This window comes from Amycolatopsis oliviviridis (assembly GCF_014654365.1).
Classification (GTDB): Bacteria; Actinomycetota; Actinomycetes; order Mycobacteriales; family Pseudonocardiaceae; genus Amycolatopsis; species Amycolatopsis oliviviridis.
On sequence record NZ_BNAY01000007.1, the window covers coordinates 465,523 to 520,502 of the forward strand.

Here is a 54,980-nt window from a genome sequence, read left to right on the forward strand (position 1 = left end):
GACGTCGTGGTCGGCGTCTTCGATCCGGTCGAGGATGCGGCTGTACAGGGTCGCCGCGGTGGCCACGCAGGGCCGGGAGACCGGATGCAGCATCGCGATCCCCGGCCGGGCTTCGGCGTAGATCCGCCGCGTCACCGCGATCTGCTCCTTGATCGCGGCCCGGACCGGTGCGTCAGCGCGGCCGTGGCGGGCACACCAGGAGAGCCGGTCGCGGTCGACGCCGTGTTCTTCGAGCTCGTCGGCGGGAAGATAGACACGTCCGCGCTCGAAATCCTCGGCGACGTCACGAAGGAAATTGGTGAGCTGGAAAGCCTTGCCCAGCGCGGCGGCCCGGGGAGCGGCTTCCGCCCGCGGCGAGACCGCTCCGAGGATGGGCAGCATCTGGAGGCCGATCACTTCCGCCGAGCCGTGCATGTAGACGTCGAGGTCGGCCCGGGTCGCGTAATCGGTCACGTGCAGGTCCATCCGCATCGAGGAGAAGAAGGCGCGGAAGAGCCGATCCTCCAGTTCGTATCTCGACGCCGTGTCGATGACGGCGGTCAGCAGTGGGTCGTCGCTGGCGCCCTCGGCCAGATCGGCGAGGAAGCGTTCTTCCACTTCGGACAGTCGCTGTGCCAGCGAGCGAGGCGTGGCTCCGGAGTCGGGCTCGTCGACGATGTCGTCCAGCCAGCGAGCGAAACCGTAGAGCGCGTGGACGGCGGGCCGCTGCACCGGGGCCAGCATCCGGGTCGCCAGGAAATAGGTGCGGCCGTGCCGGGCGTTGACGCCGCGACACCAGGTGTAGGCGGTACGCAGAGCGGGTTCGTGGATCCCGGCGGCGTCGAGTTCGCGTTCGGTCATCGGCTTGCCTCCGCCGCCAGGTCGAGTACGCGGGCGCGGTGGCCGGTCACCCCGGTGACGCGGTCGGCGGCGAGCCTGCCGGAGATCAGCACGGTCGGCACCCCGACGCCCGGTACCGTCGCGCCTCCCGCGAGGACGACGTTCTCCGTTCCCCGTGGGAGGTTCTTGGGCCGGAACGGTCCGGTCTGGCCGAAGGAGTGCGCGTAGCTGAAGGGAGTTCCCGCGACCAGGCCACGGGCGGCCCAGTCGGCGGGGCTGATGACTTCCGTGAACTCGGGTTCGAAGCTCAACGACAAACGCTCTCGTGCCACGGCAAGGATCTCCTCGGCATACGGTCCCGCTTCGGCCGCCCAGTCCAGCGGACCGCGGTGGAGGTTCGGAACCGGCGCGAGGATCGAGTAGAGCTGACGGCCGGCCGGCGCGAGACCGGGATCGGTCGCGGTGGGCCGGGTGATCAGCAGCGAGGGGTCGGTCATGCGGCGGCCGCCGGTGATCAGTTCGTCGAAGGTCGAGCGCCATGCCCGCCCGAACGAGATCGTGTGGTGCCCGCCGTCCGGTTTCCCGCCGGGGCCGCCGGTGTGCACGACCAGGGCCGATGGCGCGGGTCGCAGCGGAATCACGCGTTTCGGTGCCCGGCCGAGGAGGCGGTGACTTTCGGGTAGTTCGGTGGTCAGGACGACTGCGTCGCACGGATGGCGTGCGCCCGAGGTCGTGCGGACCGCGCTGACGCGGTGGCCTTGGCGTTCGAGTGTCCGCACGGCGTCGCCATAATGGAACGTGACGCCGTTCGCGGCGGCGACCCGGGCGAGTGCCTGGGGGAGTGCCGCGACGCCGCCGGGCGGGAAGTAGACGCCGCCGACGGTGTCCATGTAGGAGATGACGGCGTAGAGGGCCAGTGCTCGCATCGGTGACTCGCCCGCGTAGAGCGCTTGGAAAGTGAACACGCGTTTGAGCCGCTCGTCGGACAGGAATGTGCCGATCTTGGGTTCCAGCCGCCGGAAACCGCCCAGCGCCGCCAGCCGGGCGAGATCCGGGCGGAGCATGCCCAAGGGGGAGTCGATGTTCGAGTCGATGAAGCGGCGGAACTCGGTGCGGTAGAGGCGGGTCAGCCACTCGCGAAGCCGGACGTATCCGGCCGCCTCGGCGGGACCGGCGAATTCCCGCACCGCGTCCGTCATCGCGGTGGCGTCGGTGTGCACGGGAAGTACGCTGCCGTCCGCGAATCGCGCGACGTATGCCGGATCCAACCGCGTCAGTGGCAACTCGTCCGACAGCTCCGCTCCGACGGCGCCGAAGGTGTCCCGCAGGATCGAGGGCATGGTGAGCACGGTCGGCCCGGTGTCGAGCCGGTAGCCCTTCCGCTCGATCCGCCCCGCGCGGCCGCCGGGAACCGGATCCCGTTCGAGGACGACGACCTCGCGGCCCCGGCCTGCCAGGTGCAGCGCCGCCGCGAGCCCTGACAGTCCCGCACCGACCACGACGATCCGGTCCGTCCGGCCGGGTACGGTTTTCACTGGTCCCGCTCCGTGCACCGGGTGGCGAGTGTGGCGAGTGCGTCCGCCGCCGGGGCGGGGAACACCGCCGGATCGATCGCGGCGAGTGCTTTGTCGGCTCGTTCCCGGATGAGCTCGCCGAGACGTTCGTGGGCGCCCGTGGCCTCGATGAGGTCGCGCCATCGGGAAACGGCTTCGTCGTCCACTTCGGACAGGGCGAGCAGTTCGTCGAGTTCCGCGCGCTGCCGCCGGTCGGCCCGCTCGGCGGCGAGGACGACGACGCTGGACGCCTTGCGTTCACGGAGGTCGTCCCCGGAAGGTTTTCCGGTGACCGCTGGATCGCCGAAGACGCCCAGCAGGTCGTCCCGGAACTGGAACGCCTCGCCGACCAGGCTGCCGTATTCGGCGAGGGAGACGAGTACGTCGGGTCCGCAGCCCGCCAGGGCTGCCCCGAACTCCAGCGGCCTGCGCACGGTGTAGTTGCCGGATTTGCGGCGCAGAACGTCGAGCAGGGTGTCCCAGCCGGGCAGTGTCCGTGCGTCGTTCACCAGGTCGGCGAGCTGGCCGACGGCGAGTTCTTCGCGCATCAGGTCATACCGTGGCCAGCCCCGCGCCAGTGCTTCTTCGTCCAGTCCGGATTCGCGGAGCATCCGCTCGGACCAGACCAGGAAGAGGTCGCCGGACAACGTGGCCGCGGCCTCGCCGAAGCGGCGGGCGGAACCGCTCCAGTCTTTTTCGCTGTGCCACCGACCGAAGCGGACGTGCAGGGAAGGCCGACCGCGCCGTAGCTGCGAGCCGTCCATGACGTCGTCCTGTGCGAGCGCGAAACAGTGCAGCAGTTCCAGACACGCCGCTGCCCGCACTGCGGCGTCCGAGTCCGGGGCGCCGCACCTCCAGCCCACGTAGGCGAACATCGGGCGAAGACATTTCCCGCCACTCGCGAATTCGGGAAGGATGGATTCCGCGAGTTCGCCTTCGCGACGGCCGGAGAAGCACTCCGTCGCCCGATCGTGGACGAACGCGTGCGCTTCGGCCAGGCAGCGCTCGCCCAGCCCCTCCAGCAACGGAATGGACGCCGCGCCCGGAGGCGCCGCCTCCTTGGTCAACGCCGACGTCATCCGACTGGACCTCCTGCTCACTGAAATACGATTCACAACCGGCTCATGATCCATACCTCTTCATCGGCGGGTACCCAGTCGGCCGGATGTCAATCCTGTGATCACTCTTCTCGCTGTCGAAGCGTTGCGGGATCGCTTCATCGGCCTGAGGATGGTTTTAGTGGACGTTGTCGTCGAGCGGGAGAGCCACAGTGGACTTCAGGCGTCGAATGCTCCGGGCATGGCCGTCTACCTGGCCGGTCCAGCCCTTCAAGGAACCCGCCTGGGCCAGGCAGGAACCCACTTTTCAGGACTGTTCCCCGGCTCTCATCGATGCTGCTGTCAAACGTGCCGACGCACGGACGGCGGGCAACTGGTTCGTCGCGGGGGCGAGCCGGGAGATCAGCCGGGACAAGCCGTTCGGTTTCCGGGTGGGGGACCGTGAACTGGTCGGTTGGCGCGATCAGGGCGGGGCGGTGGTCGTCGGAACCGGCGCGTGCCCGCATCTGGGCGCTCCGCTGGATCAAGCCCGCGTCCATTGTGGAGAGCTGGTCTGCCGCTGGCACGGAATGCGGATCGGTCCCGAGCGCCCGGGCTGGTCACCCTTGCCGTCCTACGACGACGGCGTCCTTGTCTGGGTACGGCTCGATCGGTTAGGCGGCGAGACACCCACGGAGAAACCTGTCGTGCCGTCGCGACCCGGCGGCGAGACAGTGGTCGACGCCGTCGCGACCTTGACCGGCGTCTGCGAGCCACTGGACGTCGTCGCCAACCGGCTCGATCCCTGGCACGGCGCCTGGTTCCACCCGTACTCCTTCACCCGGCTCCGCGTTCTGTCAGCCCCGCAAGGAAATGACGTGACCGAAGCCGACGACCGGTTCGTCGTCGAGGTGACCTTCCGGCTCGCGGGCAAGCTGGGTGTCCCGGTGATCGCCGAGTTCACCTGCCCCGAGCCGCGGACGGTGGTCATGACGATCGTCGATGGCGAGGGTGTCGGCAGCGTGGTCGAAACCCACGCGACCCCACTCGGGGCGGGCCCCGACGGTCACCCGCGTACCGCCGTGATCGAAGCGACCATCGCCACTTCCGAAAGGCCTGGTTTCGCTGCGGCCACCAGGATCGCTCCGGCCCTGCGCCCCCTCATGCGCCGAGCGTCGGCCCGGCTCTGGCGGGACGACCTCGCCTACGCCGAACGTCGTTATGCGTTGAGAACCGGTCGAAGCTGAGGGCCTGCGTGCCGTCGGAGCGAGCGGACATTGCCGAACCACTGGACCTTACGCTGAAGCGAGGTGATCCGGTTCATCGAGTTCCGCGAGCCAGGCCGACGCCTGCTCGGGATCCAGGCACGGAATATTCAACTCTCGGAGCCGACGAAGTTTCGCGGTGTCGGCACGGCTACCGCGGCCACTGAGTACGGCGTGGTCGGCGACCGCGCAGACCAGCGCGGGATGCGGAATCTCGACTGCGCCGAAACCACGCGACGCGGCGGCCCCGATGATCTTTCCCAGAACGGCAGGGGCACCCAGGTAAAGGACCGTCCTGCCGTGCGGCCGTGAGGTCATCCGCTTCCACCATGTTCGCATGATGTGCGAATGCCCGGTGAGCACGCGAACAAACCATGAGCGGACACAAAAACGTGGCCGGTCTCGGAGCCGCCGCGGTTTTCGAGAAAGGTCTTGAAGCGGTCGAGGTCGCCGTGGACGCGGCGATGCCCATCAGACGGCTCGTGGTGACGTGGGGCGACGGTCGATGGTGCCGGCGATGCCGCCGAGGGCGATCATGCCGAGGGCCAGGCCGAGGTGCAGCCAGTTGTCGGCGGGGTTGACGGGTACGAAGTTCGCCGGGGAGTCGTGGTCGATGACGAGGCCGTAGAGCCATAGCAGGAGGTAGATCACTCCGCCGCCGATCAGGTAGCCGACGGCGCTGCGGGATGTGCGGGCCAGGAGAAGCCCGGCGACGCCGAAGAGCAGGTGCACGATGTTGTGCAGGACCGAGACCATGAAGACGCCGAGCAGCATCGCGGACGAGTGGTGTCCGGCGAAGGAGAGCTGGTCGTAGTCGGTGGTGAGGCCTGGGATGAAGCCGGCGATGCCGACGAGCAGGAACACCACTCCGACGGCGGCCGCGGTCAGCTGTGCGGGCGTCCGGGCGGTCTTGGTGGCCGTGGTGGTTCGGGTCATGGCGAAATCTCCTCGAACTCGACGATGATTTTCGCGAACCCTCAAGCGATACCCGGTGTGGTGCGGGCGAAACGACGAGACGGAATCGGTGCGAGGCCGTCGACGGCCTCGACGACGGCCGCGGGCCGGATACCGTCGAGGCAGGGATGGCCGGGCACCGGGCAGACCCGGGCTCGGCTATCGCGGCAACCGGCGTGCTGGTCGCCGAGCAGTGCGGCCGGAACGCCGTATGGGGCCCAGCGCGAAGCGGGTACGACCGGCGCGAAAAGCGAGACCACCGGGGTCCCGACGGCCGCCGCGAGATGGGCGGGACCGGTGTTGGGCGCGACCACCGCGTCCGCTCCGGCGAGGACGGCGGCCAGTTCGGCCAGACCGGTGCGACCGCCCAGATCGAGCGCGGTCCCCGCGACCTCCGCGGTCAAGTCGCTTTCCGCAGGTGACCCCGTCACGACGACCCGGCGCCCGGCGGCTTGCAGTGCCCGGACGATCGCCGCGGACCGACGCGCCGAGGGCTGCCGCGCCGGAACCGACGCGGCGGGGTGGACGACGACGTAGCCTTCGCCGGGCCCGCCGACGAGGCCATCCACGTCCGGAAGCGGGTGGCGGATCGCGAGGCCGCCGTTGTCGTTGTACGGCAAAGAGAATCCGGCCGCCTGCGCGAGAGAGAGCATTCGGAGCGCTTCCGGCGGATCGCCGGGGACGTGGTGCCGGAGGTCGAGCAGTGAGCCGGGATAGTCGTCGCAGACCGCGCCGATCCACGGCACCCCGGCCATTCTCAGGAGCAAGGCCAGCGGCAAGGGGGACTGGTGGAACGACGTCAGGATCAGCGCGGCGTCGAGGAACAGCTCTCGCAGCCCATGGACGAACGCCTCGGTTTCTCCCGGATCGATCGGCGGGGGGTCGGGATCGATCCACGGCGCGCACCACGTGAGGACTTCGTCGACGCCGGGAAGGAGCTCACCCGCGGCACGTCCTCGCGGTCCGGTGAGCAGGGTGACCCTGGCGGAGCCGGCCGCGACGGCGCGGACGCAAGGGCCCGCGAGCAGGACGTCGCCCAGATTGTCCATCCTCGCGACGAGCACGTTCCCCTTCATCGGGAGCCCGTGACGGCCAGGTGTACCGCCTCGGCGAGATCGCGGGCGACGGTCGCCCGGCGGCGCGCCCGGTCGACCTCCTCGGAACGGGTGCGGGCCGTCGGGATCAGGATCCCGCGGGCACCCGCGGCGGTCGCCGCGTCGACATCGGCGCCGGTGTCGCCGATGACCACGCAGCGGCGGACGTCCACCCCGAGCGCTTCGGCGGCCCGGCGTATCAAGCCGGGAGCGGGTTTCCGGCAGACGCAACCGTCTTCGTCGTCGTGCACGCAGACCTGCCAGGTACCGAAGGGGCCTAGGAGCTCTTCGACCCGGCTGTTCACCGCGGTCAGGCGGTCGGGGGTGATCAGGCCCTTGGCGACACCGGATTGGTTGCTGACGACCCCGATCCGTATTCCGGCCGCGCGCACGTCGTGGAGGAGTTCTTTGGCGCCGGGGACGGGGCGGACGCCGTCGGGGTCGTCGAGGTACGGGACGTCGACGATCAGGGTGTCGTCCCGGTCGAACAGCACCGCGTGCGGTCGCCGGTACAGCCGATGCCGCAGTTCGCCGCGCAACCGGTGGTAACAGGCCGCGGGCGGGATCAGCACACTGGTCAGCAGCATGCGCGAGACCTCACCCGGGGTGAGCGGGCCGGTCGCGATCCGGCGGGCGGCGAACTCGGCGGTCAGCCCGGTCCAGAGGCCCGCCGCGGCGGTGGCGGCCCTACGCCGTCCGAACGCGAACAATGCCGCGGCGGCCAGAGCGCTCGTGGTGGTGAGCGCGTGCCGTCCGAGCCGTCCCCGACCGGCTCCGGTCTGCTGCCGCCACAGCACGCCGTGACTGCGCCGCATGAGCGCGTCGTCGGAATTGCCGCGCTGGGCACGCAGGCTGGCGAGCGGACCGGATCGTTTCGGCGGATGCGTGGTGACCCTCTGGCCTTTCGCGATCAGATAACCGGCTTTGGCGACCTTCAGCGCCAGGTCGGAGTCCTCGCGGTAGGCGCGGGGAAACCGTTCGTCGAAGCCGCCGACCTCGGCGAGTACGGCACGCCGGTAGGCCATGTCCGCGGTGATCCACCTCGCGGTCTCCAGCCCGGCCGTCCCGCGTTCGTCGTCAGTGGGACGCCGTTCTCGCGGCAACGGCACAGTGATCCGTGCCTGGGATGCCGCCGTCTTCGCGTCGAGCGGAAGCAGGTCTTCGGCGAGTTCCCGCGACCAGTCGGCGCCGACCTTCACGTCGTCGTCGAGGAAGGCGATCCATTCGGTGCTCGCGCGCCGCCAGCCGGCGTTGCGCGCGGCGGCGGGACCTCGCCCACCGCCGCGGATCACCTCCACCTCCGGGGTCATCGGGAGGAGCCGCAGCTCGGCGCCGTCGGGGCGGTCGTCGACCACGATGATCCGGGCAGGCCTCGGCTCGCCGGCGGCTTCGATCCCGCGGAGCAGCTCGTGCAGGTTGTCGCGTCCGGTGGTCGGAACCACGATGGTGTAGTCGAGAGGGCTCACCTGATCGCGATACCCACTGGGGACACCACCAAACGCAACCGTCCACAGTGGAGTGAAGGGCTTCTGAGGTGTCACGGCCGCCGAACCGGGTAACCGACGGGCATGGTGAAGATCCACAACCCCGCAGACCTGGAATCCGTGCTCGGCTCGGCGAAGAAGGCGGCCCGGGACTGGGCAGCCACCCCGGCGGCCGAACGCGGAGCGGCGATCAAGGACGCGGCGAGAGGACTGCGTGAGCGGGTGGGCGAGCTCGCCGCCCTCCTCGAGGGCGAGACCGGGAAACTCCGCGCCGAGGCGGAGGAAAGCGTCCTCGCCGGTGTCGGCACGCTGGAACAGTACGCCGAACTCGGGCCGGTGCACCGCGGCCGCTCCCTGCTCGGGAACCCCGGCGCCACCGACCTGATGGTGCCCGAGCCGCGCGGCGTGGTGGTCGCGCTGACCCCGTGGAACGATCCGATCGCGGTGGCCTGCGGCCTGCTCGGCGCGGCGCTCGCCACCGGCAACACGGTCGTGCACAAGCCCAGCGAACGGTGCCCGGACACCGGAGCCAGGCTTGGTGCGGCGCTGTCTTCGACGCTGCCGGACGGAGTACTTCAGACGGTCCAGGGGGACGGTGCGGTCGGGGCCGCGCTGGCGGAGAGCCCGGACGTCGACGTGGTGGCCCATGTCGGGAGCACTGCGGCGGGCCGGTCGATCGCGGCGGCGACGGCGCGAACGGGAGCGAAGGCGTTGCTGGAGAACGGTGGCAACGACGCGCTGGTGATCGACGCCGACGTGGATCCTCGGTGGGCGGCCGCGCAGGCGGCGACCGGGGCTTTCGCCAACGCGGGGCAGATCTGTGTGGCCGTCGAGCGGATCTACGCGCACCAGGAGGTTGCCGAGGCCTTCCTCGACGCGCTGGTCCAGGAGGCAGGGAACCGTGAGATCGCCCCGCTCGTCGACCGGCGCCATCGCGAAGGTGTGCACGACCAGGTGGTCGAGGCGATCGCGCAGGGCGCGGAACCGCTGACCGGCGGGAAGCTTCCGGACGGGCCGGGCTCGTTTTACCCGGCGACCGTCCTGGCGGGCTGCACCGCGGAGATGCGGGTGTTCCGGGAAGAGACTTTCGGCCCGGTCGCGCCGGTGTGCGTGGTCCCGGATTTCGAGCAGGGGCTGGAGCTGGCGGCCGCGGACGACTACGGGCTCGCCGCCACGGTGCTCACGTCGTCGATGGAGCACGCCCAGCGCGCCTGGCGGCGGCTGCCCGTCGGCACGGTGAAGATCAACGACGTCTTCGGGGGCGCCCCCGGCGGCTCGGCGCATCCGCGCCGGGCCAGCGGGAGCGGTTATGGTTACGGCCCCGAATTGCTCGACGAGATGACCCAGACGAAGGTCGTTCACCTCGCCCCGCCCGGGCCCTGAGCCGCTGTTCCCAGCCCGATGACGGTGAAGCCCGCTTCGCCGACGGCCGCCGGATCGAGGAGGTTCCTCGTGTCGACGACGATCGCCTGGTCGGTGGCCGCGGCGAGGCGTGCCCAGTCGAGTTCCCGGAACTCGGGCCATTCGGTCAGCACGACCAGCGCCTCGGCGTCTTTCGCCACCAGGTACGGATCGTCGACGACCTGGACGATGTCCGGCGCGGCGCTCGCGACGCCGGGGTCGTAGCCGGTCAGAATCGCGCCGCTCCTGGCGAGTTCACCGGCGATCGCCAGCGCGGGGGAGTCCCGCAGATCCCCGGTGCCCGCCTTGAACGCCAGTCCGAGCAGGCCGATCCGGGTTCCGGTGAGTGAACCGTCCGTCGCACCGGTGATCGCGAGGCGGATCTTGCGCACCACGGCCGATTGGTGCCGGGCGTTGGCTTTCAGGACGTCCCGCAGCATGCCGAAGTCGACACCCGCGCGTTCCGCCGTCCGCACCAGTGCGGCGGTGTCCTTGGGCAGGCACGAACCTCCCCAGCCGGGGCCCGGCCGCAGAAAGGCGGGCCCGATGCGGGAGTCGAGGCCGATCAGCCTTCCGACGGCACGGATGTCGGCTCCGTGGTGCTCGCACAGTTCCGCGAGAGTGTTCACATAGGACAGTTTCATCGCCAGGAAGGCGTTGCTGGCGTATTTCGCCAGCTCGGCGCTCGCCGGGTCGGTGAACCACACCGGCGCGTCGATTCCCCGGTACAGCGCGGCCACCCGTTCGGCGGCGGGACGGTCTTCGTCGCGAGAGCCGAGCACGATCCGCTCCGGGCGCAGGAAATCCTCGACGGCGTGGCCTTCACGGAGGAACTCGGGATTGCCGACCACCGGGAGATCCGCGTCGCCGAGCAACTCCGGCAGCCGGTTCCCCGTGCCCACGGGGACCGTGGACTTCGTGACGACGACACATCCCGGCGTCAGTAGCCCGGGCAGTCCGGTCACCACTTCTTCCAGCGCCCGGACGTCCGCGTCGCCGCCTTCGCCTTGGGGCGTGGGCAGGCAGAGCAGGACGACGTCCACGGCGGCCAGTCCGTCCGTCTTGGTGCTGAACAGCAGACGCCCGCAGATCAGGCCGTCGCGGACCAGCTCGGCCAGTCCCGGCTCGGCGATGGCGACCTCGCCCCGGTTCAATTCGTCTACTTTGGACTGATCGCTGTCGACGCAGACGACGTCGTGGCCAAGGTGGGTGAAGCACGCGGCGCTCGTCAAACCGACGTACCCCGCCCCGATGACGCCGATCCGCTCAACCATGGGAAGCACCGGCCCGGAGCAGTTCGCCCGCCGCGGCGATGACCCGCTCTTCGCGGAGCAGCAGAAGACCCGCGTCCGGCTCGCCCGCGTGCGGATCACCGACGTCGCCCACCCAGAGGACCGTGTGCTGCCGTGCCTCGGGCGGCGGCCCCCAGAGCCGGGGCGGAGTCGGCCCGAACAGGAGGACCGACGGCGTGCCGTAGGCGGTGGCGAGATGGCCGACGCCGGTGTCCCCGCAGACGACCAATGCCGCTTCGGCCACGGTCGCGGCCAGTTCCGCGAGGCCGGAGTCTCCGGCGAGGACCGCGTCCGCGGGGAGGCCCGCTCGGTCCGCGACCTCGCGCGCGAGCGGGGCTTCCGGCGCGCTCCCCGTGATCACCACCCGGTGCCCTCCGGCCAGTTCCCGCGCCACCCGCGCGTAGCGTTCGGCCGGCCAGCGCCGGGCGGCGAAGGCGGCACCGGGATGGATCACCACCGCCCCGGGCGCGGGGCTGGGTCCCGGTGGCGGTGGGAGGGCGAGGTCCGCGCGGTCGGCGGGGATCCGCGCGGCCTCCAGGAGACGGCACCAGCGGTCGACCTCGTGGACGTCGGCCGGCCAGTCCGGGCCGTCGACGCCGGGGAAGTCGGGATGCCGGTGGGTGATCAGCTCGACCGGATCCTGGGCGGGCAGATCATGGATGCTCTCCGGACCACGGCCGTGCAGGTTGACCGCCAGCCGCGGCGGCTCTCCGGGCCAGGACAGCTCACCGAGCCCCGCTGTCGGGAGTAGTTCGTCCACGGCGTCGATCAGCTCGACGATGTCCCGCAGGTTTTCCGGCGCGGCGAGCACCAGCCGTTCGCCGTCGAAGGCGCGGCGCAGGGCGCGCAGCGCGGGGACAGCGGTGAGCAGGTCACCCAGGCCGAGCGCGCGCAACACCAGGATGCCGCCGCTCATGGCCACGACCCTTCTTCGGAGGCGCACACGACGAGTTCGCGGACCTCGCATCCGGGCGGTTGCGAGAGAGCGAACACCACGGACGCGGCGACGTGCTCGGGCTGGTTGAGTTTCGCGTCGGGTGGCGGCTTGTACTGTGCGGCACGGTCGTCGAAGAACGCCGTGTGCATCCCGCCGGGGACGAGCAGGGTCACACCGACGCGGCCTGCGAGTTCCATCGCGAGGGCCCTGGTGAAGCCCACGACACCGAACTTGGAGGCGCAATAGGCACTCGCGTCACCGGCGACCCGCAGTCCCAGTGTCGAAGCGCAGGTCACGACGGTGCCGTGGCTCAGGCGCAGATGCGGCAGCGCCGCGCGGACGACCGCCGCCGTGCCGAGCAGGTTGACCTTGACCACCCGCTCCCAGTCCTCTGTGGACACGTCGTCGAGCGCGCCGCAGGCGTCGGTGCCCGCCGCGGTGAACACGCCGTCGAGACCGCCGGCGCGTTCGGCGAGTTCGTCGACGGCGTTCGCGGCCGCGGCGGAGTCCGCCAGATCGGCCTGGACGAAGGCGACGTCGTCCGCGGGTCGCGCGCGGTCGATGACGAGCGGGGTGCCACCCGCCTCGCGGACGGCGTCGACCGCCGCCGCACCGAGCCCGGAGGCGCCGCCGGTGATCAGGACATTGCCGAGGGGAGGCATCATGCTCCTTCCGCCGCGGCCACCAACCGGGAGGTGGAATAGCCGCGGATGGTCGGGATCAGGACGATTTCGCCGCCGTGCCGTCGCACCACGGCGCTTTCGGGGAGTTCTGTGTCCGCGTAGTCGCCGCCCTTGACCCAGATGTCCGGGCGCAGACGGTCCAGCAACGCGGCCGGATTCGGTTCGTCGAACACCGCCACGGCGTCGACGGAACTCAATTCGGTCAGCAGGCGGGCCCGGTCTCGGGCGGCCACGATCGGCCGTCCTGGCCCTTTCAGCCCGCGGACCGACTGGTCGGAGTTGAGGCACACGACGAGGGCGTCACCCAAGGCACGGGCCTGCCTCAGCAGACTCGCGTGTCCGGGATGCAGCAGGTCGAAGCACCCGCCGGTGGCGACCAGCCTGCCGCCGCGGGCGCGCACTCGCGCGGCGACGTCGAAGGCCGACAGCCCGCGATGAGCGGGTTCCGGCGCGGGGGCGTAATCCACAGTGGACAGTGCGGCGGCACCGCCGGTCGCGACGAAGCGTGCCGCCGTCTCGACACCTGTGGCCACCGCGTCGGCGGTGGAGGCGCCGTCGAGCAACGCGGCGGCGGCAGCGGAGGAGAACCGGTCGCCCGCGCCGCAGGTGTCCTTGGCGGCGATGCCCGAGGGCGGCCGGAACGTCTCGCTCCGCCCGTCTTCGGCGAGCACCGCCCCGCGCGAGCCCGTGGTGACACTGACCGCGTCGACACTCCAGGAACAGCGCATCGCCTCGGCCAGCTCCCCGGCGTCGGCCCGCCTTCCGGCGAAGTGACAGGCCTCGGTCAGATTCGGGGTGACCAAGCGGATCCCCCGCGTGGGCCGCGCGCCGCGGGGATGCGGATCCCAGACGATGGGGATCGTTCCGGCCAGTTCGGCGAGCAGCTTCCGGATGCCCGGATGTTCGGTGACTCCGCGTCCGTAGTCGGCGACGAGGATCGCCCCCGCCGAACGCACCGTCTCCACCACCGCAGGGGCCGGGGGAGCGGCCCCTGCCGTACCGTCGCCGCTGTCGAGGCGGACCAGCGACTGCCCGGCGGCCCGCACCCTCGTCTTGGTGACGGTGGTGCCGTCCATCGGCATCCGGATCAGCCCGACCTCGCGCTCGAGCAGGCCGGCCAGGGCATGCCCGGCCCGGTCGTCGCCCATCGGGGTGACCAGGAGGACCTCGGCGGTGGACCGCGCCGCGAGCAGGGCGGCCAGCCCGGCGCCACCCGGTCGGCGCCACTCACGGGCGACGTCGACGACGGGGACCGGCGCGTCCGGGCAGAGCCGCTCCGAGGTTCCCTCGACGTCCACGTCCAGCAGGACGTCACCGAGCACGACGAGCGGCCTCACGTGGGCACCCCGAGCGCGTCGTCCAGCGCGGTGCACAGGGCGTGCACCAGGGCCAGATGGATCTCCTGCACCGTGGCCATCGACGGCGCCTCCACCGGGATCGCCTCGTGACAGAGCGCCGCGAGCGGATTGGGAGAGGGCCCGGTGAGCGCCCAGGTCGTGACGCCCACTTCGTGTGCGGCCTTCGCCGCCGCGACGACGTTCTGGCTACCGCCGCTGGTCGACAGACACACGAGGACGTCACCGGGACGACCGTGCGCCCGGACCTGCCTCGCGAACAGCTCGTGTTCGCCGTAATCGTTGGCGATGGCCGTGGCCGCGGAGGTGTCCGCGTGCAGGGCGATCGCCGAGAACGGCCGCCGATCGTTGCGGAAGCGGCCTACCAGCTCACCGGTGAGATGCTGGGCTTCGGCGGCGCTCCCGCCGTTTCCGCAGGCGAGCAGCCTGCCGCCCGAGGACAGTACGGCGGCCAGATGGTCACCCCAGTCTCGGATCTTCGGCCCCCAGGAAACGGATTTCCCGGCGGCCTCGCTCAATGCGGCGAAGTGTTCTTCGATCACGACACACCTCCAGCGGCGTTCGGGAATTCAGGGACGACGGACCAGGAACGGTCCGAGGGCGAGCACGTCGATCGGGGCCGAGCCGAAGCATTCGAGCGCGTCCCTGGGGGAGTCGACCATCGGCCTGCCGGCGGTGTTGAGGCTGGTGTTCACCACGGCCGGAACCCCGGTCCGCCGCTCGAAGGCACCGAGCATCCTGGCGGTGAGCGGGTCCTGGGCCGGGTCAACCGTCTGCACGCGGGCGGTCCCGTCGACATGCGTGACCGCCGGGATCCGATCCCTCCACTCCTGCGCGACGTCGTGCACGAAAAGCATGTACGGACTGGGAAGCGGGCCGCGGGAGAAGATCTCCCCGGCGCGTTCGGCGCGCACCATCGGGGCGACCGGACGGAACTGCTCGCGGCCTTTGACGTCGTTGAGCCGCTCGAGGTTCGCCTCGTGACCGGGATGGGCCAGCAGCGAACGATGGCCGAGGGCGCGCGGACCGAACTCGGAGCGGCCCTGGAACCAGGCCACGATCCGGTTCTCGGCCAAGGCTTCGGCGACCGACTCGGCGACGTCGTCCGGCCGCTCGTAGCGCAGTTTCGCGGTCCGCAGCGCGTTTTCCAGCTGCGCGTCGGTCCAGCCGCGGCCGAGGTCCGCGCCCGGCATCGGCTTGCCGCGGTCACCGAAATCGAGTGCGAGCTGCAGGGCGGCCCCGAGCGCGGTCCCGGCGTCGCCGGCGGCGGGCTGGACCCAGATTCGGTCGAACGGGCCTTCGGCGTGGAGCCGGGTGTTGGCGACGCAGTTGAGCGCGATCCCGCCCGCCATCGCCAGATCCGCTCGCCCGGTGTGCTCGTGGAGCTTGTGCGCCAGGTCGAGGAGTACATCCTCCAGACAACGTTGGACGCTCGCGGTCAGGTCCGCGTGCACCCGCCCCGGCTCTTGCCCGGGTTCGACGGCGGGAGCGAAGGACTCCCAGTCGATTTCGTCGGTGCGGAACCCCATGCCATTGGTGTGCACGCTTTCGGCTATCCGGTCGAGAAACCGCGGCTTCCCGTACGAAGCCAGTGCCATGACCTTGTACTCGTCGCTGGACCGGGCGAAACCGAGATGCTCGGTCAGCTCTTCGTACATCAGCCCCAGGGAATGCGGAAGCCGCTGCTCGGCCAGTTCTTCGAATTCACCGTCGCGGTATTCGCCCGCCAGGTAGGACGTGCTTTCGCCGCGGCCGTCGGCGACCAGCACCGCGCAGTCGCCGAACGGGGCGGCGAGCGCGGCGGAGGCGGCGTGCGCGACATGGTGCCGGACGAACCGGACGTTCGCCGGATCCAGGCCGGGCAAAGCGGTCTTGAGGAAGGCGGGCGCCCGTCGGGCGAAGTCGGTACGGAGGCACTCGTTCTTGCCGTCGTGGCCCGCGAGCCCGGGCTCGACCAGCGCCGGATCGTAGGAGTAGCCGACGGCGTCGAGGTCCTGAGGGGCGATCCCCGCCTCGGCGAGGCACCACGCGGCCGCCTCGGCGGGTTGTTCCCAAGCGGAGAAGGGGACCGGTCGCTTGCCGTGCTTGCGACGGCTGAACCGTTCCTCCTCCGCGGCCGCCACGATCTCGCCGTCGATGACGAGCGCCGCGGCCGGGTCGTGGAAGACGGCGTTGACACCGAGAATGCGCACCTGCCACCCCTTCGGTCGGAGACGCGGACCGTGACCCGCGCTTACTTCCGTAGCGCTACCCGGTGGAGTCGGGGATAAACGATTCGGCGCGAAAGCCCAGGACGTCGCTACTCAGAGAAGCGTCTCCACGGGGCTTCACGGAGCCGGAGGGGCTGAGCCGAGCGTCCGGGCGAACCAGGCGACGGTGCGGGAAAGTCCTTCGTCCATCGGGACTTGCGGAGCCCAGCCGAGCTCGCGGCGGGCGAGGGAGATGTCCGGGCACCGGCGGGCCGGGTCGTCGACGGCGGCCTCGATATGTTCGATCCGGGACGGGCTCCCGGTGATCGCCAGGATCTCTTGGGCGATCCGGAGAACGGTGAGCTCGTGCGGATTGCCGAGATTGACGGGGCCCGGCACACCGGAGTGGGCGAGCGCGACGAGGCCGCGGACGGTGTCGTCGACGTAGCAGAGCGATCGGGTCTGCCGGCCGGACCCGGTGACCGTGAGCGGAACCCCGCGCAGGGCCTGGCCGATGAACGCCGGGATCATCCGGCCGTCGTCGGCGCGCATCCGCGGTCCGTAGGTGTTGAAGATGCGGGCGATGCCGGTGTTCACGCCCCGCTCCCGCCGCATCGCCGAGGTGAGCGCCTCGGCGTATCGCTTGGCTTCGTCGTAGACGCTGCGAGGGCCGATCGGGTTCACGTTGCCCCAATAGTCCTCTGGCTGGGGATGCTCGCCGGGATCGCCGTAGACCTCGCTGGTCGAGGCGAGGACGAACCGCGCACCGTCGCGTTCGGCGATGTCCAACGCGCCTTCGGTGCCGTGGGAGCCCGCCCGCAGTGTCTCGAGGGGGAGTCGGAAATAGTCCCGGGGAGAGGCCGCCGAGGCGAGATGGAAGACGACGTCGAACGGACCCGGCACGGTCATCGGCGCGGTGACGTCCTGTCTGGCCAGCTGGAAGTCCGGCCGTTCGAGGAGGTGCGCCACAGCGGCCGCGTCGGAGGTGGCGAAGTTGTCGACCGCGACGACCGCCGAACCGGCCGCCAGCAAGCTCTCGCACAGGTGTGACCCGACGAAACCGGCGCCCCCGGTCACCAAGGCACGTTCGAATACTGTGTCCATGGGACCGCCTACCCACCCCGGGCGTCGAAAAAACAGTGTGAACCGGGCGAGGACGGGTAAGCGACGGGCATGCGTGCACTGGTGATCGGCTGGGCGAGCTTCCGGCACGGCGAAGCGACCGCGGGGGACGTTCTCGGCATGCGTCAGGTCGACGAGGTGTTGTCCACCATCGGGTTGCCGCACGACTTGGCGTGGAGCCCTGTCTACCGTCCGCACGAGTTGAGCTACGAAGAAGTGGACCCGGCCCGGTACAGCCACGTCGTCTTCGCCTGCGGTCCGGCTCACGGATGGCAGGTACGGGAAGTGCACCGGCGGTTCGCCCACTGCCACCGGATCGCCGTGGGGGTTTCCGTGATCGATCCGGAAGACGAGACGGTCACGGGGTTTCACGAAGTGCTCGCCCGCGATCGAGACGGGATCGGCAGCCCTGATCTGTCACTCACCGCCCCGACCGACGAAGTGCTGGTGACGGGAGTGATCCTGGCACCGGCTCAGGGAGAGTACGGCGAGGCGGGCCGTCACGCGGACGTCCACGGCTCGCTGACCGAGTGGATAGCCGGTGTCGACTGCGCCAGGGTGCCCCTCGACACCCGGCTGGCGGCTTCGGATTGGGAGCGGTGTGAGACCCCCGATCAGTTCACCTCGATCCTGTCGCATCTCGACGTCGTCGTCACGACGCGGCTGCACGGTCTGGTGCTGGGCCTGCGCGCGGGGGTCCCGGTGCTGGCCGTCGACCCGATCGCCGGAGGCGGGAAGGTCAGCGCGCAAGCCGACGCGCTCGGCTGGCCCGCATTGGTCAACGCGGAAGATGCAGGTAGTCCGCAGGCTCTCGACTCCTGGTGGCGGTGGTGTTCGTCGGTCCAGGGTCGATCGGTGGCCGCGCTGCGTGCGCTGCCCAGCGACAACGCCGTGGTGAGGGACTTCGTCAGGGCGCTCAAGAGCGGCCCGGTGCGATGACGGTGGCCCGGACGACCGTCGTGATCGCCACCCGCGACCGCGTGGACGAACTGGACCGCACCCTGACCGCCTTGACCGCGTTACGGCCCGCCCCACCGATCGTGGTGGTCGACAACGGATCGTCCGATGGCACCTTCGCCCGGGCTTCCGCGTTCGCCGGGGTCCACGTGATCCGGCTTCCCCGCAACATCGGTGTGGCGGCCCGGAACCTCGGGGTCGCGGTGGCGCGGACACCGTACATCGCGTTCAGTGACGACGACTCGTGGTGGGCGGAAGATGCGCTCCTGCAGGCCGAACGCCTTTTCGACGCCCACGGCGACGTCGGGCTGATAGCGGCGAAAACCCTTGTGGGAGAGGAGGAGCGCGAAGATCCGGTGGTCCCCCTGATGGCGGGTAGTCCGTTGGGCAGGCCAGACGGCCTCCCGGGGCCGGAGGTACTCGGCTTCCTCGCCTGCTCCGCGATCGTGCGGAGGACGCCCTATCTCCAGGCCGCGGGCTTCAATCCGTTGTTGCACTTCGGCGCCGAAGAGCGGCTCTTGTCCTATGATCTGGCCGCGAACGGCTGGCGGCTCTGCTACGCGGAAAGCGTGCGGGCCCACCATCATCCGTCGTCGCTGAGGCCGCCCCGTGACTGGCGTGAACGCGCCGAGTTGCGGAACCGCCTGCTGATCACCGTGATGCGGCGGCCCGTCCGCAGGTGCCTGCTCGAATTCTTCCGCACGGTGGCCAGGGCTCCGCGGGACCCGGCCGTGCTCCGTTCCCTCGCCGGGGTGCTGCGGCGGCTGCCTTCGGCGCTCGCCGAACGGCGCACGCTACCCGCCGAGGTCGAAAGCCGGATCCGCGTTCTCGAACACGCACACGGAGGGTGAAGTGGAAGATCGCATCACGGTCGTGGTGATCACGCACAACCGGCGCGAGCAGTTGCTGGAAACGCTCGGTGACCTGTCGACGCTGCCCGACGAAGCACCGATCGTGGTGGTGGACAACGCTTCCACGGACGGAAGCGCGGACGCCGTCGAGAAGCTCTTTCCCGAAGTGCGGCTGATCCGTGCGCGCCGCAACCTCGGCGCCGTGGCGCGCAATGTAGCGGTCGACACGGTGACCACACCCTTCGTCGCCTTCTGCGACGACGACACGCGGTGGCAGCCGGGCGCGCTGCGACGGGCGGCCGACCTGCTCGACCGACACCCCGCAGTGGGCGTGGTGACCGGGCGGTGCCTGGTCGAACCGGAATTGCGCGAAGACCCGATCACGCCGGAACTGCGGCACTCGCCCGTTCCCGGGCCGGAGTGGCTGCCCGGGCCGGCGTTGCTGGGTGTCATGGCCGGTCTTTCGGCTGTCCGGGTCCGCGCGTTCCACGAGGTCGGCGGGTTCTCCGAGCGGATGTGGCTCGGGGGAGAAGAGGAACTGTTCGCCCTCGACCTCGCCGCGCGGGGCTGGTGGATGTGCTGGGACGAAGAGATGGTGATCCACCACGCTCCTTCGGCCGTCCGCGATCCGCGACGGCGCCGTCAGCTCGGCATTCGGAACACCCTGTGGACACTGTGGCTGCGACGGCCTCCGCGGAGCATCTCGCGCAGGATGTTCGCCGTTCTGCGCACAGCTCCTTTCGACCGGGCGACGATCGCGGCCGTGGTGGAGGCGTTACGAGGGCTACCGTGGGTGCTGAGGGAACGCCACGTGGTTCCCGCCGGGGTCGAGCGAGGGCTGGTGCTGCTCGAGGAGTCCCAGAGGAACTCGTCCGCCCGGCGGTACGTGGGATGAGCTACGACGTCGAAGCGGCCGTGACCGCGACCGAGCCTCCTCGCAGGACTCGCTTATAGGCGCGCAGGCAGTCGGAGGCCACCCGGTCCCACGAGTATCGCGCTCGTGCCCGGTCGACCCCGGCCAGACCGAAGACGTCACGCATCGAGCCGTCCTCCAGGAGTTTCCCGAGAGCCCCAGCCAGTTCCCGCGGATTGCGTGGCGGAACGAGCAGCCCGGTGACGCCGTCGACGACGGTGTCCGTCAGCCCTCCGACCGCGCTCGCCACGACCGGCACGCCGCACGCCATCGCCTCCAAAGGCACGATGCCGAACGGTTCGTACCAGGGCGCGCAGACGACCGCGTCGGCCGACCGCAGGAGGGCGGGCATCTTCTCCCGCGAGATCAGTCCCGGCAGGCGCACACGGTCGCCGACGCCGGCCGCTGCGGCTATCTCACGCAGTCGCCGGACTTCAGGATCTCGCTTGAGCGCGACGGAATCCGGGCCGCCCGCGATGACCAACTCCGTGTCCGGCACGGCCCGCAGCGCGGTGATCGCCGTGTCGAAGCCCTTGCGCGGAACCAGCCTGCCGACACTGACGATCCGGTGCTGGGCCCTACGGGGAGCGACTTCGCCGTAAGGCGTGAACTTTTCGAGGTCCACCCCGCAAGGGACGACGGCCGCGCGTGACCGGGGCAGTCCCATCCGAGCGAGCTCGAACACCTCGTCCGAACAAGTCGCGATCACCTGGTCGGCCTGTTTGGCGAGCATGCGCTCGATGCGGATCCGATCCGCCGGGCTCGTGTCGTTCTCGCCCTGGAAGCGGCGCTTCACCACGCCCAGCGCATGAAAAGTCTGCGTCACCGGGATGTCGAGGTCCTTCGCCGCGAGCATGGCGGCGAGGCCGGACATCCAAAAATGCGCGTGGACGACGTCCGGCCTGTCCTTGGCCCAGTGAGACCGCAGCACGCGGCCGAATTCGCCCATATACGGCAGCAGTTCGTCCTTCGGGACCTTCTTCGCCGGACCGGCCGGGACGTGGACGACACGGTAGCCGTCCGGCGCCGTCACCGTCGCGGGGACGCGCCGGTTCTCACGGCGCGTGTAGACGGTGACGTCGTGACCCTGCCGGCTCAACGCCGCGGAAAGCTCGGCGACGTGGACGTTCTGACCTCCCGCGTCGGCTCCTCCCAGGGCGGCGAGCGGGCTGGCGTGTTCGGAAACCATCGCGATCCTCATCGGACTCCTTCCCTCCCGCACGCGGCGGGGTCAAGCGGTCACTTCGGTCAGAAGGGCGTCCCAGCGAGCGAGGAACGCGTCGAGCCCGTAGTGGGCCAGCGCGAATTCGCGAGCGGCCTTGCCTGCCAGCACGGCGAAATCGGGCTCGTGGATCAACTCGCGGTAAGCCTTCGCCAAGGCGGTGACGTCGGTGGAGATCGCCCCCGCGTCAGGCGGCACCGCGAGTACGGCCTCCGTGGTCGCGAGCGCCACGACCGGCATTCCCAGATGCATGGCTTCGAGCAGGGACAAGCCGAGCGATGTCCACCGGGCGGTGTGCAGGTAGACACGGTGCCTGGCGACTTCGGCGTGTAACTCACGGCTTCGGAGGTCGCCGCCGGACCGCAGTGCGGGGTGGCGCCCTCCGAGACCCTCGCTGCCGATTCCGTACACGTCCACCGGGGCGATTTCCGCGAAAGCGGGCAGCAGATCGGTCCCGGTGATCCGTCCTCGCCGGACGGGTTCGTTGATCAGAGCCGCCCCGCGCGGAAGTTCGCCGGTGTAGCGCTCACCCGGGTCAGGAATTCCGTGCGGGATGACCACAGTGGGTGCGAGACCCGAGTCCCACATCAGCTCGTTGAAATGCGTCACGTGGACCAAAGGGATGTCGTTACGGTCGGCCAGCGAGTGACGGGTGGTCGCCGCGGCCGGGCGTGGGGTGTTGTGTTCGACGAAGACCGCGGGCACGTCTTGCCCGGGGCGACGGCGCAACCCTTGGCCGATCAATTCGATTTCTTCCGGCCGCTGCAGGATCACCACATCGGGGTCGAGATCGGAGAGCCGGTCGAGCGGTATCTCCTCGGCGGCAGGCCAGTCGCGACCGCTCAGTCCGCGGCCCCACTGGCCCCCTTCAGGCGACGAAGGAATGAAGTAACGATGTTCGCCTCGTACGAAGGACTCGGTCCACGACCCGTGCACGTGCCACACGAGAACCCGGAGTGGCGCCTTTTTCGTCATACTGAAAGGTTTCCCGCAGAAGACGAGTTAAACGCGAGGCGCTCGCGGTTCGGTTCTCAAAACCGGAATGGAGCCACAGGCGGCGGCCGTGGGTTTTCCGGGTTCGCGGGGCGGGTCATCCGAAAGACAATGCTTCGACGAGTTCGCCGGTCTCGGGGTTCGGCAGCGCCCGGGCGACATCGGCCTGCGCGACCACTCCGACGAGGTCGTGGCCATCGATCACCGGGAGCCGGCGGACCTGATGCGCGGTCATCGTTCGCATGATCTCTTCCGCGTCGTCGTCGGCACCGATGGTCACGGCCTCGCCCTGGGCCACTTCGCCGGCGTGGACGGCGCGCGGGTCTTTGCCTTCGGCGATAACCTTCACCACGATGTCGCGATCGGTCAGCATGCCTTTGAGCCGGTTGTCCTCACCGCAGATCGGCAGTGCTCCGATCTGCCCACGCGCCAGCATCTGCGCCGCGTCGTGCACCGTGTCGGATTCCCGTACACAGGTGGCGCCGGGTGTCATGATTTCACGGGCTGTCGTCATTTCTCTCTCCTAACCTGGGCTTTCTCGCGGGCTACCCGTTACGTGGGCGGATACACGTGACCCGGCCGGCTCATCGACCGCGAGAAGGCCGGATGCCCTCCTCACCCCTTGGACCCCGAGTTCGCGTGCTTTGACGTTTTCGCGTTGAGACTGCTCGACCAGCAGGATGAACGCGTCGTCGGTCGGCGCCGCCGTCCAGGCACGGTGAAGTACTCCCGGGTGGCGTACGGTGGGTGTCACGCGTGGTTCAATCCGCAGCTCCGCGTGCACGACGCCGATATTTCGCCGCCGCGCCCTACGCGGGTTCGTGTGCGGCTTGGCGACGCGTTTCCGCGAGTTCCTCCGTGCACACCGCGCAGGCCCGCTTGGCGGCCGTGTCGTCCCGATCGCCGGGAGACCACCGATGACTTCTACCTCGCCCTATCGCCACGACGAAGATTCCGCCTCGGTACTCACCGCGGTACCGCCCGACGGGCTGGGTTTCTACTCCCGGCACCTCGGCGCGTCGCCGACGCGGGTCTGGGAGCAGACCACCACGACCGATTTGCTGATTCTCAGCGTGTCCGGCGACCTCGACACGCTCACCGCCCCGGTACTCGAACGAAACCTTTCCCAGCCCTTGCCCACCGCGACCGTGCTCGACCTCTCGCGAGTGTCCTTCCTGGGCGTGGCCGGACTGCGGGTGCTGGAGGCCGCGGCGACCAGGGCGGGTGCCGAACGCCGCCGAATCGGCCTGGTGACCGGCTCCGCCTCGACGCGGCGGATCATGCGGCTGTTCGACCTCGATCTGCGCGTCGCGGTATACCCGCGCTTGGAGGAGGCGGTGCGGGAGCTGACCTAGCCAGGAGAGGACGCACGGTTCCGTGCTGATCGTGATCGGGGTCCTCGTGGTGGGCGTCGCGGGATTCTTCGTCCTACGCGCCTTGGGCCTGCTCTGAGCGAACGGCCCGAAGACCCCTCCACGCGCTGTCGCGGAAGGGGCCTTCGAGTCGTGTCTCAGTTCTTGGACTTGCCGCTGGCTTTCCGCTTCGCCGCCTTGGCCTTGCCCTTCACCGTGCCCACGGCGTCCTGGATCGGCGCGTAGGTCCCGAAAAGCGCGGGATCCGGCTTGGGAGCCGTCCCGGGCCCGCCGAGCGGGTCGGGATTCTGCAGGTAGTCGATCCCCTCGCCGCCGAAGCTCCAGCCTCCCTTGGCTCCGTCCGTACCGTCGGAGAGGCGCCAGACGGTGTTGTTGTGCTCCTGGTTCTCCTCGTCGAACAAGGCATTCGGAGCGATGTCGCTTTCGAGTCCGTCGGCCTTCAGCTCCTCGATCGCGGCCAACCATTGTTTCTGGTGCACCGTGTCGCGGGCGAGGTTGAATTGCAGCATCGCCTTCACGCCGGGGTCATCGGTCATGTTGTACAACCGCGCGGTCTGCAACCGGCCCTGAGCCTCGGCTGCCACGTTCGCCCGGAAGTCGGCCAGCAGATTGCCCGAGGCGACGATGTACTTACCGTTCCAAGGGGTACCGTTCGAATCGGCGGGCAGCGCGCCACCCCCGCCGACGATCGCCTGCTGGACGTCCATCCCGCCCAGGATCGCCGCCATCGTCGGATCCTTCGCCGCCTCCGCGGTGGCCGTGGCGGGAGCGCCTTCCAGCAGCCGGGCGACCATGGTGGCGAGCATCTCCACGTGCCCGATCTCCTCCGTGGCCGTGTCCATGATCAGATCTTTGTACTTACCCTCCATCCGGCAATTCCAGCCTTGGAAGAGGTACTGCATCGTCACGGTCATCTCGCCGAACGCGCCGCCGATGAGTTCCTGCAGCTTGCGTGCGTAGAGGGGATCGGGCTTCTCGGGCTTCGCTTCGAATTGGAGCAATTTGGTGTGGCGGAACACAGGTTGCCTCCATGAGGGAGGACACCCACACAACGGGAGTCCTCTGCCGAGGTGTCGGATCCCGGACGGTGTTTTCCAGCCGGGAACCACAGACACCGGATTGATTACCCCTCGAGTCCCTTCCCACACCTCATCGATGGGGTTTGTCCGGCGCCTGAAGGGCTAACCACTGTGGACAGGTCGAATCCCCAGGAGGCGAAATGAAGGCAGTGGTGTGGCACGACGTCGGCGACATCCGGCTCGACGAGGTGCCCGATCCCAAGATCCTCGAGCCGAGCGACGCGATCATCCGGATCACCCGGAGCGCGATCTGCGGTACCGATCTGCATCTGGTGCGGGGGACCATGCCGGGGATGGTGCCGGGCACGATCGTCGGTCACGAGGCTGTCGGCGTGGTCGAGGAGGTCGGCCCTGCCGTCCGCGGGCTGACCCCGGGTGACCGCGTGGTGGTGACGTCCACGATCGGGTGCGGTACCTGTTCGTATTGCCGCGCGGGCTACTACGCGCAGTGCGACACCGCGAACCCTAACGGCCCAGGGGCGGGCACGTCCTTCTTCGGCGGTCCTGAGACGACCGGTCCGGTCGACGGACTCCAGGCGGAGTACGCGCGGATCCCGTTCGCGATGACCACGCTCGTGCCTGTTCCGGACAGGATGAGCGATGACGACGCGATCCTGGTCTCCGACATCTTCCCGACCGCGTGGTTCGGTGCCCGCCTGGCGGAGGTCGGCACGGGGGACAGCGTGCTCGTGCTCGGTGCCGGCGCGGTGGGGCAGTTCGCGATCGCGTCCGCGAAACGGCAGGGCGCGGGCCGGGTGTTCGTCGTCGACGGAATCCCTTCCCGGCTGGATCTGGCTCGTGGCCAGAACGCGGAAACGATCGATTTCAACGCCGAGGACCCGGTGGCCCTCGTGAAGGAACTGACCGGGGGGATCGGGGTGGACCGGGTGATCGACGCGGTCGGCGTCGACGCTCAGCGCCCCGCGCGCGGCCCCGCCTCCGGACAGGGGCAGGATCTCGAATCGGAACAGGAGCTCGCCGCGCCGGATTCCGCTCCGGACGGCGACCTGTGGGTACCGGGTGAAGCGCCCAGCCTTGCCGCGCGCTGGGCCGTGGAAGCGGTCGCGAAGGCCGGGACGATCGGGGTGATCGGTGTCTATCCGCCGGGATTCGACCGGTTCCCGTTCGGCGCGGCGATGAACAAGAACCTCACCGTCCACATGGGCAACTGCAACCACAGGCGCTATGTGCCAAAGCTGCTCCAGCTCGTGGCCTCAGGCGGTGTCGATCCGAAGCCCTTCATCACACAGCACGAGAAGCCCGCCTCGGCGATCGACGCCTACAAGACTTTCGATCGTCGCGAGGAGGGCTGGATCAAAACGGTGCTGGACGTCGGGTGACCCGGATCTGCACGACCAGGGTAGCCCCGAGTGGAGAAGGAGATGGTCATGGGAAAGCGTTTCAGGAAGGGTGACAGGGTCCGCTGAAACAGCCATGGTGGGCAAGCCGAAGGCGAAGTACTCGCGGAGATCACTTCGGACACCGAAGCGGCAGGCCGCACAGTGCGGGCATCGCAGGAAGAGCCGCAGTACCTGGTCCGCAGCGACAAGAGTGGCGGGGAAGCCGTGCACAAGCCCGAGGCCTTGGAGAAGACGTGAGCGAAGACTTCCGGAATGCGGTCAACATGACTCCGGCTGAACTGGACAAGCGGCTGGATACCGACGAATCCCGAGAGGTCGGCCAGCATGCCGGTGGTGGCGAGTCGGTCGGCCATGAATCCGGTCGGCGTATCGTCACCTTGTTGCGTAAGAAGAAGGCCGATCTGACGGTGGACGACGAGAAACACATGCGGAAGGTCGTCGGCTACGTTCACCGGCACCTCGCGCAGCGCCCCGCCGGTGACGTCCGGAATACCCGATGGCGCTACTCCCTGATGAACTGGGGGCACGACCCCTGCAAGTGACGGGATCTTATGTTGGCCGGATTCAAGAGCGGGTACGGCGCGGGCAGGGCCGGTCGGATCGGGGCCGACCAGACCGCCGCACCCCCAGGCTCCGTCGGCTGAAATTCGTCGCCATGGTAGGCGCAGCAGTTCTCGCCGCGCTCCCCGTCACGTGTGCAGCTTTCACCGGCTGCCTGCTGCGACCGCGGTTGGGTCACCGGCGATCCGGCCGCCGTCATCGGACGGCTCAGAGGAGGGTTTCCAGGAGTCGTGTTCTGGAGAAGTCCTTCGTCGCGCCACTTCCGTAAGATGCGACGGCCGTAGTTGTGGGTGCCGGCGACTCGGTCGAGGTCGGCCCCAGTGGGGGTGCGGCCTTCGGCTTGTTCGGCCAGGAAGTGTGCCCACATGCGTTCTTCAGCGGTCGGCTCGACGGTTGGCTCCTGCTTGCTCGTCGAGAGCGCTGGGGTAGACGTGGTGTCGTTGGGCGTACCTATTTCGACTTCGTCATCATTGCTCCGGTCTCCGGACGGGCTGTCAACGTCGGTCCGGTGTCGTTTGAGTGCTCGGTCGAGGAGTTCGACGGCGAGCAGGAGAGCAAGAGGTGGACAAGCTGCGACGGTCACGCCGAAGGTGCCCGATAGGAGGCGTAAGCGGCGCCGAGAGCGACGAGGGCGGTGCAGCCGCTCTGCATGGCCAGCGCGGGGTCGCGCCACGGTCCTGACGAGGTTACTCCGTTCGGGCAAATTTCGCGGTAGCCGTCGGCACGGACGAACTCCGGGACAAAGCTGCCGAGCGGTTGAGCCCCGAGGGGTTGCCACACGCGCCATCGAAGGCGATGGCCGGACGGCCTCGACGTCGAAGAAGCGCCGCGACGACGATTGCCGTCGCGTCGACGTGTGGGGTAGCCCGAGAAAGGGCATTGCGGAGCCGAGCCGGCTGCCGCGTTTCTTTTTTCACCGGGATGGCCCGGCGGCACAGACTGTTACCCGGAGGAAGTCGAGTGCGGGCTTCGCGACCATTGCATTGCATGCCGGAGGCAAAGAAGCAACGGGCATTCGAGCGAATCGGCTGCTGCGGAAAGATTCTTCGAGGACGACTCCGCGTGGTAGTTCACGCGGATTTCACCGAGCTGTTGCGTGCGGTGCAATACCAAGACTGTTTGACAGAGTCTTTGCCAGTCCTTTACTTTGGTTGGGCGATGATCAATCCACATCGTGTTCCCCGAGCACTCCGGAGGCAGCGTATGAACGAGCTGGTCAGGAAAATCGCCCAGGACAGTGTGTGGACCAAGTGGGTCGCCGCGAACTCGGCGCCCGCCGCGAACAAGGACGGATGCATTTCCCGGGCCAAGGAGGGCTGCATTTCGCGATCGCAGAACCGCGGCTCCTGACGGACTCCCGGGCCGGTGGCCGGTGACCGTGACGCGGTCGCCGGCCATCGGTGCGGCATTACATGACGGGTGACCATGACGAGCCAGTTCGCGAACGACGTGGCCGGGATGATCGACCAGGTCCGCGATATCCCGATTTACCGTGATTCCATCCGGACCGGCGAGTTCCCGGTACTGGAGAAAGCCGCCATCGCGGACGGATTCCCGGACAACTGGATGACGCCGAAGCTCCGAGCGGCCCTCGACTCGGGGGAGGCCGAGTTCGTGCTTTCCACCGGCACGAACCATGCGCGAATGCAGTTGATCCGGCCGCCGTATTTCCTGCTCAAGTCCTATTACCGGCTGTGGAGCGAGCATCCCGAACTCGCGCGCACCTGGGAACTCGGTTGCCCGCGGGTGTCGATCACCACGGTGCTCGCGACCGAGCATGTGGCGAGGGTCAACGCCAAGGCCCGTGGCGAGACGGCCGCCGAGTACCCGAGCCTGGCTGATCGGCGCCTCGACGACCGTACGGTTTACGTCAACCAGAAGCTGGATCCGGCGTTGTGGGACCGCGGCGACGTGGAGCGCATGCTCGACGAGATCGAGCGGACACGGGCGTCCCACCCCGCCGGGCGCTATCACCTGGACTGTTCGGGTTACCACCTCGCGCACCTGGTGCTCAAGGCGCGTGAATGGGGATTGGACGAACGGTTCCCCGAGCCGGACAGCATCATCCACGCCTACGAGTACACCCCGGACAACGTGTCCCGTTTCCTGCGCGAGCGGTTCGCTTGCCCGATCGTCGATCTGTTCGGCAGCACGGAACTGGGCTATCTGTATTACAGCGACGGTCGGACCACCTATCGACCGTATCTTGACCGCATGAATGTCGAGCTGATCCCGGTCGAAGAAGGCAGCAGTCTGTTCAGCTTGATCGTCTCCAGTGTGCGGAATCCGTACATGCCCCTCATTCGCTACCGGTCCGGTGACTGTGCGCGCACTGTCGACGGAAGTCCCGACCCCACCCGGATATCGCGTTTCTGCGGCAGGGAGAAAGAACTCGTCCGGGTCGGCGGTACCCTCGTCTGTCACGGTGACCTCGATCGTTGGATAGGTGAATGCGCGCCCGCGATCTTCCTTTATCGGCTCCGCGTCGGTGACGGCTCCGACGCGGAGCTGGAATACACCACGTTCGACGGCGCGCCGATGGACCCGGCGGCCTCATCCGCTCTGGTCGCCGCCTTGTCGGACAACCTGGAAATGTCCGTGACGCCGGTATGGCGCGAACATGTCCCGATCGGGAAATCGGGGAAGTACGCCTGGCTGCACCCGGAATCCCGAAACACTTAGGAGAATCGTGTCCCTTGTCTCCGAGGCCGATCTGCGCTCTCTTCTCGGTGAGCCGTTGTACACCGAGGTGGTCGACTATTTCACCGGGAAGACGGGTGAGCCTGCCGAGTACGTGTCGCGCCAAACGCTGGAGTGCCTGCGCTACCTCTACCTGGTCTCCGCGCACCACGACGAACTCGCCGGTCTGTTCCTGCCGGTGGAGCAGGAGATCGACGAGATCTGGCACTACCTGATACTGCAGACCAGCGAGTACCGGGACTTGTGTGAGCGGCTTCCCGGCCGGTTCTTCATCGAGCACCGCAGCATCAGTTACGGCGAGTACCAGGAGGAACCGCCCCGCGAGCAGGCCGCGGCTGAAGCCTTGCGCTGGATTCCGCTGTACATCGGGGAATTCGGTCCGTTCGACGAGGGTGCTTTGCCGCACTGGACGATGGTGCGGTTCCTCGTCGAGGAACTGGGCATGTCTCTCGAGCAGATCGCCGAACTCGACGCGGCGGCCGTCAGCTGACGGCCTTTTCCCGGAAGACGCCGGCGACGACGACACAGGTGAGCAGCTGAACCCCCAGTACGAAACCGAAGGCGGTCGCGTGGCCGTGACTCAGTGCCACCGAGAACACGGTGCCGAGCACGGCCACACCGACGGCCATCGACCCCTGCTGTGTGGTCACCAGCACTCCACCACCGACTCCCGCGTAGGCGGGGGGCACCGCGCCGAGTACCGAAATGTTCGCGGCGCCCACCACCAGCGCCTGCCCGAGCCCGATCAGCACCAGACCCGGTAGCGCGGTCCACCCGGCGTTGCCCAGCCAGCCCAGCGACACCGCCGCGAGCAGCCAGCCCACGCCGAGTCCCTGTACCAGCGCGCCGCCGGGAACGACCCTGCCGGTGAACCTGGCGCGCAGCGCCGGAACGACGAAGGAACCGATCAGGAAAGCCAGCGACATCGGGACCACGGCGAGCCCGGCGGACAGCGGGGAGAGGCCGTAGCCGTGCTGCAACGTCAAAGGCAGGGCGAACAGGAAACCGCCCCATGCCGCGAGAAACGGTCCGAGCATCAGCAGCCCGCCACGCACCCGCGGTTCGGCGAGCACGGTGGGCGGCAGCAGTGGCACCTTGCCGGACCCGGACACCCGCTTCTCCGTGCGCCACAACGCGATGGCAGCGACCGGTGCCAGCAACAGCGGCACGATCGACCACCAAGGCCAGCCGAGCAACGGGCCGCGGTTGACCGGTATGAGGATCAGCAGCACTGTCGCGCCGAGTAGCGCCGTGCCCCGCAGATCGACGCCGACCGGGTGGTCGGACCTGGATTCGGGGATCAGGATCACCGCCAGCACCGCGGCGGCCAGCCCGAGCGGCAGGTTGACCAGGAACAGCAGACGCCACGACGTACCCCACAGATCCAGCTGCAAGAGGACGCCGCCCAAGAGCAGTCCCAGGACCGCGGCCAGTCCGCTGACCGCGGCATAGAGGCTCATCGCCCGGGCACGGCGGTCAGCCGTGACAGTGGCCTGGATGGTGCCGAGGACCTGGGGCGGGATCAGCGCCGCCGTGGCGCCCTGCGCGATCCGGGCGGCGACCAGCCAGCCCGCGGACGGAGCGAGCGCGCACAGGAGCGACGTCAGCACGAATCCCAGCAGCCCGAACACCAGCACTCGGCGCCGCCCGAACGCGTCACCGAGCCGTCCGCCGAGCACCAGCAACAAAGTGAACGCGATGCCGTAACCCGCGACGACCAGTTCGAGATCGGCGTTGCCCGCGCCCAGATCCCCGGCGATCGTCGGCAATGCGACGTTGACGATGAAGGAGTCCATCATCGGCAGCAGCGTGGCCAGCAGCACGATGCCGAGTCCGAGGGCCGACAGCGACGGATGCCCGGCGCGTACGGACGTTGCGGTCTTGTGATGGCTCATCGCGTCCCCGGTCCCGGCAAGGTTTCGCGGGACAGAGTGAACCCGCGATACCCTTCCGAGGCCACGGAATCGCAGATACGGCGGTACACGTCAAGCCCGCCTGCGTAGGGCATGAACACCCGTGCCTTGCCGTCGATGTTGGCCCCGAGGTAGTAGGAGTCGGCGTGGTGGTAGAGCGTCCGGTTCGCGGCCGCGGCCACTTGGGCGGCCCAGTCCTCTTGGGCCGCCGGCTCGGCCTCCGCGACCAGCCGGTCCGTCGAGCGCAGTGTCAGCAGCAGATCCCTGATCCAGCCGACATGGTGTTCGATCGCCCGGAGCACGTTCGACAGCACCGTCGTGCTTCCGGGACCGGTGATGGTGAACAGGTTCGGGAATCCGGCCATGGCCAGCCCGAGATAGGTCTTCGGGCCCTTTTCCCACTGCTCGGCGAGCGAGACGCCGTCGCGTCCGGTGATGTTCATCCGGGTCAGGGCACCGGTGAAGGCGTCGAACCCGGTGGCGAAAACCAGGACGTCGAGGGGGAAGGTGTCACCGGTGGTGCGGACACCGTCGGCGGTGATCTCCTCGATCGGCTCCGTGCGAAGGTCCACCAGGCGCACGTGATCCTGGTTGAACGCGGCGAAATAGCCATCGCTGACGCAAAGTCGTTTCGTGCCGATCGGGTACCCCTTCGGCACGAGCCGTTCCGCGGTCTCGGGATCGGTCACCGTCGCGCGGATCTTGTCCCGGACGAAATCGGCCAGCAGCGCGTTCGCCCGGAGGTCCCGCCCGGTGTCGGTGAAGGCGGCCACGATGGACGTGCCGCCGAGCGCCCAGCGGTCTTCGAGCACGGCCAGCCGATCATCATGCCCGGTGTTCAGGATCGGCTGTCCGGTGCCCGGAACCACGTGTCCGAACCGGGTCGTACTCGCGAGGGTCACCCGTTCGTCGTACTTCGCGGGTTCGGCGGCCCGTTCGGCTTCGGTCAGCGGGCGGTTTCCGGCGGGCACGCTGAAGTTCGGTGTCCGCTGGAAGACCACGACCTCGGCGGCTTTCCCGGCGATCTCCGGGATCACCTGGATCCCGGACGAGCCGGTGCCGATGACCCCGACGCGTTTGCCCGCGAGATCGACCGGTTCGCGCGGCCAGCGAGCGGTGTGGAACCGTTCACCACGAAACCTCGACAGCCCTGGGATTTCCGGTGTCTGCGGCGCGGACATACAGCCGACCGCGGTGACCAGGAACCGGGACCGCACTTCGTCACCGTGTTCCGTGCGCACCGACCAGACGCTCGACGACGTGTCGAAGTCCGCGGCGACGATCCTGGTGTCGAACGTGATCAGTGGCAGCAGCCCGGCGCGGTCCGCGAAGTGTTCGGCGTAGCGCAAGATCTCCGGCTGGGTGGCGAACCGCTCGCTCCAGACCCAGTCGTGGTGCAGTGTCCGGTCGTGGAGGAAGCAGTAGTCGACGCTCTCGATGTCACAGCGCGCACCGGGATACCTGTTCCAGAACCAGGTCCCGCCCACGCCGCTACCGGTTTCGTAAGCACGACAACGGAATCCTGCCTTTTTCAGTTCGGAGAGCATGTGCAGCCCGGCGAATCCGGCTCCGATCACAAGGACGTCGTAGTCGATCCACCCGCGGTCACCCAAAAGGTCCTCCTCCAGGCGCCATCGAAGCGCCGTGCCCGATCCGTCTGATCAACAGTACCCGTGAAAAGGATCATTTGGACAGATCGGTCACCCGACCGCCTCGCTGTGCACTGCTTGCCCACCGAGCTCGCCGTCGTGAGACTGGTGACGATGTCCATAACGTCGGTGACTCTCTGTGCGCTACGCTGACCTCGCGGCCACTTGTCCGGGGCCGTAGGTCATCGCGGGTGCTGATCCACATCAGGGGAGGGAAGTCCGGTGATCACGGTCTTGATCTGTGATGACCGGCGGCGGGTTCGCGAAGACCTCACCCGCGCGATCGCCGCCGCTCGCGGTGTCAAGCACCTCGACTGCGTCGCCCGTACCGACGAACTCCTGACCCGGTACGCCCGCGTGCGTGCCGATCTGGTCCTGATCGGCACCGGGCGGGCCGCACCGAGCGGAATCGAATCGGCCCGGCGGCTTGTCGCGGCCGACCCCGGCGCCAATGTCGTCGTGTTCGGAGAACCGGACGACGTACGGGTCATCGCGACCGCCATCGCCGACGGTGTCCGCGGCTACCTGCGTTGGGACGCCTCGCGGCCCGAAGTCCTCGCCGCGCTCGCCATCACACTGGCGAACGTGTCGATCCCCGCCCCGCGGGTACACTCGCCGTCCAATGTGGAACTGACCGAACGTGAACTGCAGGTGCTTCACGGAATGGTCGAAGGCAAAAGCAATGGGGAGATGGGCCGTGAGCTGTCCCTGGCCGAAAACACCATCAAAACCCACGCCCGCAGCCTGTTCGGCAAGCTCGGAGCGCGCGACCGCGCACACGCGGTCGCGCAGGGATTTCGCCGTGGCTTCATGACCTGACGCCGAAGAGTGTGTCCCGGGCGCCGAACGTGATCAAGGCCTACGTGGCCGCCGTCATCGGACGGAGAGGGCTGGTCCTGCTCGGCAAGGTAGTACCGCCACATGCCTCCTTCTGCGTTCATCTCAATGGCGGGCTCCGGACTGGTGCGGCGAGTCGACGGCAGAGGCGCGTGCACGCACGGTGCCGTGAGCTTGTTCCGTGGGACGGAACAAGCCATGGCTGGAGCGACCGTTGCGAGTTAGCCTCGCGTTGGAGGCGATTGGTGAGGCACACGGGAGACGCTGGATGGGTTCACCCGATGCGGGCCGCACGCCTGACCCTCCGCCGTAATACGCGTCTATCGCGGAGAAGTATGGCCAGCTCACTGGGCCGCCCCGGACCTCGGCGGCCCGCTGAGCTGGCTTCGCTGTGTTCGGCTGAGGTACAGCGGAAATCCGGTGTCGGCAGGGCTACCCTGGTAGGCGGTCGGTGATGTGACCTCGAGGCGCGGCATTGCGATAGGAGCGGCATCGTGGAAGCCGATCGTGCGGCGCGGCACTTGGACAGCGGGATAGCGCCGGGCTGGTGGGGTGCTCCGTGCCCTGCGGTGGTGGTGTCAGGGCGGGCGGTCGTGGCTGTCAACGCTGCGGCTTTGCGGATCGGGATGGTCGCAGGGGAACAACTCGACAGGACGCCGTTGCATCGGCTGTCGGAGACTTCTGATCCGGGGGAACCCATCGCCACGCTGATCGGAGAACGCAGTTTCGAAGCCCATGAAGTTCCCCACGGCGACGGGACCGTAACGTGGTGGCTGGTCGAGGACACCAGGCTGCGGCACGCGCATGCGCGGCTGCGAACGGAACTGGACCGCGTGCAGCTTCTGAGCGAGATGTGTGCCTCGCTGCCGGCGGCCGCGGATCCCGATGAGTGCATCCGGGTGACAGCGCAGCTTGCTGCGGACCATCTAGCCGATGCCGCATGGGTCATCACCCCTGGCGGTCTCGAAGAGTTCCCGGTGACGATGTGCGTGCGTGGCGATGCGCCGGTACACAGCAGGGTCGCGGTCTGCGCGGACGAGCTCGAAGGGCTCGGCGAGGTCCTGACCGGATTACCACCCGTGCCCTCATCGTGGATCGATCCGGCGTCGGCGCCTGCCTGGCTGATTCCCGAGGACTTCGGGGAGATCGGCTCGATCATGGTCACCGCGTTACCCGGCCCTGGAGTGCCGGTGGGCGCCCTGGTGCTGCTGCGCCGATGCGACCGGCACAGCTTCACCGAGCAGGATGAGGCGTTCGCCCGGCAATTCGCTGCGCGTGCGGGTGCCGTGATCTCGACGGCGCGAGCGTTGTCCGCTCAGGCGTCGGTCACCGAGATGCTCATGCGGGATCTGCGCCCGCCCGAGCCGGCACCCTTCAACGGGGTGGAGTTCGCGGGGCGCTACCGCCCGGCATCCGAGTCCGACTTCGTCGGTGGCGGCTTCTTCGACGTGTACTCGGTGGATGCCACGGACCCGTACGATGCGTCCGAATGGCTGGCGGTACTGGGGACAGTCGGTGAGAGGGAAATGGCAGCGGCGGTCCTGACCGGGAAAGCCCGGAGCGTTCTGAGCGCATTGGCGCCGGTCACCCGAGATCACCAGCTGATGCTTCGACTGCTGCACAACGCAGTGGCGGGTCCCCATCAAGTCCGGTTCCCCTCGCTCGCTCTGGCATCAGTAACTCGAACGGGCGCTCGCCTGCACCTGCGGCTGACCTGCGGCGGGCACCTTTCGCCGCTGGTCGTGCGCAGCGACGGCGCGGTGGAGGAGGTGTCGACCTCCACCGTGCAGAGCGAAGCGATGCCGCAGATCGTGTCGTCGACCGCTGCGGTGGCGCTGCGCCTGGGGGATATGTGCCTGCTGTATACGGCCGGGATCACCGAGGCGGTCGGCGGTCCTCAAGGCGATCAGCACTTCGGCGACGACCGGTTGAGGGCCGCGCTGGCGGCGATGGCGAACACGACCGCTTCCGCTGTGGCGGAGCACATTCACATGCGAGCCGCGGAGTGGAGCGAACACGGCCACCATGACGACATCGCCCTGCTGGCGATCGCCGCATCGGAGGGAAGGCATCTCGCCGCCGTTGACGGGAGGGCCAGGAGACGGTAGTCCATGGCACTACGGTCCAGTTCTGTCGCTGGGTTCCGGGCTGCTGCGAGTACGTGTCAGCGAAGGTGACCCAGTAGCAACCCGTGAGCGTGGAGGCTTGCTGTGCGCAGCACGGTCTTCGCCACCGCTGGCTCGAACCGGTCCCGCCGGCAACCGATACTCAGGGCCGCGATCGGCTGCTTCGACGCTCCGAACAACGGGACTGCCATAGCCTGGATGCCGAGGTTCTCGCCTCGCAGGTCCATCGATGACCCGGTCTTCCGAATCTGAATCATCTCAGTGGCAAGGTTTGCCGGCGGCTTCGCATGCTCCGGACGTCCGCTTCCGGGTACGTGCGGGGCGCACCGCGCGGATACGAGATCGGGGTCGTACGCCAGCAGGGCTTTACCTGCCGCGCTGGTACACAAGTCTGTCTTGCCTTCGATGAGGTGGATCAGCTTGGTCCACTCCTGGCTGTACATCAGGTCGACCCACTCGATCGTGCAGTCCACCGCGATCGCCAGTCCGGCCAGGTATTGGGTTCTGGTGTGCACGGTGATCAGCAGCGGACGGAACACGCGGCGCAACGCGATGGCCTGTCCATGGTCGCCAGGCCCCGCCAGCGCCTGCACGGTTTTGCCGAGCTGGTATCCACCGCTGGTCTTGTGTACTGCTGCCAGAACAAGCAGCTCAGCGAGTAGCCGGTGCACGGTGCTCTTCGGCAGACCGGTCTTGCGCGCGATGTCGGACAAGGTGCTCGGACTGTCGGCCTCGCGTATCGCCTGGAGGATCGCGAACGAGCGTCCCAGCGGACTGTCGCGCTCCGGAGTCGGCCGGTCCTCCGAACGTGTCAAAACTACGGCTCTGACCATCAGGATCGCCTATTCCCCGTCACTTCAAACCCTGCCGAGTATCTGAATCCTGCGGCAGTGAAGCGGGATCCGCGTGATGCACGTCAACGTCGCACGGCTTGGAACGTTCACTGCCCATGAATGCTACACGGCGGCGGTCGTTGAACGCCAGGGGAGAACTGATTCACCGGATATGGTCATCGTCTTGCTCCGGATGGCCGAATATCAATTTCGGCAGGGTTCCTGCGATCGGTAGCCGAAGTTCGCGCCTAATGTCAAACGTAAACCGGCGGAGCGGCGGCCGTAAGATCGCGCAGAGAGGAATTTGCAAAATTTGAGAGAAGGCGGAGGTTGATTTTCGAAATCCGTCACCTCCGTGGCTTTGTTCTCCACGTTAGAGCAGCCATTCGCGTTGATCGACCGTCGACTACGCAGATCCGCGTACCCTGAGGTCGGTACCGCGTTCCGAAAGGAATTGTCGCGGCCTCGGCTCCGGCATTTCGTGAAGTACTCGGACCTCGTCGATCCCTCTCGTGAATCGGCCGCGACGGTGATGAGCCGCCTCGGCGCCGACGATCTTGACAGAGGTATGGATAACCGTTATCTATACCTCTCAGGTGGAGGTGCGATCGGATGCAGGACGTGGTGCTGGCGCTGCTGGCGAAGGAGCCCGCGCATGGGTACGAGCTGCGGGCCAGGGTGCGTGACGCGCTCGGTCCGCTCGGAGACGCCATGAACGCCGGGCAGATCTACGTGACCCTGACCAGGTTGACGAAGGCCGGGATGGTGACCTCGGAACGTGCCGAGGGCTTGCCGGACCGGCCGGACCGGCGCGTCTACGCGCTCACTCCCCGCGGCCAGGACAGGGTCACGTCGTGGTTGTCGGAGGTGAGCTGGCCGAAGCCCGATCTCACGGAGTTCCACCTCAAGCTGGTGTCCGCCGCCACCGCGCGCCTCGCCGATCCCGTGGCGCTCGTCGACGCCCAGCGGCGTGAGGTACTGCGCAGGCTGCGGGACGCGCAGCGGGCAGCCTTGGACAGATCGGTGGACCCGGTCGCCGCGCTGCTGCTGGAAGGTGTCGTGCTCCGGTTGCGAGCCGACCTGGAATGGCTGGAGGCGTGCGAACGTACCTGGCAAGGGCGAAGGACGGGCGCATGACCGAGGAACTGCTCCGGGCACACCGGCTGAGCATGCGGTACGGCCAGGGCGAAGGGCTGGTGCGCGCGGTCGACGAGGTCGACCTCTCCGTGCCCGCCGGGCAGACGCTGGCCATCATGGGCCCCAGCGGCTGCGGGAAGTCCACGCTCCTGCACCTGCTGGGCGGTCTGCAGCGCCCCACCGCGGGACGGGTGTGGCTGGCCGGTCGCCGGACCGACACGCTCGGCGAGCGGGCCCTGGCCCGGCTGAGGCGGAGCACGGTCGGGTTCGTGTTCCAGTCGTTCCACCTCATGGAGGAGCTGACGGCGGTGGAGAACGTCGAGCTGGCCGGGTTGCTGGGCGGGCAGTCTCCCCGTGCGGCGCGGCGGCGCGCCAGGTATCTGCTGGACCGGGTCGGGCTCGACGATCGGGCCGGTCACCTGCCCTCGGCCCTGTCCGGCGGCCAGCGCCAGCGGGTCGCCGTCGCTCGCGCGCTCTGCAACGAACCCCTCGTCGTGCTGGCCGACGAACCCACCGGGAACCTGGACAGTACGGCGACCCTGGAGATGCTGCGCTTGTTCGAGGATCTGCGCTCCATGGGACAGACGCTGGTCGTGGTCACCCACGACACCCGGATCGCCGCGGTCGCCGACCGGGTGATCACCATGCGCGACGGGGCTTTCGCCGACGACAGCCGGCTCGCCGGCGTCACTTCGGGGCTCCTGCACGACGGGTGGCGCTGACGTGGCGGGCCGCCTGCTGCTCGTACTCCGGCTCCTGGTGCGAGACCTGCGCCGACGCCCCGCCGAGACCCTCCTGCTGCTGATCGCCATCACCGCCGCGACCGGCACGCTGACCCTCGGCCTCGCGCTCGACGACGGCGCCGCCCTGCCCTACGAGCACACCCGGTCGGCCACCGCGGGCCCCGACGTCGTGGCGAGACCGCTGTCCACCGGCGACGACGCGCTGGCCGACCTCGCGCCGCTGACGACCGCGCCCGGCGTCACCGGCCACAGTGGACCGTATCCCGTCGCCTTCCTCGAACTGACCGCCCGCGGCAATGCCGTGCAGGCCGTCGTCGAAGGCCGCGACACCGCGCCGTCGGCCCTCGACCGACCGGCGATCATCGACGGTACCTGGGTACGCCCCGGCGGCGTTGTCGTCGAGCGCGCGTTCGCCGAAGCTCTCGGAGTGCACCCCGGCGACACCGTCGACGTCGGCGGCCACGCGCTGCACGTCCTCGGGATCGCGGTCACGGCGGCCAGGACCACCTATCCCTATGCGGGATGGCACTTTCCCGGCAGCCCGTTGAGCGAGCGCGGCGGCCTGGTCTGGGTCCACGACCGGGACATCGCGACGCTCGCCGGTGGCGAGCCGACGACCTACAGCTTGAATCTCGCGCTCGACGACCCGGCGGCGAGCGAGGCCTTCATCGACAGGGTCCGGCCCTCACTCGACCGTGCCGACTTCGACGGCGGGCTCACCCTCACCACCTGGCAGGTCATCGCCGACCTCGACGGCAGACCGGTCGAACGAGCACAGGAACCCTTGCTGATCGGCAGCTGGCTCCTCACCGCGCTCGCCGTCGCCGGTGTCTCGGGGATCGTCGCGGGCAGGATCGCCGGGCAACGCCGCCGCGTGGGCCTGCTCAAGGCAGTCGGCGCCGGCCCGGCCATGATCGCGTTCGTCCACCTCGCCGAGTACCTCGTGGTCGGACTGACCGCTGCGGGCGCCGGCCTCGTCACGAGCTGGCTCGCCGCACCCGCGCTGATCCATCCGAACGCGGGCCTCCTCACCACGGCCGGTCCCCGGCCACCCAGCTTGAGCGTGGTGGTCGTCGCTGTGGCACTCGCCATCACGATCGCCGTGGCGGCGACACTGGCGCCCGCCGTGCGCGCGGTCGCGACCAGCACCACCGCGGCACTCGCCGACAGTGCGGCACCGCCGCGCCGCAGCCGGTGGCGCATCCGGCTTTCGCGCCGCCTGCCCGTCACTTTGCTGATCGGAGTGCGCATGAACGCGCGTCGGCCACACCGCGCGTGGCTCGTCACGGTGAACACCTTCGTCACCACGACCGCACTGGTCGCCGTCCTCATGAACCAGGTCCAAGACCGGTCGTTCCCTGTCGGCGACGCGGACTTGGCCAACCCGCTCACCGAAGGGACCGGCCAATCCGTGTTCGTCGTGACCATCGTCTTGGTCGTCCTCGCGGTGATCAACACCGCGGTGAGCACATGGACCGCGGTTCTCGACACCCGGCACCCACTGGCCGTCGCCCGTACGCTCGGCGCCACACCCGGGCAGACCGGGATGGGCCTGACCGTGGCTCAGCTGCTCCCTGCCCTTCCCGGTGCCGCCGCCGGGATCCCTTGTGGCCTCGGGCTTTTCCTGTTCGCCTGGCGCGGCCGGCCCCAGTACCCGCCCGGTTCCTGGCTCCTCGCACCCGGACTCGGGATCCTGCTCACCATCACCCTGTGCACAGTCATTCCGGTACTCGTTCTCTCGCGACGCCCGGTCGCGGACGCACTCCAGAGAACTCCGCTCTTTCGCGTGTTGTGAAGCGTCGAGGCCGACTATCGGTCGGGTTGTATCACTGGATCGAGAACGTGACCCCGCTCGGCGCTGGAAGGCCGGCGTGTTTCAGGACTGCTCCAGGGAAATGGGGTCAGGAACTCACGGAGCGCCGAGGCGAGGTCGCCAGGGTTCTCCTCTGCCATGTGGTGTCCGGACTCGATGGCGGACCCACGGACGTCCACGCTCCAATCACGCCAGATGGCGACGGGATCGCCGTAGAGGTGTTCGAGGTCGTCGAGGCTGGACCACAGTACGAGTACCGGGCAGGCGATCCTGTTGCCGGCCGCTTTGTCGGCGTCGTCGGCTTCGCGATCGAGGCCGAGCCCCGCGCGGTAATCCTCGAGCATGGCGTGGACGGTTTCAGGATCGTGGATCGCGCGAAGGAAGTCGGCGTGGTTCTCGGCGCCCATCGCTTCGGGATCGCCGCCGTACCAAGCGTCCGGATCCGCGTTGATGACCCTCTCGGCGGGTTTCGCGAGCTGGCCGAAGAAGAACCAGTGCCACCAGGCCTGAGCGAACTTCGCGTCGGCGCGGCCGAGATGCTCGCCGATCGGGACACCGTCCAAGACGGCGAGTTTCGTGACGGACGCCGGATGGTCAAGGGCGAGCCGGTAGGCGACCGAACTACCTCTGTCGTGACCTGCGACGGCGAACCGCTCGTGGCCGAGATGGCGCATGAGCGCGACGATGTCGTTAGCCATGGCACGTTTCGAATGCGCGGAGTGATCTTCGGTGCTCTCGGGCTTCGAGGATTGGCCGTAGCCGCGAAGGTCCGGGCAGACGACGGTGAATGCGTCCGCGAGCCGGGGCGCGACGTCGTACCAGGTGGTGTGTGTGCGGGGATGTCCGTGCAGGAGCACGAGAGGCGGCCCCGAGCCGCCGTGGCGGACCCTTAGGGTCACTTCGCCGACGTCGACTTCTTCGAGCGTGAATCCTTCGAACATGGGTTTCCGTTCTTTGCGGCGTGTTTTCGTCGGCTATGACCCTTGGAAGGTCCCGAAACGGCGTACGAGGCGAGCCTGGTCCGCGAACCCGACTTCCACGAGGCTCCCGCGGACGCGGTGGAGCCAGCGGACGGAACCCTGGTCGGCTCGACGGGTATTGGCGGTTGCGACACGGCTGGTCCTCACTCGGTGGCGGGTCTTCACGAGTACCCCGCGAACTTGGATTTTGAACCGCTACATCGCAGGGGAGTCGGCGTAGCGAGACGGTGAAGTGGTGGGCGGGAGCTGGCTGGGCCCCCGGCTGCTGAACCGGCTCGTCGGCAGGATTCGCGGTGTCGCTCGCGATCGCGGGAATCGGCCTTAGCGCGGCGACGAACGCCGGGACGGCCGTGGTGGGGGAGACCGACCGCGGCATCGACTCCGGTCTGCTCAACACCGCGCCGCAGCTCGGTTCCGCGCTCGGCACGGCAGTGGTCAGCACGGTAGCGCTCGGGAGTGGTGCGCCGGATCTGCCCTCGGGCATCTTCGTGGCGCTGGGGGCCGCTGACCTGGGCACATTCGCGACCCTGGGGGTGAGCGGGCCGCGAGTCGCGGCTCCGCGCCGCTGATCCATCCCGCGTGCTTAGCCGGCCCTGAACGAGGGTACGTGAAAGGAGATCGACGAGAAGGGAGTCCCATGTCGGACGTCCGCGAATACCTCTCCGAAGTCGAGTACCCGTGCGAGCGCGCTGACCTGCTCCGCAGCGCCACCGCCCAGGGAGCCGGTGACGACGTCCTCGGCCATCTCGGCAAGCTGCCCGAGCAGCGGTACGAGAACGCGAATGCGGTGCACCGACTACTGGGTCAGGACGTCGACCCCCGGGAGATGCCATGAGGCGCGAGTCGCCGAGGAAATCCCTGGTGACCTGAGGAGATTCATGGCTGGACGTCCTGCCAGCGCGGTGTCCCTGTTCACGGCTGTCGGCACGGCCCTGGTTCTGCTGGTCGGCCTGATGGCTCTGATCCGTCACTGGGTGCCCGGCTATTTCGTCCTGTGGTGCGCCGTGCTCGCGGTCGCGGTGGGTTTCCATCTCTGGGCGGCTCGCGGTTCACGGGATGAACGGAAATGATCACTCCAGTCGTGACGGCAGCGGGTGGACGCCGTCCGGAACTGACCTAGGCAGGAAAGGCGGTGGCGCCCTTAAGCCCTTGCCGTCTCGTCGCGACGCGACGCCGACTGCTCGACGCGACAACGGGAACCGTCCCGTCCGAGCGCGGAATGACCCCTGGCGAAGCTCTTCAAACCTGATTCCCGTCCACACTGCCGGGTCGCGACAGGTCTGTCACCGTGAAGACCATGACCACCCCCGGACCAGAGCCACAGGATGCTCCCGGCTTGGAACCTGGCGGTTCCGTACCGCCCGGTGATACCCCGCCGGACGCCGGGCAGACCTCGGGCCTGTCCCATCCGCAGCCGATCCCGTCGCGCAAGCCCGCGGTCATCACGATCATCGTGATCGGGATCCTCGTGGTGGGTGTCGCGGGGTTCTTCGTGCTTCGCGCGCTCGACCTGCTTTGAGAGGCCGAAGCCCGCGGTGAACATGTTCAGGACCGCTCTCACTCGGGTAATCCGCCGGAAAGCACCCGACCGGAGGGAGTCTTCGATGGCCGACAAACTGCGTCCGCCGCAGCAGCAGGAGCCGCCCGGCCTGACGTCCGAGATGGACCCGCGGCCGCGCGACTCCATGGAGGACTACGAGGGCCGTGGCCTGCTGAGCGGTAAACGCGCGCTCATCACCGGCGGCGACTCCGGGATCGGCCGCGCGGTGGCCATCGCCTTCGCGAAGGAGGGCGCCGACGTGGCAATCGCCTACCTCAGTGAGCACGAGGACGCGAAGTACACGGAGGAGCGCGTGCGCGCCGAGGGGCGCGAGTGCCTCCTTCTGCCGGGTGACCTGGCCGAAGCGAAACAGTGCCGGGAGATCGTCGATCGCACGGTCGCGGAACTCGGCGGCCTGGACATCCTGGTCAACAACGTCGCCACCCAATGGCCGGTGGACTCCCCGGAGGAACTCACCGACGAACAGTGGACGCACACCTTCGACGTGAACATCCACAGCTTCTTCCGGGTGACGAACGCCGCGCTGCCCCATCTGGGCGAAGGATCGGTGATCATCAACACCGGTTCGGTGAACGGCCTGCGGGGCAACAAGTCCCTCATCGACTACTCCGCGACCAAGGGCGCCGTGCACGCGTGGACGTACGCGATGGCGCAGGCGCTGGCCGACCGCGGCGTCCGGATCAACTGCGTCGCACCGGGTCCGGTGTGGACACCGCTGATTCCGTCGACCTTCCCGCCCGAGAAGGTGGAGAAGTTCGGCCTGCAGGTCCCGTTCGAGCGCGCCGCTCACCCCGACGACCTCGCGCCGTCGTACGTCTTCCTGGCGTCCAATCGCCTTTCGTCGTACTACAGCGGCGAGGTCATCGCGGCGCTGGGCGGCGAGACCACCCCGGGCTGACCGCTGGTCAGGCGGGGATCGAGCCGGTCTTTCGCAGCCACGAGCGATGCTCGCCCAGTTGAGCGGTGAACGAGGCGAAGAAACCGTCGGGGAGACTCGCCTCGGCCGCCGTGGTGGTGACCACGCCCTGGTCGATCAGGGTTTCGACGTCGTCGGCCAGCTTCGAGGTCACCCCAGCCCGGCGCAACAGATCCAGCCCGGAGCCGAACGCGGCCACTGGCTTCCCGTGCTTGTAGGCCTCGGCGACGAAATGCACCGCATAGCCGTCGCGTTCGAGGATGGAGATCGCACTCGGGCCGCACGGGACGACGACGGCGTCATAGAGCACCGACGCCATGGTGTTGAGCTGCCTGTCCGGTCGAAGGGGATCGCCCTCGCCACCCGGCCGGAGTTCGGCCTCGGTGGGGGAGAGGACCTCGGCGATCGCGCCTTGCTCGGTCAGCGCCTCGACGACGCGCCCGACACCGATCGTGTCCACCCCGTCGGCGGCGAGTACGGCGACTTTCCGGCCGGCCGCCGTGCCGGAAGGCTGGTTGAGCTGGGAAAGCGCGGGCGAGGTGCGGTCGTGGTGCGGCGCGGCCGGCGCGGCAGGCACGCTCACCCCGATCCCCTCGGCCACCCTGGCCGCCAGGTCGTGGTCGACGTTGTTGAGTTCGGTGACCGTGCGGGCCCGGACCTCCCGGTCCTCGACCTTGCCGAGTTCGAACCGGAACGCGGCGACGATGTGCTCGCGTTCGACCGGGGACATGCTGTTCCAGAACAGCGTCGCCTGGCTGTAGAAGTCCTTGAAGCTCTCGCTGCGTTCCCGGATCTTGTGGCCCGAAACGGCTTCGGTGTAGTGCCGGAAGACCCCCGAATCGGCGATCGCCGGGCAGCCGCCGCCGAGCGAGTTCGGGAAGTAGCTCGTCCGTCCCTTGTGGACGTTGTGCTGGCTGTGCCCGTCGCGCTGGTTCGTGTGCACCGGCGCGATCGGCCGGTTCACCGGGAGCTGGGAGAAGTTGGGGCCGCCGAGCCGGATCAGCTGGGTATCGAGGTACGAGAAGTTCCGTGCCTGCAACAGCGGATCGTTGGTGAAGTCGATGCCGGGCACGATGTTGGCGGTGTGGAAGGCGATCTGCTCGGTCTCGGCGAAGAAGTCGTCGGGATTGCGGTCCAGGACCATACGCCCGACCGGCTGGACGGGCACCAGCTCCTCGGGGATGATCTTCGTCGCGTCGAGCAGGTCGAAATCGAAGTCGTGCTCCGCGTCTTCGTCCACCAACTGGACACCCAGTTCCCATTCCGGGTACTGCCCGGACTCGATCGCGTCCCACAGGTCGCGCCGGTTGAAGTCGGGGTCCTTGCCCGCGATCTTCTGGCATTCGTCCCATACCAGGGAATGCGTGCCGAGCACGGGCTTCCAATGGAACTTCACGAAGGTACCCTTGCCTTCGGCGTCGACGAGCCGGAAGGTGTGGACACCGAAGCCCTGCATCATCCGGTAGCTGCGGGGAAGCGCGCGGTCGGACATCAGCCAGAGCACCATGTGCAGGCTTTCCGGTTGCAGCGAGACGAAGTCCCAGAACGTGTCGTGCGCCGACTGCGCCTGCGGGATCTCGTTGTGCGGCTCGGGTTTGACCGCGTGCACGAAGTCGGGGAACTTGATCCCGTCCTGGATGAAGAACACCGGCATGTTGTTGCCGACGAGGTCGTAGTTCCCCTGCCGGGTGTAGAATTTGGTCGCGAAGCCGCGCACGTCGCGGACGGTGTCGGCCGAGCCGCGCGAACCGGCGACAGTGGAGAACCGCACGAACACAGGGATCTTCTCACCGCTGGTGAGGAACTCGGCGACCGTGTAGTCCGCCAGTGCGTCGTCGTAGGCCTCGAAGAAGCCGTAAGCACCCGCGCCGCGCGCGTGCACCACCCGCTCGGGGATGCGCTCGTGGTCGAAATGCGTGATCTTCTCGCGGGCATGGAAATCTTCGAGCAGGGTCGGGCCCCGGGTCCCCGCCGTCAGCGAGTCGTCCGTGTGATCGACCCGGACGCCCTGCTGCGTCGTCAACGCGGTGCCGTCCGGATCCACCCTGCTTCCGTGCAGTTGTTCGTCCTTCGCGTCTTCTCGGTGCTGTGCCACAGATCTCGCCCCTTCGCAGTGGTGGGTTCCCTCGCGGCTACCCGCGCTCGGGATCCGCAAACGGGCAGGTGTGCGAGACGGATACCCGGGGTAACCGGATTGCGAAATCGCGAGGAGGTGCGAATGACGGACGCCCGGAACCGCTGGGCGGCACCATTCGGCTGGATCGCCAGGGCGTTCCGGGTTCCGGGGGAGGAACGCCGGAACCTGGTCCAGACCACGAAGGCCGCGGTGGCGGCGGTGCTCGCGTGGATCGTCGCGACCTCGGTGCTGGAGTTGCCCCAACCTTTCCTGGCACCGTACGCGGCCGTGTTCCTCGTGCAGGCCACCGTCTACCGGTCGCTGCGCGGCTGGGCGCAGCAGGTCGGCGCGGTGAGCGTGGGAGTGCTGCTCGCGGCGGGCGCCGGCCAGGTCATCCCGTCGGTGACGGTGGCGCTCGGGCTGGTCGTCTTCACCGGGTTGCTGGTCGGTTCGTGGCGGGGATTCGGCGACTCGGGCGTGTGGATCGGGGTCACCGGCATGCTGCTGATCTCCTACGGCAGCGCGACCGAACCCATCCTGCTCGCGGACAGGCTGCTGGAAACCGCACTGGGGGCTGCGATCGGCGCGGTCCTGAATGCGGTGGTCCTGCCACCGCTGCACGGGGAACGCCTGCGGGCGGCGACGTCCCGGCTGGCCTCGGCGATCGCGGACGTCCTCGACGAGACGGCGGCGCTGGTCCGCGGCGGCGAACCGCCCGAAGCGGCCGACCGCCTGCACGACCGGATGCGTGACGTCCGCAGTCTGGTCGCCGAAGCGGAGGACGCGATCGACTGGACCAGGGAAGGCCGGTACCTGAATCTCCGCGGGCGGCGTGAGACCCGTGAGGAGCCGCTGGCGAACCTCGTCACCCTGTGGCCGCCGCTCGCCCAGCTGATCGACGCGGTGAGCGAAGCCGCCCGGAGCGAGCAGCCGTTCCGGCATCCCGGCGAGTACGCGCGCGGGGTCGTCGGCGAGCTGCTCGAAGCGCTCGCCGCGGTGACCCGTTCGGGTGACCCCCAGAGGCTCGATCGATGCCGTGAGCTGGTCGGAGAGATCGACCACCTGCTCGTCACACCCACCGACGAGGTCACCACGTCGATCGGGCTCGGAGCCATGGCGCTGCCTGCCCGGCGTCTCGTCCAGCGGCTCCACGCCGATTAAGTCGGGGCGACGATGGGTAACCACACCCATGGCCAGCAACGGCAAGCGGATCGTGGTCACCGGTGCCACCGGCAATGTCGGCACCGCCGTGGTGCGCGCGCTCGGCGCGGACCCGGACGTGGGGTCGATCGTCGGCGTCGCAAGGCGCCCCACCCAGTGGCAGAGCCCGAAGACCGAGTTCGTCACCGCCGACGTCGCCCGCGACGACCTTCGTGCTGTGTTCGACGGGGCCGACGTGGTGATCCACTTGGCTTGGCTCTTCCAGCCCACGCATCGGCCCGAGGTGACGTGGCGGTCCAATGTGCTCGGTTCGATCCGGGTTTTCGAAGCCGTCCAGGCGATGCGGGTGCCGGCGCTGGTCTCCGCGTCGTCGATCGGGGCCTACTCGCCGCGGGACGACGATCGTCCCGTGACCGAGGATTGGCCGACCCACGGTTCGCCGCGATCCGCGTACACTCGCGAAAAGGCTTATGTGGAAAGGGTTCTCGAGGCGTTCGACCGAAGCCATCCGCGGCTGCGCGTCGTGCGGTTGCGCCCCGGTTTCCTCTTCCAGAGGGCGGCAGCACCCGAACAACGACGCCTGTTCGGCGGGCCGTTCGTGCCCGGCAAGCTCGTGCGCCCGTCGCTGATCCCGGTGATCCCGGACATCCCGCAGCTGAGAATCCAGACCGCGCACACCGAAGACGTGGCCGACGCTTATCGGCGCTGTGCGCTTCAGGAGGTCAAAGGGGCGTTCAACGTCGCCGCCGATCCCGTGCTGGACACTCGCGGACTGGCGCGGATCTTCGGTGCCAAACCGGTGAAGGTGCCGGCCGTCCTCGTCCGGCGCGCGCTCGCCGCGGCCTGGTCGCTGCATCTGGTGCCGGCCACACCAGGCCTGTTCGACGCCGTCCTGCACCTGCCGGTGATGGACTGCACGCGTGCCAGGGAAGAACTGGGCTGGACGCCGCGGTACTCGTCGGAGGACGCGATCCGGGCGTTCCTCGAAGGACTGCGTGAGGGCGGAGGGTTCCCGACCGAACCGCTGAGAGCGGACGTCGGCAGGGGCCACGAACTGGCCACCGGCGTGGGGGAGCGGCCGTGAACGAGAAGGCTCTGCTTCACACTGGGCTCGCGCACTACGAGAGTGAACAAGGTCCTCGAACCGCGAAGGTGCTGATATGAGGGAACGATTCCATGGCGAACTGGGCGTCCTCGGCGACCTCCTGTCGACCATGTGCGGCATGGCGTGCGAGGAGCTGCGCCTGGCGAACCGGGTCTTCCTCGACCGGGACGTGGAAGCCGCAGTCGAACTGGCGACGGTCGAGGCGAAGCTGAACGCGGCGCGGACCGAATGCGAGGAGACGGCGCAGAAGCTGCTCGCTTTGCAGGCGCCGGTCGCCGGAGACCTGCGGACCGTGCTCGCGGCGGTGTTCTGCGCCGACCGCCTGGAGCGGATGGGTGACCTGGCCCAGCACATCGCCGAGCAGGCCGCGCGAGAGCCCGAATTCGCCGTCCCTGCAGCGCTCGCCGGCAGGTTCGGTGAGATGGCCGGTCTGGTGTGCTCGATGGCGGAGGATCTCGGAGCGGCGATCGAAGGACCGACGGCCGAGGTGTTCCATTCGCTGGCCCGGACCGACGAGCGGGTCGACGCGTTGTACGAGGAGCTGATGACGCTGGTCACCGGCCCGGAGTGGGCCGACGGTGTGGGACCCGCGATTTCGGTGGCGCTGCTGGCGCGGTTCTACGAGCGCTTCGCCGACCAGGTCGTCTCGGTGGCCCGGCGGGTGGACTTCACGCTCACCGGCGAGCTGCCGGAATCCTCCGTGCGCGATGCTCCCGTCGAGCTGTGAGCGCCGGCGCGTGAGGGCGGCACAACGACCACGGGACGTGGTCCACGACTGAGCGTTCTGGTACTTGCCGGTGGCGAGATCGGCCAGCCGGGCAAGGTCTCGGCGAGCTCAGCGGCTCACGGCGATCTCTCGCTCCACGCTCGACAGCTTCTCAGGATTCCGTACGTGGTAGGCGCCGGTGACGTAGCCGTTCTCGACCCGCACCGCGAGCACGCCATCGATCTCACCATCGACACGGATGAGCAGCCCTGGGCCACCGTTGATCTGTACGAGCTCGACCGACCTTTTCGCCTCGCGTTTCCACCAGCCGATGGCCAGCAGGCGAGCGACCTTATCGGCGCCCACGATGGGTCGCGGCAGGGCGTGTTTGACTCCTCCGCCGTCGCTGAGGGCGACGACGTCCGGCGCGAGGATGTCGAGGAGGCCTTGTAGGTCGCCGGTTTCGACCGCTACCTGGAAGGCTTGGAGCGCGGCGCGGTGTTCGGTGGGGGAGCCGGTGCCGCGGGGTCTGCGTGCGGCGACGTGTGCCCGTGCCCGGTGGGCGATCTGGCGGACGGCGGCGGGGGTTTTCTCGACGGCTTGGGCGATTTCGTCGTAGTCGAGAGCGAAGGCCTCGCGCAGCACGAACACAGCCCGTTCGGTCGGTGCGAGCGTCTCCAGCACCAGCAGCATCGCCATCGAGACGCTCTCGGCCAACTCCACGTCCTCGGCCACGTCCGGCGCGGTCAGCAGCGGCTCGGGCAGCCACGGGCCGACGTAGGACTCCTTGCGCCTGCCGAGCGTCCGCAAGCGTTTGAGCGCCTGCCGGGTGGTGATCCGGATCAAGAACGCGCGCGGGTCCAGCACTGTGCCGAGGTCGACGCCCACCCACCGCAGCCAGGTCTCCTGCAGGACATCCTCGGCATCGGCAGCCGAACCGAGCATCTCGTAGGCGACGGTGAACAGCAGGTTGCGATGGGCCACGAACGCCTCGGTGGCCGTGTCCGTCGGTTGCTCGCGTGGTTCGCTCGTCGCCGATTCCTGACTCTTCGTTCGCGCCTGTGCCATAGCCATACGATCCCGGCTCTCGCTGCTTTGTGACATCGACGGTCGGTGGCCTCCGTCACATGGCCGAGCTGTCACAAGGAGGGGATCACCGGGATCTCTTGCTCGTCATGGCACACCGGCTCGAGCAACCGATTCTCGGCATGCCCCCGGCCAGAACTACAGCGAGTAGGAGAGGCAGATCATGGACATCACCACTTTCGCGGTGGCAGGAGCGACCGGGCGGCTGGGCCGCCACGTCGTAGACGTCCTCGCCGAACGGGGGCACAAGGTCGTGCCGATGTCCCGGGCCACCGGCGTGGACATCATCACCCGTGAGGGGCTCGCCGAGGCTCTCAGCGGGGTCGACGTCATCATCGACGTCGCGTCGTGGCACGGCTCCGAGCAGGAAGCGGCGACGGACTTCTTCCGCACGTCGGCCCGCACTCTGCAGGAAGCCGGCCAGAAGGCAGGCGTCGCCGGGATCACCGTGGCGTCCATCATCGGCGTCGACAAGGCCACCGCCGGCTTCCTCGCTGCGAAGAAGGTGCACGAGGAGCTCCTCCTGTCCGGCCCGCTCCCCGTCCGTATCCTGCGGGCCTCGCAGTTCCACGAGTTCGTCGGCCAGCTCCTGGACTGGAGGCAGGGCGACATCGCCTACCTTCCGAGCTTGCCGACGCAGCTCGTGGCCTGCCGCACCGTGGCGGAGGAACTGGTCGACCTGGCCACCGCTCCCGCTCCCGCCCAAGGAACACGGATCCCTGAGATCGCCGGGCCCCGCAAGGAAACCCTGGCGGACGCGGCTCGGCTTCTCGGCGCTCGCCGGGGCATCAAGGTCGTCAGCGTCGACGACTCCGGAATGCCCGATGCCGGGATCGCCGCCAAGGGTGGTTTCCTGCCCAGCCCGCACGCCAAGCTCGCCGGACTCACCTTCCAGGAATGGCTCGACAGCCAACCCTGAGCAGGCCGTAAGAGGCCGTAAGCCAAGACGTCACGTCTCCCACGATCCCGGAGGAAGAACAGAATGACGACACCGCTGGAATTGCCGCTGCACATGCGCCGGAACGGGCTCGACCCGGTCGAGGAGCTGGCGCGGGCTCGCGACCGCGAGGGGGTGGTGCGGGTGGAGACGCCGTTCGGTCTGCCCGCGTACCTGGTCTGCCGCCACGAGGACGTTCGCCGGGTCCTGTCGGATCCGGCCAAGTTCAGCAGCGCGCTGACGCCGTTCCCAGGAGCCGAGCAGATGACCGCCGAGGAACTGGCCAAGATGCAGGCTGGGCAGCTGATCGGGTTCGACCCGCCCGAACACACGCGGTTGCGCCGGATGCTCACCCCGGAATTCACCGTGCGCCGGATCCGCAGACTCGAGCCGCGGATCACCGAGATCGTCCAGGCGGCTCTGGATGATCTGGAGCAGGCGGGCCAGCCGGCCGACCTGGTCGAGCACTTCGCGCTGCCGGTGCCGTCGCTGGTGATCTGCGAGTTGCTGGGTGTGCCGTACAGCGACCGCGCCGAGTTCCAGGAGCGTTCCGTTCGCCTGCTGGACACCTCCTTGCCGATGGAGCAGCGCATCGCGGCGCAGCGGGATGACCGCGCCTACATGGCAGGTCTGGCGGCCTCCGCGCAGGCGGATCCGGGCGAGGACATGCTGGGCATGCTGGTGCGCGAGCATGGCGACGATCTCGGTACCGACGAGCTGATCGGCATCGCGGGACTGCTGCTGCTGGCCGGGCATGAGACGACTTCGAACATGCTCGGCCTGGGCACCCTGGCCCTGCTGCGGCACCCGGACCAGCTGGCGATGATCCGCGAGGATCCGGCGCGGGTCGAACCCGCCGTCGAGGAGTTGTTGCGCTGGCTGTCCATTCTGAACTCGCTGCCGCCGCGCACGACCACGACGGAGGTGGAGATCGCCGGGCACGTCATCCCCGCGGGCTCGCTTGTGATCTGCTCGCTTTCCGCCGCCAACCGCGACCCTGCCGTGATCGACGATCCCGAGCACCTCGACATCACCCGGGAATCCACCGGCCACGTCGCCTTCGGACATGGCGTGCACCATTGCCTCGGGGCGCCGCTGGCACGGATGGAGATGCGCATCGCCTTTCCGGCGCTGCTGAAGCGCTTCCCCGGCCTCGCCCTGGCCGATCCGGATGAGCAGGTGGACTTCCGAGCCCTCAGCCTCGTATACGGCGTGAACAGGCTGCGGGTGACCTGGTGAGCGGGAAGGCGCGTACTGGGCTCTGAGCAGGGGTACAGGGAAATGAGCTCAACGAGAAGGAGGTTCGACACGAGAAGCCGCTCGTGTTCGGCGAACCAGATGGGTTCCGGGTTCCCGTCGGGTATCCGCTGCCTCGGTCCATTGTGGATCGAGTATCACCGCGGCCACCACCACACCGAGGTGCTCGACGTCCCGCAGGGCAAGGGATCGGCCTGCCGGACGGCGCACGCCAAAAACCATCCGGTCGTGGAACGACGATGTGGCCGGCCCCGTGCTGGGGCCGGCCACATCGTGTGCAAACGGCCTGGGTTGGGAGAACCGGCCGTCCTCCTCACCGCGTGGTCGGGCAACGACCCTGGTGCGGTGAGGTGGTCTGAAAGGGACTAGGACTGACCAGGGCGCTGCACGTCACCGCGCCAGGCGCCGGTCTCGGAACCGCCGCGGTTTTCGAGGAAGGTCTTGAAGCGGTCGAGGTCGCCTTGGACGCGGCGGTCGAGGATGCCGAGCTTGTCGGCGACGTTCTCCACGAATCCTTCGGGATCGATGTCCATCTGGACGGTGACCCGGGTCTTGTGTTCGTCGAGGCGGTGCACGGTGACGACGCCGGCGTGGTTCGGGCCGTCGTCGGACTTCCACGCGACGCGTTCGTCCGGGTGCTGCTCGGTGATGGTGGCGTCGAATTCCCTGGAGACGCCGGCCACGGTGATGGTCCAGTGTGTGTGAGTGTTGTCGCGCTGTTCGACTCGTTCCACGCCTTCCATGAAGTGCGGGAAGTCGGCGAATTGGGTCCATTGGTTGTAGACGTCGGTGACCGGCGCCTCGACGTCGACGGACTTGGTGATCGTGCTCATCAAGCGCCTCCTTGGGGCTGGCCTGTTTCGTGTTCGCCTCCTGATACCCCGCCACGGCCGGTCGAAACCAGCGAACGTCTCCATCGGCGGGATCAGTCCGACCAGCCGACCACACCGACGTAGGCGAAGTTCTGGTAGCCGCAGCCGGTCCAGGTGACGAGGTAGCCCTCGGCACGTTTCTGCTGGGCGAGCTGAGAGCCGGCGGTGTTGCACTGGGCGAGGGTGGATCCGGTGATCGTCTGCTGGTAGTACGCCGGCGTGGCTTGCGCGGGCGTGGCGATGGTGAGTGACAGGGCGATGATCGCCGTGGCGGTACGCGGTTTCTTCAGCACAGGGACAGTCGAACACGTCGTCGGCTCCCGCCCTGTGGGTAGTTTCCGCAGTGAGCGAGCCGTCGAGACCGGCCTGACGTCGACGAGTGAAATCCGGCAGAACGGGTAAAAGTTCGATATGACTGAAGGTCGAGTGGCGGTGTTCGCGCCGTCTCCGCAGCTGACGGTGACAGTGGAAGAGCTGGACGGGGCGCCGGACGTCCACGTGCACGCGGGCGGGCAGGGGGTGTGGCAGTCGCGGATGATCGACGCCCTCGGCGGACGGGCGGTGTTGTGCTGCGCCCTGGGTGGGGAGACCGGGCGGGTGTTACGGCATCTGGTCGGCGTCGATGCCGAGGTCCGCGATGTCGCGGCGCGCAACGGCGCCTACGTGCACGATCGGCGTGATGGCCGACGGGACGAGGTGGTGCGGATGCCCGCGGACGCGTTGACCCGGCACGAACTCGACGATCTGTACGAGCTGATGTTGGTCCACGGTTTACGTGCGGACGTGGCGATCCTCAGCGGGCCTGACGAGGACGACGTGCCGGTGCCACATGCGGTGTACGAGCGGCTCACCCGCGATCTGGGCAGGCACGGCACGCCGGTCGTGGTGGACCTGTCCGGGGAACGACTCACCCGGGCACTCGCGGGCGGTCCGGCGGTGATCAAGGTCAGTCACGAGGAAATGGTCGAGGACGGGCTGGCAAAATCGGATTCGTTGTCCGATCTCGCGGACGGGTGCCGTGAGCTGGCGTCGGGCGGCGCCCGGGCGGTCGTCGTTTCCCGCGCGGCCGACGAGACGCTCGCCTGCCTCGAAGGCAGGCTGGTTCTGGCGGAGTCGCCCGACCTGACGCCGGTCGACACCCGCGGCGGCGGGGACTCGATGACCGCGGGGCTCGCGGTCGGCTTGGCGCAAGGCCGGTCGCTGGAGGACGCGGTGAAGCTCGGGGCCGCGGCGGGTGCGATCAACGTGACACGACACGGTCTCGGTTCGGGTAGCGACGGCGCCGTGCGGGAACTCACCGGACGAGTACGTCTGAAACCGTGGGAGGCTTCCTGATGCGTGCCCTGATCACCAATGACGACGGTATCGATTCGCCGGGCCTGACGGCGCTGGCCCGGGGCGCGGCGGACCACGGTTGGACGGTGGTGGTCGCCGCACCCGCGGCGGAAGCCAGCGGAACAAGCGCGGGGCTGACCGGCGCCGGGGGAGCGGGACGGGTCGCGGTCGAACGGCGGGACCTGCCCGGCCTGCCCGGTGTGCCGGCGTTCGCCGTCGCCGCCCATCCCGGGCTGATCGCCTTGGCGGCTGCGCAGGGAACGTTCGGCGAGCCTCCGGAGATCTTGCTGTCCGGAGTGAACCACGGGGCGAACGTCGGGCGGGCGATCCTGCACTCGGGCACGGTCGGCGCGGCGCTGACCGCGTCTATCAACGGCGCCAGGGCTCTCGCGGTGTCTCTCGACGTGGGATTGGACCCCGGCCCGCGACCTCACTGGAACACCGCCGTCGCTGTCGCCTCGATCCTGTTCGACAGGCTTACGGAACTGCCCGCCGGCACGGTCTTGAACCTCAATGTGCCCGATCGTCCCGAGGCAGGGGCCCCGAAACGCACCTGCCTGGCCGAATTCGGCGCCGTACGCAGTCACATCCAGAACGGCGAGGACGGCGCGTTCACCCTCACCGCCGTCACGGGCGAGGGGCAGTTGTCGCCGGGCAGTGACGCCCGCCTGCTGAGTGAAGGCCACGCGACGGTGACCGCGC

54 protein-coding genes and 1 pseudogene (2 of these 55 only partly in view) are annotated in these 54,980 nt (G+C 68.6%); 30 read left to right on the forward strand and 25 right to left on the reverse strand.

Annotation, left to right across the window (positions count from 1 at the left end):
* The 3 genes in view from IE302_RS29720 to IE302_RS29730 are tightly spaced (each overlapping or abutting the next) and all read right to left on the reverse strand, a layout consistent with a single transcriptional unit that may run on beyond the window.
* Nucleotides 1-840: the 5' portion of a phytoene/squalene synthase family protein gene (locus IE302_RS29720; protein ID WP_191257721.1), read on the reverse strand. 117 nt of this gene lie to the left of the window's left edge; only the first 840 of its 957 coding nucleotides appear in the window; the start codon lies at nt 838-840; its stop codon lies off the left edge, out of view.
* Entirely contained in the window at nt 837-2,354 is a 1,518-nt protein-coding gene (crtI, locus tag IE302_RS29725) for a phytoene desaturase family protein (protein ID WP_191257722.1), read from the reverse strand. Before crtI ends, IE302_RS29720 begins: the two co-directional genes overlap by 4 nt.
* Nucleotides 2,351-3,451, reverse strand: coding sequence for a polyprenyl synthetase family protein (locus IE302_RS29730; protein ID WP_191257723.1), 1,101 nt, complete (start codon nt 3,449-3,451; stop codon nt 2,351-2,353). The genes crtI and IE302_RS29730 overlap by 4 nt, the downstream gene beginning before the upstream one ends.
* A gap of 209 nt (nt 3,452-3,660) precedes the next feature.
* On the opposite strand from IE302_RS29730, the gene IE302_RS29735 reads away from it, so the two are divergent.
* Nucleotides 3,661-4,656, forward strand: coding sequence for a Rieske (2Fe-2S) protein (locus IE302_RS29735; protein ID WP_191257812.1), 996 nt, complete (start codon nt 3,661-3,663; stop codon nt 4,654-4,656).
* A gap of 63 nt (nt 4,657-4,719) precedes the next feature.
* Nucleotides 4,720-4,986, forward strand: coding sequence for a hypothetical protein (locus tag IE302_RS29740; protein ID WP_191257724.1), 267 nt, complete (start codon nt 4,720-4,722; stop codon nt 4,984-4,986).
* A gap of 159 nt (nt 4,987-5,145) precedes the next feature.
* On the opposite strand, the gene IE302_RS29745 is transcribed toward IE302_RS29740, so the two are convergent.
* Genes IE302_RS29745 through IE302_RS29755 form a run of 3 tightly spaced genes read right to left on the reverse strand, consistent with a single transcriptional unit; the run spans nt 5,146 to nt 8,188 of the window.
* Nucleotides 5,146-5,610, reverse strand: coding sequence for a DUF4383 domain-containing protein (locus IE302_RS29745; RefSeq protein WP_191257725.1), 465 nt, complete (start codon nt 5,608-5,610; stop codon nt 5,146-5,148).
* Nucleotides 5,611-5,651: 41 nt separating this feature from the next.
* Nucleotides 5,652-6,704, reverse strand: a complete 1,053-nt coding sequence (locus IE302_RS29750; RefSeq protein ID WP_191257726.1) for a glycosyltransferase family 9 protein — start codon at nt 6,702-6,704, stop codon at nt 5,652-5,654.
* On the reverse strand, nt 6,701-8,188 hold the full coding sequence (locus IE302_RS29755) for an HAD-IIIA family hydrolase (protein ID WP_191257727.1): 1,488 nt from the start codon (nt 8,186-8,188) through the stop codon (nt 6,701-6,703). Before IE302_RS29755 ends, IE302_RS29750 begins: the two co-directional genes overlap by 4 nt.
* Nucleotides 8,189-8,290: 102 nt before the next feature.
* On the opposite strand from IE302_RS29755, the gene IE302_RS29760 reads away from it, so the two are divergent.
* The gene (locus IE302_RS29760) at nt 8,291-9,589 is read left to right on the forward strand and encodes an aldehyde dehydrogenase family protein (RefSeq protein ID WP_191257728.1); all 1,299 of its coding nucleotides are present in this window, start codon (nt 8,291-8,293) and stop codon (nt 9,587-9,589) included.
* Here the strand turns inward: IE302_RS29760 and IE302_RS29765 are convergent.
* The 7 genes from IE302_RS29765 to IE302_RS29795 form a co-directional block, all read right to left on the reverse strand.
* The gene (locus IE302_RS29765; RefSeq protein ID WP_191257729.1) at nt 9,565-10,881 is read right to left on the reverse strand and encodes a UDP-glucose dehydrogenase family protein; all 1,317 of its coding nucleotides are present in this window, start codon (nt 10,879-10,881) and stop codon (nt 9,565-9,567) included. The genes IE302_RS29760 and IE302_RS29765 overlap by 25 nt on opposite strands.
* Nucleotides 10,874-11,815: a glycosyltransferase family 9 protein gene (locus IE302_RS29770; RefSeq protein WP_191257730.1), complete on the reverse strand. Its 942-nt coding sequence runs from the start codon at nt 11,813-11,815 to the stop codon at nt 10,874-10,876. Before IE302_RS29770 ends, IE302_RS29765 begins: the two co-directional genes overlap by 8 nt.
* Entirely contained in the window at nt 11,812-12,498 is a 687-nt protein-coding gene (locus tag IE302_RS29775; RefSeq protein WP_191257813.1) for an SDR family oxidoreductase, read from the reverse strand. The genes IE302_RS29770 and IE302_RS29775 overlap by 4 nt, the downstream gene beginning before the upstream one ends.
* A complete protein-coding gene (locus IE302_RS29780) occupies nt 12,498-13,856 on the reverse strand; it encodes a PfkB family carbohydrate kinase (RefSeq protein ID WP_191257731.1) in 1,359 nt (452 codons plus the stop codon). Before IE302_RS29780 ends, IE302_RS29775 begins: the two co-directional genes overlap by 1 nt.
* A complete protein-coding gene (locus IE302_RS29785) occupies nt 13,853-14,416 on the reverse strand; it encodes a D-sedoheptulose-7-phosphate isomerase (RefSeq protein ID WP_191257732.1) in 564 nt (187 codons plus the stop codon). Before IE302_RS29785 ends, IE302_RS29780 begins: the two co-directional genes overlap by 4 nt.
* 27 nt (nt 14,417-14,443) lie before the next feature.
* Nucleotides 14,444-16,066: a carbamoyltransferase family protein gene (locus tag IE302_RS29790; protein WP_191257733.1), complete on the reverse strand. Its 1,623-nt coding sequence runs from the start codon at nt 16,064-16,066 to the stop codon at nt 14,444-14,446.
* A gap of 135 nt (nt 16,067-16,201) precedes the next feature.
* Nucleotides 16,202-17,167, reverse strand: a complete 966-nt coding sequence (locus IE302_RS29795) for an NAD-dependent epimerase/dehydratase family protein (protein WP_191257734.1) — start codon at nt 17,165-17,167, stop codon at nt 16,202-16,204.
* Between the two features lie 69 nt (nt 17,168-17,236).
* On the opposite strand from IE302_RS29795, the gene IE302_RS29800 reads away from it, so the two are divergent.
* The 3 genes from IE302_RS29800 to IE302_RS29810 are packed head-to-tail and all read left to right on the forward strand — an operon-like array spanning nt 17,237 to nt 19,888.
* Nucleotides 17,237-18,124 carry a polysaccharide pyruvyl transferase family protein gene (locus tag IE302_RS29800; RefSeq protein ID WP_191257735.1) on the forward strand — a complete coding sequence of 296 codons (888 nt, stop codon included), beginning with the start codon at nt 17,237-17,239 and terminating at the stop codon, nt 18,122-18,124.
* Nucleotides 18,121-18,993, forward strand: a complete 873-nt coding sequence (locus IE302_RS29805; RefSeq protein ID WP_191257736.1) for a glycosyltransferase family 2 protein — start codon at nt 18,121-18,123, stop codon at nt 18,991-18,993. The genes IE302_RS29800 and IE302_RS29805 overlap by 4 nt, the downstream gene beginning before the upstream one ends.
* A gap of 1 nt (nt 18,994) precedes the next feature.
* Nucleotides 18,995-19,888 carry a glycosyltransferase family 2 protein gene (locus IE302_RS29810; RefSeq protein ID WP_191257737.1) on the forward strand — a complete coding sequence of 298 codons (894 nt, stop codon included), beginning with the start codon at nt 18,995-18,997 and terminating at the stop codon, nt 19,886-19,888.
* Between the two features lies 1 nt (nt 19,889).
* Here the strand turns inward: IE302_RS29810 and IE302_RS29815 are convergent, their stop codons facing one another.
* The 3 genes from IE302_RS29815 to IE302_RS29825 form a co-directional block, all read right to left on the reverse strand.
* On the reverse strand, nt 19,890-21,107 hold the full coding sequence (locus IE302_RS29815; RefSeq protein ID WP_191257738.1) for a glycosyltransferase: 1,218 nt from the start codon (nt 21,105-21,107) through the stop codon (nt 19,890-19,892).
* 30 nt (nt 21,108-21,137) lie between these two features.
* Nucleotides 21,138-22,103: a glycosyltransferase gene (locus IE302_RS29820; protein ID WP_191257739.1), complete on the reverse strand. Its 966-nt coding sequence runs from the start codon at nt 22,101-22,103 to the stop codon at nt 21,138-21,140.
* A 115-nt stretch (nt 22,104-22,218) separates the two neighbouring features.
* The gene (locus IE302_RS29825; protein ID WP_191257740.1) at nt 22,219-22,635 is read right to left on the reverse strand and encodes a CBS domain-containing protein; all 417 of its coding nucleotides are present in this window, start codon (nt 22,633-22,635) and stop codon (nt 22,219-22,221) included.
* A gap of 403 nt (nt 22,636-23,038) precedes the next feature.
* Between IE302_RS29825 and IE302_RS29830 the strand changes: the two genes are divergently transcribed.
* A complete protein-coding gene (locus IE302_RS29830) occupies nt 23,039-23,476 on the forward strand; it encodes an STAS domain-containing protein (RefSeq protein ID WP_191257741.1) in 438 nt (145 codons plus the stop codon).
* A gap of 155 nt (nt 23,477-23,631) precedes the next feature.
* On the opposite strand, the gene IE302_RS29835 is transcribed toward IE302_RS29830, so the two are convergent.
* Nucleotides 23,632-24,513, reverse strand: coding sequence for a manganese catalase (locus IE302_RS29835; protein WP_191257742.1), 882 nt, complete (start codon nt 24,511-24,513; stop codon nt 23,632-23,634).
* Nucleotides 24,514-24,713: 200 nt separating this feature from the next.
* Here IE302_RS29835 and IE302_RS29840 point away from each other — a divergent pair, with 200 nt between their 5' ends.
* The 6 genes and pseudogenes from IE302_RS29840 to IE302_RS29865 all read left to right on the forward strand — a co-directional run bounded on the left by IE302_RS29840 (nt 24,714) and on the right by IE302_RS29865 (nt 29,685).
* Nucleotides 24,714-25,913 carry a zinc-dependent alcohol dehydrogenase gene (locus tag IE302_RS29840; RefSeq protein ID WP_191257743.1) on the forward strand — a complete coding sequence of 400 codons (1,200 nt, stop codon included), beginning with the start codon at nt 24,714-24,716 and terminating at the stop codon, nt 25,911-25,913.
* 48 nt (nt 25,914-25,961) lie between these two features.
* Nucleotides 25,962-26,171, forward strand: a pseudogene (locus tag IE302_RS29845) (hypervirulence associated TUDOR domain-containing protein).
* A complete protein-coding gene (locus IE302_RS29850) occupies nt 26,168-26,476 on the forward strand; it encodes a DUF3140 domain-containing protein (RefSeq protein WP_268246784.1) in 309 nt (102 codons plus the stop codon). The pseudogene IE302_RS29845 and the gene IE302_RS29850 overlap by 4 nt, the downstream one beginning before the upstream one ends.
* Nucleotides 26,477-27,698: 1,222 nt before the next feature.
* On the forward strand, nt 27,699-27,845 hold the full coding sequence (locus tag IE302_RS29855; RefSeq protein ID WP_191257744.1) for a hypothetical protein: 147 nt from the start codon (nt 27,699-27,701) through the stop codon (nt 27,843-27,845).
* 75 nt (nt 27,846-27,920) lie between these two features.
* The gene (locus tag IE302_RS29860; RefSeq protein WP_191257745.1) at nt 27,921-29,177 is read left to right on the forward strand and encodes a phenylacetate--CoA ligase family protein; all 1,257 of its coding nucleotides are present in this window, start codon (nt 27,921-27,923) and stop codon (nt 29,175-29,177) included.
* Nucleotides 29,178-29,184: 7 nt separating this feature from the next.
* Nucleotides 29,185-29,685, forward strand: coding sequence for a glycine-rich domain-containing protein (locus tag IE302_RS29865; RefSeq protein WP_229908010.1), 501 nt, complete (start codon nt 29,185-29,187; stop codon nt 29,683-29,685).
* Here the strand turns inward: IE302_RS29865 and IE302_RS29870 are convergent.
* Nucleotides 29,678-31,090 carry an MFS transporter gene (locus tag IE302_RS29870; RefSeq protein WP_191257746.1) on the reverse strand — a complete coding sequence of 471 codons (1,413 nt, stop codon included), beginning with the start codon at nt 31,088-31,090 and terminating at the stop codon, nt 29,678-29,680. The two genes, IE302_RS29865 and IE302_RS29870, sit on opposite strands and share 8 nt — an antisense overlap.
* Nucleotides 31,087-32,721: a flavin-containing monooxygenase gene (locus tag IE302_RS29875; RefSeq protein ID WP_229908011.1), complete on the reverse strand. Its 1,635-nt coding sequence runs from the start codon at nt 32,719-32,721 to the stop codon at nt 31,087-31,089. The genes IE302_RS29870 and IE302_RS29875 overlap by 4 nt, the downstream gene beginning before the upstream one ends.
* Nucleotides 32,722-32,979: 258 nt before the next feature.
* Between IE302_RS29875 and IE302_RS29880 the strand changes: the two genes are divergently transcribed.
* Together IE302_RS29880 and IE302_RS29885 are read left to right on the forward strand one after the other, a co-directional pair.
* Nucleotides 32,980-33,576, forward strand: coding sequence for a response regulator transcription factor (locus IE302_RS29880; RefSeq protein WP_191257747.1), 597 nt, complete (start codon nt 32,980-32,982; stop codon nt 33,574-33,576).
* A 611-nt stretch (nt 33,577-34,187) separates the two neighbouring features.
* Nucleotides 34,188-35,702, forward strand: coding sequence for a PP2C family protein-serine/threonine phosphatase (locus IE302_RS29885; RefSeq protein WP_229908012.1), 1,515 nt, complete (start codon nt 34,188-34,190; stop codon nt 35,700-35,702).
* 56 nt (nt 35,703-35,758) lie between these two features.
* On the opposite strand, the gene IE302_RS29890 is transcribed toward IE302_RS29885, so the two are convergent.
* Nucleotides 35,759-36,553 carry a helix-turn-helix domain-containing protein gene (locus tag IE302_RS29890; protein WP_191257748.1) on the reverse strand — a complete coding sequence of 265 codons (795 nt, stop codon included), beginning with the start codon at nt 36,551-36,553 and terminating at the stop codon, nt 35,759-35,761.
* A 612-nt stretch (nt 36,554-37,165) separates the two neighbouring features.
* Between IE302_RS29890 and IE302_RS29895 the strand changes: the two genes are divergently transcribed.
* The 3 genes from IE302_RS29895 to IE302_RS29905 are packed head-to-tail and all read left to right on the forward strand — an operon-like array spanning nt 37,166 to nt 40,228.
* Complete coding sequence (locus IE302_RS29895) at nt 37,166-37,690, forward strand: PadR family transcriptional regulator (RefSeq protein WP_191257749.1); 525 nt, start codon at nt 37,166-37,168, stop codon at nt 37,688-37,690.
* Nucleotides 37,687-38,412 (forward strand): ABC transporter ATP-binding protein, encoded by a 726-nt coding sequence (locus IE302_RS29900; RefSeq protein WP_191257750.1) that lies wholly within the window; start codon nt 37,687-37,689, stop codon nt 38,410-38,412. The genes IE302_RS29895 and IE302_RS29900 overlap by 4 nt, the downstream gene beginning before the upstream one ends.
* Before the next feature lies 1 nt (nt 38,413).
* The gene (locus tag IE302_RS29905; protein WP_191257751.1) at nt 38,414-40,228 is read left to right on the forward strand and encodes an FtsX-like permease family protein; all 1,815 of its coding nucleotides are present in this window, start codon (nt 38,414-38,416) and stop codon (nt 40,226-40,228) included.
* 14 nt (nt 40,229-40,242) lie between these two features.
* Here IE302_RS29905 and IE302_RS29910 read toward each other — a convergent pair whose 3' ends face one another.
* Entirely contained in the window at nt 40,243-41,187 is a 945-nt protein-coding gene (locus IE302_RS29910; RefSeq protein ID WP_191257752.1) for an alpha/beta fold hydrolase, read from the reverse strand.
* 332 nt (nt 41,188-41,519) lie between these two features.
* Between IE302_RS29910 and IE302_RS29915 the strand changes: the two genes are divergently transcribed.
* The 5 genes from IE302_RS29915 (at nt 41,520) to IE302_RS29935 (ending at nt 43,685) form a co-directional block, all read left to right on the forward strand.
* Nucleotides 41,520-41,795 carry an MFS transporter gene (locus IE302_RS29915; RefSeq protein ID WP_191257753.1) on the forward strand — a complete coding sequence of 92 codons (276 nt, stop codon included), beginning with the start codon at nt 41,520-41,522 and terminating at the stop codon, nt 41,793-41,795.
* 68 nt (nt 41,796-41,863) lie between these two features.
* Complete coding sequence (locus IE302_RS29920; protein ID WP_191257754.1) at nt 41,864-42,061, forward strand: DUF2795 domain-containing protein; 198 nt, start codon at nt 41,864-41,866, stop codon at nt 42,059-42,061.
* A 43-nt stretch (nt 42,062-42,104) separates the two neighbouring features.
* Nucleotides 42,105-42,296, forward strand: coding sequence for a hypothetical protein (locus IE302_RS29925; RefSeq protein ID WP_191257755.1), 192 nt, complete (start codon nt 42,105-42,107; stop codon nt 42,294-42,296).
* A 227-nt stretch (nt 42,297-42,523) separates the two neighbouring features.
* Nucleotides 42,524-42,745 carry a DUF6480 family protein gene (locus tag IE302_RS29930; RefSeq protein ID WP_191257756.1) on the forward strand — a complete coding sequence of 74 codons (222 nt, stop codon included), beginning with the start codon at nt 42,524-42,526 and terminating at the stop codon, nt 42,743-42,745.
* A gap of 85 nt (nt 42,746-42,830) precedes the next feature.
* The gene (locus tag IE302_RS29935) at nt 42,831-43,685 is read left to right on the forward strand and encodes an SDR family oxidoreductase (RefSeq protein ID WP_191257757.1); all 855 of its coding nucleotides are present in this window, start codon (nt 42,831-42,833) and stop codon (nt 43,683-43,685) included.
* Between the two features lie 7 nt (nt 43,686-43,692).
* Here the strand turns inward: IE302_RS29935 and IE302_RS29940 are convergent, their stop codons facing one another.
* Nucleotides 43,693-45,798, reverse strand: a complete 2,106-nt coding sequence (locus IE302_RS29940) for a catalase (RefSeq protein ID WP_191257758.1) — start codon at nt 45,796-45,798, stop codon at nt 43,693-43,695.
* A 123-nt stretch (nt 45,799-45,921) separates the two neighbouring features.
* On the opposite strand from IE302_RS29940, the gene IE302_RS29945 reads away from it, so the two are divergent.
* The 3 genes from IE302_RS29945 (at nt 45,922) to IE302_RS29955 (ending at nt 48,812) form a co-directional block, all read left to right on the forward strand.
* Nucleotides 45,922-46,980, forward strand: coding sequence for an FUSC family protein (locus IE302_RS29945; protein ID WP_191257759.1), 1,059 nt, complete (start codon nt 45,922-45,924; stop codon nt 46,978-46,980).
* A gap of 28 nt (nt 46,981-47,008) precedes the next feature.
* Complete coding sequence (locus IE302_RS29950) at nt 47,009-48,064, forward strand: NAD-dependent epimerase/dehydratase family protein (RefSeq protein ID WP_191257760.1); 1,056 nt, start codon at nt 47,009-47,011, stop codon at nt 48,062-48,064.
* 76 nt (nt 48,065-48,140) lie between these two features.
* Nucleotides 48,141-48,812 carry a phosphate signaling complex PhoU family protein gene (locus tag IE302_RS29955; RefSeq protein WP_191257761.1) on the forward strand — a complete coding sequence of 224 codons (672 nt, stop codon included), beginning with the start codon at nt 48,141-48,143 and terminating at the stop codon, nt 48,810-48,812.
* 108 nt (nt 48,813-48,920) lie between these two features.
* On the opposite strand, the gene IE302_RS29960 is transcribed toward IE302_RS29955, so the two are convergent.
* Complete coding sequence (locus IE302_RS29960) at nt 48,921-49,859, reverse strand: RNA polymerase sigma-70 factor (protein ID WP_373308034.1); 939 nt, start codon at nt 49,857-49,859, stop codon at nt 48,921-48,923.
* Nucleotides 49,860-50,040: 181 nt separating this feature from the next.
* Between IE302_RS29960 and IE302_RS29965 the strand changes: the two genes are divergently transcribed.
* Together IE302_RS29965 and IE302_RS29970 are read left to right on the forward strand one after the other, a co-directional pair.
* Complete coding sequence (locus tag IE302_RS29965; RefSeq protein ID WP_191257763.1) at nt 50,041-50,796, forward strand: SDR family oxidoreductase; 756 nt, start codon at nt 50,041-50,043, stop codon at nt 50,794-50,796.
* Nucleotides 50,797-50,859: 63 nt separating this feature from the next.
* Nucleotides 50,860-52,053, forward strand: a complete 1,194-nt coding sequence (locus IE302_RS29970) for a cytochrome P450 (RefSeq protein ID WP_191257764.1) — start codon at nt 50,860-50,862, stop codon at nt 52,051-52,053.
* A gap of 383 nt (nt 52,054-52,436) precedes the next feature.
* Here IE302_RS29970 and IE302_RS29975 read toward each other — a convergent pair whose 3' ends face one another.
* Together IE302_RS29975 and IE302_RS29980 are read right to left on the reverse strand one after the other, a co-directional pair.
* Complete coding sequence (locus tag IE302_RS29975; protein ID WP_191257765.1) at nt 52,437-52,904, reverse strand: SRPBCC family protein; 468 nt, start codon at nt 52,902-52,904, stop codon at nt 52,437-52,439.
* 92 nt (nt 52,905-52,996) lie between these two features.
* Complete coding sequence (locus tag IE302_RS29980; protein WP_191257766.1) at nt 52,997-53,236, reverse strand: hypothetical protein; 240 nt, start codon at nt 53,234-53,236, stop codon at nt 52,997-52,999.
* A 118-nt stretch (nt 53,237-53,354) separates the two neighbouring features.
* Here IE302_RS29980 and IE302_RS29985 point away from each other — a divergent pair, with 118 nt between their 5' ends.
* Together IE302_RS29985 and surE are read left to right on the forward strand one after the other, a co-directional pair.
* A complete protein-coding gene (locus IE302_RS29985; protein WP_229908013.1) occupies nt 53,355-54,278 on the forward strand; it encodes a 1-phosphofructokinase family hexose kinase in 924 nt (307 codons plus the stop codon).
* A protein-coding gene (gene surE, locus IE302_RS29990) for a 5'/3'-nucleotidase SurE (protein ID WP_191257767.1) crosses the window boundary here: on the forward strand, nt 54,278-54,980 show its 5' portion. 38 nt of this gene lie beyond the right edge of the window; 703 of the gene's 741 nt are visible here — the first part of the coding sequence; it begins with the start codon at nt 54,278-54,280; its stop codon lies beyond the right edge, outside the window. The genes IE302_RS29985 and surE overlap by 1 nt, the downstream gene beginning before the upstream one ends.

Coding starts and splice junctions, on each gene's coding strand:
- IE302_RS29770 (WP_191257730.1), bottom strand. CDS start 11,815: ATGAGCGGCGGCATCCTGGTGTTGCGCGCGCTCGGCCTGGGTGACCTG.
- IE302_RS29910 (WP_191257752.1), bottom strand. CDS start 41,187: ATGTTCGAAGGATTCACGCTCGAAGAAGTCGACGTCGGCGAAGTGACC.
- IE302_RS29830 (WP_191257741.1), top strand. CDS start 23,039: ATGACTTCTACCTCGCCCTATCGCCACGACGAAGATTCCGCCTCGGTA.
- IE302_RS29935 (WP_191257757.1), top strand. CDS start 42,831: ATGGCCGACAAACTGCGTCCGCCGCAGCAGCAGGAGCCGCCCGGCCTG.
- IE302_RS29805 (WP_191257736.1), top strand. CDS start 18,121: ATGACGGTGGCCCGGACGACCGTCGTGATCGCCACCCGCGACCGCGTG.
- IE302_RS29760 (WP_191257728.1), top strand. CDS start 8,291: ATGGTGAAGATCCACAACCCCGCAGACCTGGAATCCGTGCTCGGCTCG.
- IE302_RS29860 (WP_191257745.1), top strand. CDS start 27,921: ATGACGAGCCAGTTCGCGAACGACGTGGCCGGGATGATCGACCAGGTC.
- IE302_RS29775 (WP_191257813.1), bottom strand. CDS start 12,498: ATGCCTCCCCTCGGCAATGTCCTGATCACCGGCGGCGCCTCCGGGCTC.
- IE302_RS29815 (WP_191257738.1), bottom strand. CDS start 21,107: ATGAGGATCGCGATGGTTTCCGAACACGCCAGCCCGCTCGCCGCCCTG.
- IE302_RS29930 (WP_191257756.1), top strand. CDS start 42,524: ATGACCACCCCCGGACCAGAGCCACAGGATGCTCCCGGCTTGGAACCT.
- IE302_RS29820 (WP_191257739.1), bottom strand. CDS start 22,103: ATGACGAAAAAGGCGCCACTCCGGGTTCTCGTGTGGCACGTGCACGGG.
- IE302_RS29890 (WP_191257748.1), bottom strand. CDS start 36,553: ATGGTCAGAGCCGTAGTTTTGACACGTTCGGAGGACCGGCCGACTCCG.
- IE302_RS29960 (WP_373308034.1), bottom strand. CDS start 49,859: ATGGCACAGGCGCGAACGAAGAGTCAGGAATCGGCGACGAGCGAACCA.
- IE302_RS29765 (WP_191257729.1), bottom strand. CDS start 10,881: ATGGTTGAGCGGATCGGCGTCATCGGGGCGGGGTACGTCGGTTTGACG.
- IE302_RS29750 (WP_191257726.1), bottom strand. CDS start 6,704: ATGAAGGGGAACGTGCTCGTCGCGAGGATGGACAATCTGGGCGACGTC.
- IE302_RS29870 (WP_191257746.1), bottom strand. CDS start 31,090: ATGAGCCATCACAAGACCGCAACGTCCGTACGCGCCGGGCATCCGTCG.
- IE302_RS29970 (WP_191257764.1), top strand. CDS start 50,860: ATGACGACACCGCTGGAATTGCCGCTGCACATGCGCCGGAACGGGCTC.
- IE302_RS29925 (WP_191257755.1), top strand. CDS start 42,105: ATGGCTGGACGTCCTGCCAGCGCGGTGTCCCTGTTCACGGCTGTCGGC.
- IE302_RS29855 (WP_191257744.1), top strand. CDS start 27,699: ATGAACGAGCTGGTCAGGAAAATCGCCCAGGACAGTGTGTGGACCAAG.
- IE302_RS29950 (WP_191257760.1), top strand. CDS start 47,009: ATGGCCAGCAACGGCAAGCGGATCGTGGTCACCGGTGCCACCGGCAAT.
- IE302_RS29920 (WP_191257754.1), top strand. CDS start 41,864: ATGTCGGACGTCCGCGAATACCTCTCCGAAGTCGAGTACCCGTGCGAG.
- IE302_RS29955 (WP_191257761.1), top strand. CDS start 48,141: ATGAGGGAACGATTCCATGGCGAACTGGGCGTCCTCGGCGACCTCCTG.
- IE302_RS29840 (WP_191257743.1), top strand. CDS start 24,714: ATGAAGGCAGTGGTGTGGCACGACGTCGGCGACATCCGGCTCGACGAG.
- IE302_RS29895 (WP_191257749.1), top strand. CDS start 37,166: ATGCAGGACGTGGTGCTGGCGCTGCTGGCGAAGGAGCCCGCGCATGGG.
- IE302_RS29800 (WP_191257735.1), top strand. CDS start 17,237: ATGCGTGCACTGGTGATCGGCTGGGCGAGCTTCCGGCACGGCGAAGCG.
- IE302_RS29795 (WP_191257734.1), bottom strand. CDS start 17,167: ATGGACACAGTATTCGAACGTGCCTTGGTGACCGGGGGCGCCGGTTTC.
- IE302_RS29745 (WP_191257725.1), bottom strand. CDS start 5,610: ATGACCCGAACCACCACGGCCACCAAGACCGCCCGGACGCCCGCACAG.
- IE302_RS29945 (WP_191257759.1), top strand. CDS start 45,922: ATGACGGACGCCCGGAACCGCTGGGCGGCACCATTCGGCTGGATCGCC.
- IE302_RS29985 (WP_229908013.1), top strand. CDS start 53,355: ATGACTGAAGGTCGAGTGGCGGTGTTCGCGCCGTCTCCGCAGCTGACG.
- IE302_RS29900 (WP_191257750.1), top strand. CDS start 37,687: ATGACCGAGGAACTGCTCCGGGCACACCGGCTGAGCATGCGGTACGGC.
- IE302_RS29730 (WP_191257723.1), bottom strand. CDS start 3,451: ATGACGTCGGCGTTGACCAAGGAGGCGGCGCCTCCGGGCGCGGCGTCC.
- IE302_RS29975 (WP_191257765.1), bottom strand. CDS start 52,904: ATGAGCACGATCACCAAGTCCGTCGACGTCGAGGCGCCGGTCACCGAC.
- IE302_RS29735 (WP_191257812.1), top strand. CDS start 3,661: ATGCTCCGGGCATGGCCGTCTACCTGGCCGGTCCAGCCCTTCAAGGAA.
- IE302_RS29825 (WP_191257740.1), bottom strand. CDS start 22,635: ATGACGACAGCCCGTGAAATCATGACACCCGGCGCCACCTGTGTACGG.
- IE302_RS29965 (WP_191257763.1), top strand. CDS start 50,041: ATGGACATCACCACTTTCGCGGTGGCAGGAGCGACCGGGCGGCTGGGC.